Origin of the sequence: Eisenbergiella tayi, assembly GCF_001881565.1 — a bacterium.
Lineage (GTDB): Bacteria > Bacillota > Clostridia > Lachnospirales > Lachnospiraceae > Eisenbergiella > Eisenbergiella tayi.
Genome location: NZ_MPDJ01000004.1, coordinates 115,343 through 165,104, shown reverse-complemented (window position 1 = coordinate 165,104; position 49,762 = coordinate 115,343). Strand labels below are relative to the sequence as shown.

The following is a 49,762-nucleotide window of genomic DNA, read 5'->3' as shown; positions in this document are numbered from 1 at the left end:
GTCTGCCCATGCCCAACAGCAAAGCATCTGGCCGGACACAGGCCGAAGGAAAGTGGGGAGCGTAAGGCCACAGCGCGGACGATGAATACCCTGACGCGAGAAAGAACCTCAGGCAGAGCACCGCGCTTTTTTTATCTGTGCCTGACGCCTCTGTAAGGAGTCAGCGGATACTCCGGGCCATTTCCAGCAGTCTGGGATAGGCATAGGAAAAGAAGTCCTGATAGCTTTCGCAATAGCTGTTCAGTCCCGGAGTCCTTCCGTCGGAGAGGAGGGTTCTGTCCCGGCGGCAGCCGTTCCGGCATAAGGGATACCAGCGGCATTCCTTGCATTTGTCGGGAACATTGCGGGATAAACTGACAAAATCCAGGTCTTCCCGGGCCTGATTCATTTTTTCAAAGGAATTGCTGCGGATATTGCCCAGCTTCCAGTCATCCAGGACATAAAAATCACAGGGATAGACGCTTCCGTCTGCCTCGATTACCCATTGCTCCGAACAGATACCCATCATATTGCAGGATTCCGGAGGATAATTGAGCAGCATTCCGACCCAGTTTTCAAAGGTACGGTTATATACCGGATGCCCGTCCTTCCAGTCCTGGTACCAATAGTCAAAAAGATCCTTCAGAAATTTCCCGTAACGGTCAGGGGTGAGGGAATAACTGAGACTGCCTTTGTTTTCTTCAAAAGGATCAATACAGGGTATGTACTGCTGATAAGTAAAGCCCTGTTCCCGGAAATACTGGTAAATCCGTTTAATCCGCTTGGAAGACTGCGCGGTTACAACGGTGAGAATATTGAATTCCACCTGATATTCCTGGAAAAGGCGGGCGGTTTCCATGACCCGGGCAAAGCTCCCGCTGTTATCAGGAAATTTCCGGTTTTCATCATGCAGCTGCTCGTACCCATCCAGAGATAAGCCCACCAGAAAATGATTGTCATGAAGAAAGCGTGCCCATTCCTCATCAATGACAATTCCATTGGTCTGGAGACTGTTATGGATTTCAATTCCTCTGTGATTGTGCTTTTTCTCAATTTCTATCAGAGCCCTGAAAAAATCCAGGCCGGCCAGGGTGGGTTCGCCTCCCTGAAAGGCAAAGGTCGCCGTATGAGTCACCTGATTCAGTGTTTTTTCCACGAGAATATCCAGAGTCTCTTCGGACATCATTCCATAGGTTTTTTCCTTACGGTTATTCATTTCATCCGCATAAAAGCAATAGCGGCAGCGGAGATTGCAGCTTCCGGACGCAGGTTTGATCAACAGGGTAATAGCTGGCTGTTTTGGCATGGTAATAGCTCCTCTCGATGTATATAAATTCAGGATATAACAAAATGGACGTCTTGGCAACCGTCTCCGAAGCTGCGGCACATCTCCATGAAGCGCAGGGCGTTTTCCGTCAGGTATTTATTCTTATGATAAATGATGGAAAAGCTTCGGTGCAGGGCGGGGGCATCGAAGGGAATCCGGGAGATAATCCCCTGGTTCAGGGCATCCGCAGCCAGCAGGCAGGGCAGGGCGGAAATGCCGATGTCCCTGCTCACAGCCCGTACAAGGGACTGCGTGCTCACACTTTCCCATACAATATTTATGGGCAGCTGGTTATAATTCATCAGATCCTCCGCGGCCTCCCTGCCGGCGCTCCCTTTTTCACGCAGGACAAAAGGACAGGCGGAAATATCCTTAAGTGTCACCTTGTTTTTCGTAAGGAGAGGGTGCCGGGGAGAACAGATAAAGCAGATACGATCCTCAAGAAAAGGCTCGCTGATGATGTTGGGATGCTGGGTATTGCCTTCAATCAGGGCGAAGTCCAGGCGGTTGTCCAGCACGGCGTCTTCGATAAAACCGGAATTATTTATGGTGACCTTGGGATTAACGCTAGGCAGCTCCCTGGTATATTGCTGAATGAGCGCGGGCAGGAGAAAATTACCGATCGTAACGCTGGAGCCGATCCGCAGGGTAGCGGACTGCTTCCAGGCAGGAATTTTTTCTTCCATTTCATCAAACAGAGATATGATATGCAGCGCATAGTCGTAGAGCTGTTCCCCCTGCTCCGTGATGAACAGACGTCTGGAAAACCGTTCAAACAAACGTATCTTGTAGTTCTCCTCCAGCTCACGTATCGCAAGGCTTACTGAAGGCTGTGCAAGGTGCAGCCGATCCGCTGCCCTAGTAATGCTCCGCTCCTGATATACAGCCACAAAAATCCGAAGATGACGCAGTGTCATAAATTCTGCCTCCCTGTGCTAATTCATAATAAAATGGTTATGTAATATATAATATAATACTATTTTACTTATATAACAAGTGGGGGTATACTTTACGGTGATGAATGAAATAAAACCGTATATAAAAGAGAAATAAGGATAAGAGGAGTTGGCATGGAAAAGAAAAGTAAGGTTTTGAGAAAATTATTTTTTTCCACCCTGTATCTGAGTACCTTTACCTTCGGGGGCGGATACGTAATTGTTACACTGATGAAAAATAAATTCGTGGATGAGCTCCACTGGATTGATGAGGAGGAAATGCTGGATCTCGTGGCAATTGCCCAGTCATCACCGGGAGCGATTGCTGTGAACGGGGCTATCGTGGTGGGCTACAAGCTGGCCGGTATTCCCGGGGTCCTGTGTTCCATTCTCGGGGCAATTCTGCCTCCCATGATCATTCTGTCCCTGATTTCCCTTTGCTACGATGCCTTTCGCACCAATCTGATCGTGGGCTCCATGCTGAAAGGGATGCAGTCCGGCGTTGCTGCGGTTATTGCGTCGGTTGTTTATGACATGGGAAGCAAGGTAGTGCAGGAAAAGGACTGGGTGAATATCGTGATTATGGGCATCAGCTTTATCGCCAGCTACTTCTTCAAGGTAAATGTGGTATTGATTATAGTTGTGGTCGCCTGTATCGGCGCGGTGCGTACTCTCATGAAAGAGAGAAAGGGGGTAAAGGCATGATTTACCTCCAGTTATTTTTGAGCTTTCTTCAGATAGGCGCTTTCAGCTTCGGAGGCGGGTACGCTGCCATGCCTCTTATTCAGAGCCAGGTAGTGGATCTGCATGGATGGCTGACGATGAAGGAATTCACGGATCTGGTCACGATTGCGGAGATGACGCCGGGGCCGATTGCGGTGAATTCGGCAACCTTTGTGGGGACACAGATTGCGGGACCTCTGGGCGCCGTTATCGCCACATTGGGTTGTATTCTTCCTTCCTGTATCTTTGTAACCGCCTTGGCCTATATCTATATGAAATACCGGAAAATGAGCATGCTGCAGGGAATTCTCGGCTCCCTCCGCCCTGCTGTTGTAGCCATGATCGCCAAGGCAGGGCTGACCATCCTGATCTCGGCGGTGTTCCTGAGCGGCGCTGTGAAATTTGCTGCGGGCAATGTATCCGTCCGTGCGGTGATCTGGTTTGTTATCGCCGTAGTCCTTCTGCGGAAAAAGAAAATGAATCCTATATTAGTCATGGTTTTATGCGGGGTGTTTGAAACGATATGTGTGCTGGTGATGAAATGGATATAAGGAACCTCTTTACCATAGGGGAAATGGGCGGGCTGTTCCGTATCAATATCCGGACGCTGCGCTATTATGATGAAATCGGCCTGCTGAAGCCGGAGGTTGTGGATGAAAGGACCGGGTACCGGTATTATTCCGCCAGACAGTTTGAGCGGATGAATACCATTAAATATCTGCGCACCCTGAATATGCCTCTGGACAAAATCAAGGCCTTTTTTGAGAACAGGGATACCTCCGTCATGGAACAGATTCTGGAGGAACAGCTGGAAGAAACGAGAGAGCAGCTTTCCAGGCTCCATTCCATTGAACGGAAGCTTTCCAACAGGCTGTTTCAGCTTCATTATGCCATGACCGCTCCATTGGAAAGGATTGAGCGGAAAACCTTTCCCGCCCGTCCTGCGGCTTTCCTGAAAAAAGAAATCTCTCAGGGGGAAAGCCTGGAATATCCTATCCGGGAACTGGAAAGAACCAGTCAGCTTCCTCCTGCCATGTTTCTGGGAAAGGTGGGAGTGTCCATCAGCAGGGAGGATTTGCTGAACGGCCGGTTTCATCACTTCTCCGGGATTTTCGTCCTTCTGGAAGGGGAGGATAATTACCGGGGGGAGCAGACATTACTTCCGGAAGGGGATTATCTTACCATCCTTTATGCCGGAACCCATCAGGATTCTGCCGCCTATTATAAACGGCTGCTGTCCTGTGCGCGGGAGCAGGGACTGGAATGCAGCGGGGATTCGGCAGAAATCACATGGATTGATTCCGGTTTTACGGATGATCAGGAAAAATATGTGACTGAGCTGCAGATTCCCGTTGTCAGCCGGACATCCGGCGGCTATACTGAAAGTATCGGAAAGGATTTCTGAAAAATCAGGTTAAAGGGGAAACAGAATGGAAAGAGGGAGTAGAGCTGACGGGAAAGAAGGCTGCGGCACGGCATGGATGCTCCGTTTCCGGGTACCGGACACGGAAGGCGTTTTCTTTTCCATGGAAGAAGAGGGAGAAAGGTTCCTCCTGGAATACAGGGAAGGAATCCTGAAAGCTGTTATCCGCTTCTCCGCAAGGCCGGAACCGGTAACGCTGGCCGGAATATGCAGGCCGGGAAATGAGGCTGTGCTTAATTTTACGGGCTTCAGGCTGGAACTGCTGACGGAAGGGGCCCTGGCGGATGAGGACTGGACGATTGGCCGGGTGGATATTGCCGGGATTTGCGGTCGGGGAAAGGGGCTGGAACTCAGGCCGGAATTGGGCAGGTGCCTGATAAGGGAGGAAAGGGAAGAATCGTTTACCGGGATACAGGGATGGAAACCCGAAGGGAAGAATGTCCATCTTGGGGACTGTATGCCTTTTTATCACGACGGAACCTTTCACCTGTTTTATTTATTTGATCGGAGAGGACACAAAAGCAAATGGGGGCTTGGCGCGCATCAGTGGGCGCATGTTGCTTCCCGGGATCTCGTTCACTGGACACAGTATCCGCTGGCGATCGGCATTGATGATGAGGCAGAAGGGTCAATCTGTACCGGATCGGTTATCTTTCATGAAGGGATTTATTATGCATTCTATGCGGTGCGGATGTGCGACGGCTCTCCGGCCAAGCTGACAGCGGCTCTGTCTCAGGATGGAATCCATTTCCAAAAGAGTCACAGAGTATTCGCCCTGCAGCCGCCCTATGACGGGGCATCGGCCAGGGATCCCAAAGTGATCCGGGACGAAAACGGAGTTTTCCATATGTTTGTAACCACCTCCCTTTTACAGGGAGAAGAGAGCAGAGGCTGTCTTGCGCATCTGATTTCCGGGGATCTTGTTTCCTGGGAGCCGGTGGAACCGCTCGTGGTACTGGATATCAGCGATCAGCCGGAATGCAGTGACTATTTCAGGCTGGGGAATTTATATTATCTGATATACAGTAATTTCGGGACGGCCAGGTATTTTTTCTCGGAAAATCCCTTCGGCCCGTGGCAGGCGCCGGATGAAAATGTGGTGGCGGAACATTCCTACAGGGTTCCTAAAGCGGCGGGATGGAAGAATGGAAGAATTTTATTCGCCGGTTTTTATGTGGACCCGGATGTGGATTATGGAGGAACGGTACGGTTTTATGAGGCTGCGGCAAGGAAAGACGGAAGCCTGGAATTCCTGCCGGTACCGGAAATGGTTGAGGAAAAATAGAAAAAAGTAAAAAGGTATTGACCCTCCAGTAACTGGAGGGTTTAATTTATTTTGGAAGTAAGTTATTACATAGTGGGGAGATAAAATTATGGAATCCAAGAAAAAGAAAGCGGAAAACAATCTGACAAAAGGGAGTGTAATCCGCGTATTATTCACCTTTTCCGTTCCATTCATCATCGCCAATATCATACAGGCACTGTATGGGGCGGTGGATTTGCTTGTCATCGGCAGATACTGCGGCCCGGAAAGCGTGGCAGCGGTTTCCACAGGAACCCAGGTTACCCAGATCATCACCAGCCTGATTACGGGTCTGACGCTGGGAAGCACGATATTGGTAGGAAAATATACGGGAATGGAAGAGGAAGAAGAGGTAAAAAAGACAATCGGGACAACGCTTACCATATTCGCCATTGCCGCAGTGATTCTTACGGTTCTTATGCTTCTGTTTACGGACAGGATTCTGTTTCTGCTGAAAACGCCGGAGGAATCCTTTGAACTGGCCGGAACCTATGTGCGTATCTGCAGCCTGGGCATTCTTTTTATCTGCGGCTATAATGCGATAAGCGCAATTCTGAGAGGTTATGGAGACTCCAGGCGTCCGATGCTGTTCATTGCCCTTTCCTGTGTCCTGAATATTGCAGGGGACTTCATACTGGTAAAGGGCGCCGGACTCGGCGTGGCGGGAGTTGCCCTGGCTACGATTGGCTCCCAAGCAGTAAGTATGGTGACGGCAATTATTTATTTAAACCGCAAGAAGTTTATTTTCACCTTCCGGCTGAAAAACTTCCGGATCGATCCGGCAAAAGCCAGAGAGCTTGCCTGGGTTGGCATCCCCATATCCCTTCAGGAATGTATGGTGCGTTTTTCCTTTCTGTATCTTACCAGTGTGACGAACCGGCTGGGAATCTATGCGGCCTCCGCAGTGGGAGTGGCGAGCAAATATGATGTATTTGCCATGCTGCCTGCAACTTCGGTAGCCAATGCACTGGCGGCTGTTACCGCCCAGAACTATGGGGCGGGAAAGCCGGAGAGGGCGAAGAAAAGCCTGGCGGCAGGCCTGCTTTTTGCGGTGGCGGCTTCCTCCCTTTTCTGGCTGTGGGCCCAGCTTTCCCCTCAGACGATGATAGGGTTATTTTCCTCAGATCCTGCGATCATTGAAGCCGGCATCCCTTTTTTCAGGACATGCAGCTATGATTATCTGGCTGTGAGCTTTGTGTTCTGTATGAACGGGTATCTTAACGGCAGATCGCAGACCATATTTACCATGATAAGCTGCTGCTTCGGGGCGTTGGCCCTGCGTATCCCCATAATCCATCTGGTGTATGCCAACTGGCCGGACAACCTGGCCCGGATCGGAGCGATCGCGCCGATGGTTTCCGGGTTTATGGCAGTTTATACCGCTGCCTATCTGTGCATACAGTTTTACCGGGAAAAACAGCGGATCCCGGACGCTTCCGGACAGCGCGGCATGAATTGAAAGAAACTTTCATTGAAAGAAACGCCATTGCAGAAATAATTGCAATGACGTTTCTTATCCTATATAATTAACTGTAAAATGTATATTCCGATGTGACCGGTGCAGTCCCGGGCAGTGATATCCCGACGGGGAAACAGCTTATTTAAGAATCAGCTCCACAACAGGCACCAGGCTGCTGGGCTTTACGGCAGGAAGATAGAGAATCAGGTCGCTGCTGTCCTCCGTTTCGTTCTTTGCAGAGAAATGGTCGATGGCGCCTTCTGTGAAAAGAAGCTCGCTTCCGTCATGAAGGAACTGGGCGTATTCCACCTTTCCGGCCATCCCGGGAAGACGAAGATGGGCGAATGGATAGGCAAACAGATGCAGGTACAGGCGGCTTCCGTCGGCGCTCTGGGTGTATCGGCAGTCTGCGGGAGCTGTGATTCCGGGCTCCGCCATGGTACAGCCATAGATAGAACGGCTGTTATATTTCATCCAGTCCGCATATACTTTCAGTGCATCCTCCGCGCGGGAATCCAGATAGCCTCTGGAGGTAGGGCCTACATTCATGAGCAGGTTGCCGCCGCAGGACACGGTATTTACCAGCATGCGGATGAGCATTTCCGGAGATTTCCAGGTCTGCTCGTCCCTGTAATAGCCCCAGGAGCCGGAAAAGGTCTGGCAGGCTTCCCATGTCACCAGTTCGCCTGTTTCAGGATGGGTAACCCATTTGACCGGCTGATACTGCTCAGGCGTCCACAGATCCTGTTCGATGTCGGTACGGTTGTCAATGATGATATCCGGCTGAAGGGAACGGGCGGTGGCAATAAGCTTTTCCGCTTCCCAGTCATTTTTCCCTTTGCCCTTCATCCATGACTGATCGCCTTCGCCGTCCTGGCCGTCATAGGAGAAATCGAACCAGAGAATGTCGATTTTACCATAATTGGTCAGCAGCTCAGTTACCTGGTTCCTCATGTACTCGGCATATTTGTGCATGTCGCGTCCCTCGTTCTGCTGCAGGGCATCCGCATCGTCCCTGCGGGGATGAAGCGTGTCGATGGGGAAATCCGGATGATGCCAGTCAATGAGCGAATAGTAGAATCCTACGCGCAGCCCTTCCGAGCGGAACGCCTCCACATATTCCTTGATGAGATCCTTGCCGCAGGGGGTGTTGGTAGATTTATAGTCCGTATACTTGCTGTCAAAAAGGCAGAAGCCCTCGTGATGCTTTGTGGTCATAACCACATACTTCATTCCGGCGGCCTTTGCCTGTTTCGCCCATTCCTTCGGGTCGTAAAGATCGGGATTGAAGTGTTTGAAGTAAAGATCATAATGCTCCTCTGAGATTTTTTCATTGGTTTTCACCCATTCATGGCGGGCAGGCATAGCATAAAGCCCGAAATGGATAAACATGCCGAACCGGTCATGGGTAAACCAGCTGGTATCTCCGGGAGTCTGGCGTGTAACATAACTTGTCATAATTCCTCCGTTCTGCCGTATCTGCGGCATTATCTTTTTTACCGCCTCATGTAAGTGCGGCAGGTTTATGGGTTTATTGTAGTGAAAAAAGGGGCGGAGGAACATGTAATAATAAGGAAAAAATATGGAGTTTTAAGTATGATTCTATCATCAAATCCAAGGCCGCTTCAGCTGTGGAAAACGCTCAGCCTGGAGGTGGCAGATTCCGGTCTGGCCCAGGTGGATAATACCTGGAATATGGAAAAGGTATGCTCTCCCTATTCCAGGGTCTATTTCATACCGGAAGGTTCCGGAACCCTCACCCTGCGCGGCAGGGAAATCGCTTTGCAGGAGGGGTATGTATATCTGATTCCGGCAGGCCTGCTGTATAATTACCGGTGTGATTCCCATATGGAGCAGCTTTATTTCCATGTAAATATTATCCAGGTGAACGGCATGGATCTTTTCTTCGGCTGTGAAGAGGTGTACGAGAGGAAAGTATCTGGTCAGTACCTGGAAAAGGTGCTTGCGCTTTACCGTTCCCAGCGCATGGGGGATTCTTTCTGCCTTCAGGGGATTCTGTGGGAGGAACTGGGCTTCTTTACCAGGATGGCCGGCGTTCAGGAAACGCGGACCAGAATCTATTCAGAGATGGTGGAGCAGTTTTTTTTGCTCGCACAAAATCCGGTCAGCGCTAAAAACCATATCCGCAGCATGGCCGATCGGCTGCATGTTTCGGAAAGCACGCTCTCCAAAAAATTCCGGGCGGAAACGGGTATGTATCCGGGAGGCTATCTGGAACAGCTGGTTATCCAGAAGGCCTGCCGCCTTCTCCTGCAGGAGGACAGAAGCATTGCGCAGATAGCGGAAGAACTGGAGTTTTCCGACCAGTTTTATTTTGCCAAGTATTTTAAACGGCTGATGCAGATGCCTCCCAGTATTTACCGGAGGAAGATGCGCGGCAGCTGAAAAAAAGACAGGAATGACAGACAGAATGGAGAAGGAAAATGATGAATATAATTTTTGAACTGATATGGTACTTTTTTATTTATTCCTTTATCGGCTGGTGTGCGGAAATCGCATATGCCGCGGTAAAGCATAAGAAATTCATGAACAGGGGGTTTTTAAACGGACCTCTCTGTCCAGTATATGGCATCGGTATGGTGCTGATCCTTGTCTTCTTCAGTTCTCTGAAGGGAAATTTCTTTTTCCTGGCCCTGGGCTGTTCCGTTATGGCTGCCGTGGTGGAATTCTTTACGGGAGCCCTGATGGAGAAGGTATTCAAGTGCAAATGGTGGGATTATACAGGCTATAAGCATAATTTAGGAGGATACATATGCCCGCAGTTTTCGGCTCTGTGGGGAATCGGGGCAGCGCTGATCATCACCTTCGTCCATCCATTTTTGGCACCGCTTATTTCCATGATACCGACCTTTATTGTCAGGCTTCTTGGCATAATCCTCCTTGTGATCACCACAGGGGATTTCCTGTCGGTGGCCGGAGCCATCCTGCAGCTGAGGAAAACTGCCCGTATTGAAGAAATAGCAGCGGGAATGCAGGAGGTTTCAGACCGGCTGGGGAACGCTATTTTCCGTGGAATCCAAAAAGGTATGACCAGGGCTTTCCCCAATCTGGAAAAAGATGGGGAAAACGCGTTGGCGGCAAGGTTCCGGAAAAAGGAGAGGAAAGAAAGCCTTGTATTCGCAGAAGGCTGCAGTTTCCACAAACTGGTATGGCTTTTTTTTATCGGCGCATTTCTGGGGGATATTACGGAAACCATATTCTGCCGTCTCACTTCAGGAGTATGGATGAGCCGCAGCAGTGTGCTGTACGGCCCTTTCAGTATTGTCTGGGGAATCGGCGTGGTAGTGCTTACCATGATGCTGCATAAATACCGTGACAGGGATGACAGATATATCTTTATTTTCGGCACGGTGGTGGGCGGTGCCTATGAATATGTATGCAGTGTTTTCACGGAAATGGTGTTTGGCACGGTGTTCTGGGATTACAGCAAAATCCCCTTTAATCTGGGAGGAAGGATTAATTTGCTTTACTGCTTTTTCTGGGGACTCGCTTCCGTGCTTTGGATTAAAAATGTATATCCTTTTCTGTCCCGCTGGATTGAAAAGGTTCCTGAAAAGGTCGGAAAAATATTGAGCTGGGTATTTCTTGTGTTCATGGCAGTTAACATTGTGCTGTCAGGGATGGCATTGGCCCGTTACAGCGACAGATACGGCGGAAAGCCTGCGGAAAACAGTGTGGATAGCTTCCTGGATTCCCATTATCCGGATGAACGGATGGAACGTGTTTACCCCAATGCCATCATAAAAGAATAGCTATGCCGTCAGGGAATCAGGGCTGACGGCAGAAAACTTCTCTTCGGTCGGCATAAATGCCGGGCTGACAGGCAGGATCGTTTATGAGGTCATGGTTTTCCTCTGGATCCGTATACATATGATACAGTTCATCGGGGCCATAGGGGGCCCGGAGGCGGCGGTGCATTTCATAGTATATTTGAGTGGGCATCCATTGATTATATGGAAAAAATTATTAATCACATTATGTAGTAATGAATGATTTATAATAGAGTGATGTATGGAAGGTTGGGTTATGGAAGAAAAAGATAAAGAATACTCGATATTGCAAAATTTTTGTTATTGTATAAAGGCAACTATTCAAAATTACCCAAAGTTATTAGTTCTCTGCGTTAGTTTAATTGTGATTAATGCAGCGATTCCTGTAATAACGACATTTCTTCCTAAAGTTGTAATTGATGAAATAGTTAATCAGAAACCTTTAGAGCATTTAATGTTTGCGACAGGGCTTTTTTTAGGAACTATTATTATAATGACTTCGTTGCAGAAATATATAGACAGATTGATTTATTGGCATAAGTATAAAATGAATACGTATTTTCTGAAGATGGTAACAAATAAATCATTAAGAACAGACTATTGTAATCAAGAGGACGAACATTTTAGAAATCTTCAGAGTGAAAGTTTTGCTAGTTGCAATGGTAATTTTTCATATTATGCCCGGATTTATGATACTTCAGTTGGATTTATGGCAAACTTACTCGGTTTTGTGACCTTTTTTTATGTTTTGATAAGGTTGAATATAATAATAGTATTTTTTTTGGTGATTTCTACATTAGCTAGTTATTTTATGAATAAAAGAATAATAAAGTGGGAAAAAGTTAATAATGAGGAAAAAATTAGTTATACTCAAAAATTACAGTATATTACGAAGGTGTCTGGAGAAATTAAAGCCGCAAAAGATATTAGATTATATAATATGATTGCTTGGTTAAATAGTGTATATCGCGTGAATATGGAAGGTGTAAATTCATGGTATAAAAAGTATGCTTCTAAAATATTTAAAGTTTCGATATGCGATTGTTCGTTTTCTCTTGTGAGAGAAGGTGTTACATATTTCTATTTGTTATATCTTGTTTTACAAGGGACACTGACGGTAGCTGATTTTGTATTATATTTTAATGTCATTGTTGGATTTTCAGCATGGTTGAATAGCTTGCTAGGACAAGTTAATACAATAAACAGATTAAATGTGTCTATAAATAGGTTTAGAACGTTTGTAGAATATCCGGAAAAGTATTGCAGAAATTCGGGAGAAAAGATACATGATTTTTTAAAGCCACGTACTATTGAACTGAAAAATGTTAGTTATCAATATAGTGGTGAAGATAGCAAAGTAATCGATGATTTAAGTTTAACTATTAATCCAGGGCAGCATTTGGCTGTAGTAGGTTTAAATGGAGCGGGAAAAACAACACTTGTAAAGCTTATATGTGGATTAATAGATCCCACAGAAGGTCAAGTTCTGTATGATGGAAAAGATTTAAAAGAGTTGGATAGGGATGAAGTGTATAAGGCGTTTGGAGTTGTTTTTCAGCAATATTCTATTCTACCCGTAACAATAGCAGAGATTGTGGCAGAGAATATTAGAGAAAATGTAAATGTCGATAGAGTAAAAAAATGTTTAGAACAAGCTGGATTGATGGAGAAGATAAATTCGCTTAAATATGGTTTAGATACAAAATATGATAAAACAATATGGGAAGATGGTATTGATTTATCGGGAGGGGAAAAGCAAAAATTATTATTAGCAAGAGCATTATATAAAAATTCGCCGATAGTTATTTTGGATGAACCAACGGCTGCATTGGATCCTATTTCAGAACAAAATATGTATGAATTATACAATGGAGTTATGGATTCGAAATCGTCTATTTTTATTTCACACAGATTGGCCTCTACACGATTTTGTAGTCACATTATATTGTTAGAAAATGGAAAAATTATAGAATGCGGAACGCATGATCAATTGTTGAGCCTTCATGGGAAATATTATGAATTATTCGAAACCCAAGCAAAACATTATAGAGAAGAAAAGGTAGATGAATATGAGCATTCGTGATCGTTTAAAAATAACCAGGCGAGGATATAGTATTTTGAGAGAATATTGTCCTGGTCTTATTGAAACTAAAATCTTGTTTTCATTGATTGAATCGGGGTCTCCCTTTATAAATATATGGTTTTCGGCAAAAATAATAAATGAAATTGCAAATTTACGACGAATCAAAGTTCTTGGTATATATGTGATTTTTACGATACTTATTAATTTGATTTTTTCGATTATAAAAAGTGTTGTTGACCGTGTGAGTAGTGCTAAAGAAGCTAGTATGTGGGATTGCTTCTCAAAGATATTTTGTGATAAGCAAATGAGTGTTGAATATGAAGTTTTGGAAAAAGCTAGTTATCAACAACAAAAGCAAAAAGCTGAGGAAAACTTATTTATGTTTGGAAATGGCCTGGGTCAGTTGGTGTGGAATACGCCTGGACTGATAAGGGTATTTGTAGGTATTTTTGCTTCGATTGCATTATCGATATCTTTGTTTACTAGCAAATGCAATAATAATATACTTAATTCAAAATTATGGATTTTAGTAATCGTGGCTATGATTGTTTTTGAAGGCTGGATTCATGATAAATATAAAAACAGAGAACAGAAGGTTTTTAATGATTGGAGCGATGGAACAGTTTGGTTTAACAGGACATTTGCATTCTATGGTCAAGAATTAGATTTAGATTTGCAGAGGGCAAAAGATGTTAGAATTTATAGACAAGACATTATTGCGCTTAATAAAATTGATAAAATGATAGCACATAACATAAAAGATGATAGTTATATTTCAAAAATGAGTTTATATCAAGGTATTAGTTCTTTTTGGGCAGAAATAATTAATTCTCTATGCTACATCTTTGTTGTGTTAAAAACTTTTTATGGTGCATTTCCAGTAGGAAATATGGTTCAGTATATTAGTTCATTAAAAAGATTAACAGAGAGCTTTGGTGAGCTAACATTATCAATTGCAGAAAATAAGATTTATTGTGAACATCTAAAAAAACTATTTGAATATCTTGATATTGATGCTAGTAATGAAAATAATGTAGATATTTTAGAAAATGTTGTTGAAAAGGAAATCTGTATAGAATTTAAGAATGTTTCATTCAAGTATCCTGGAAGTGATACGTATGTTTTAAGAAACATTAATGCGGAATTCCATAGCGGAAAACGATATGCGATAGTAGGAATGAATGGGTCAGGAAAGACTACGTTTGTTAAGTTGTTGTGCAGATTGTATGCTCCAACAGAGGGAGCAATTTATATAAACGGGATTGACGTTAAAAGAATTGATTACAAAGAGTATCTTAAGAATTTGGCGGTTGTATTTCAAGATTTTCAACTTTTTTCATTCGGCGTTGGACAAAATGTTTCTGTAAATACAGATTATGATAAATTGAAAGTTGAGCAGTGCCTAATGAAAGCTGGGGTATATGATAGAGTTAGTAAGATGTCAGATAAATTAGAAACATGTTTATATAGGGATTTCTCAGAGAATGGCGTTGAGATATCTGGAGGTGAGGCACAAAAAATAGCATTAGCAAGAGCATTATATAAAGAAGCATCAGTAATGATTTTGGATGAGCCGACAGCTGCTTTGGATCCGATAGCTGAGGAAGAAGTTTATACAAAGTTCAGTGAAATTAGAAGTGAAGGATTGACAATTTATATTAGTCATAGATTGTCATCATGCAAATTCTGTGATTCTGTCAATGTATTTGATTGTGGTACTATTGTTCAAAAAGGAACTCACGATGAATTAGTAGCAAATAAACAGGGAAAGTATTATGAATTATGGAATGCGCAAGCTCAGTACTATCGAAATTCTTCCAGATAGGAGAGTGCCTTATCGGTAATTACATTGGTGATATATTGGCTTGAAAAGGTTACTTTTCCGTTTGCCTTCAGGAGATCCGTATCGGTGTTGCCTGCACAGCCCATGGCCCAGGCGCCCTGATCATCCGTGAGTATAAAAAGAATATTTGGTTTTTTATGTTCCATACATGGAAATCCTTTCTTTCAGAGTCTGGTACATATGCAGCAGACAGGAAGCCGCATAGCTTCCTGTCTGCTTTTTCAGGGAAGGGTAAAAGGATTATTTTCCAAGCTGTGTCGCGATTTCTTCAAGCAGAGTATTCACGCCATTGTCTTCCAGCGAGCGGTTATAGCGGATTCATTGTACTCCATAAACAAATCCATGATATTTTCCAAGCCTGACTGGCACAGCGACGCATACTGGCACCATGCTTTCGGCCCGGCGCCCACAAGGAACGTGAATTATTCCATAAAAGAGGAACCGCAGCTCTGGGACAGCTTTGTGGACTATACCCACCGCCAGCTGGAGGAACTGGGAACCCGGTATGGGAAAATAGACTGTCTGTGGCTGGACGGCGGATGGGTGAATAAGGATAATCTGGAGCAGGATATCCGTCTGGGAGAAATTGTGGAAAAACTCCGGAAAGGACCCCAGCCTCATCTTATTGTCTGTGATCGGACTGTCGGCGGTATTTATGAAAACATTGTAACCCCGGAAAAACAGGTGCCTGAGGAACCGCTTTTTATCCCATGGGAAACCTGTACCACTGTCGGCGAAAAGTTTTCCTTCCATTATACGGATACGTTCAAGTCAGGCAGGGAACTGGTGTACCTGCTCCTGGATGTGGTATCCAAAGGCGGCAATCTGGCTTTAAACCTTGCGCCCCAGCCGGACGGCGAGCTTCCCGGACGGGCAGTGGCCTCTCTGAGAGACATGGGCAGATGGCTCCGGATGCATGGAGAGGGCATCTATGAAACCGTTATTGCAGAGCCCTTTTTTGAAAGAAATATTAAATATACAAAAAAAGGAAAGACCATATATGCCTTTTATTTATATGAAGATTATGCCAGACTTCCGCTCCGCGTTCATCTTACGGTACCGGATAAAATCAGCAGGGTACGGCTGATGCGTACCGGACAGGATATCCCTTTTGAACAGAAAGAAAATAAAATTATCCTGGATACGGAAACAGCAGACAGAAACACCGCATTTTATGCGGACTGCTTTATCCTGGAATAAAGCTGTATCAAACTCCCAACATAAATGCATCCTTCGAAGCACATACTAAATGTGTCGGAGGATGTATTTTTTTGCTGAAAAAATTGAAAAAAGAACTCTAACAATATCATTTTATGCAACAGAAAGGAGTTTTACTATGGATAAAAACGGTAATAGTCTCGCCATAGCCAGTGTCCCCTGTCAGAAGTGGAAATCCACCTATGATCCCCAGACCGCATTAAAAAAGGGAACGGTATTTCCGGAATTAAATATGCCTTTTTTCAAGGCGGATGACTCGGATGAGATTCCGTCCGGAAAGGGAAGCGCAGATGGAAAGAACCCGGAGCAGGAGGAGAGAGAAGCGCTTATGGCCAAAATCGACGAAGCCGGCTTTGTGGTAAATGATCTTACACTGTATCTGGACACCCATAAAGAGGATGAAGAAGCGCTCCGTATGTTTGAGGAATATGCGAACCGAAAGGTTATGCTGATGAAGGAATTTGCTGAGAAATTCTATCCTTTGTCCCAGAACTGTATGGTTCTGTGCGGAAAAGAAATGAAAACATTCAGCTGGACAGATGGTCCGGCGCCTTGGGAAGGAGCGTGTATCTAAATGTGGGTATATGAAAAAAGACTGCAGTTTCCGGTAAAAATTACAAAAACCTGTCCTAAGACGGCACAGATGATTATCAGCCAGTACGGAGGCCCGGACGGTGAGCTTTCCGCATCCATGCGGTATCTGGCCCAGCGTTATTCCATGCCTGTGAAGGAAGTGGGAGGACTGCTGACAGATATAGGAACAGAGGAGCTGGCTCATATGGAAATTATCTGTGCCATGGTTTACCAGCTGACAAAGCATCTGACAATAGAGCAGGCTAAGGAAGCCGGTTTTGACGCGTATTATATTGACCATACTACAGCGCTGTGGCCCCAGGCCGCGGCAGGCCTGCCCTTTACGGCGGTTGAATTCCAGTCCAAGGGAGACGCCATCGCCGATTTGACAGAGGATTTGGCAGCCGAGCAGAAGGCAAGGACAGTTTATGATAACCTGCTTCGTATGATAACGGAGCCTGAAGTAAGGGAACCGCTTAAGTTCCTGCGTACCAGGGAAATTGTCCATTTCCAGAGATTCGGAGAAGCGCTGGAAAAGACGAAGGATAAGCTGGACTCCAACAATTTTTATTATTTCAACCCGGAATTTGACAAGGAAATGAAAGACAAAGATAAGTTCACCATGTAAGCAACAGCTATGGGATAAGACGGTAAGGGCGGCCATTCATTGGATGCCTTTGCCGTTTTTTCTTGCTTGAAACGCTTACCTCCTCATGATATAATTGCGGAGATAAATTGCGTGAATCTTTTCTCAAAATTATCTGACAGAAGGATCCGTATCTTTCATCAATGTCATTTGACAGCAGGATCAGGAAAGGGGGATATCTTATGGTACCAAGTCTCGCAAGGATGTCTGTTATAATCAAGTCTCAGCATGAAACCTCCGTTATGACGGGAAATTATGAAATGGCCTATATATGCGGCCTGCTGTGCAGGCTGACAGGAACCGTGCCGCCTTCTCTGGAGACACCCGTTCAGCTTCAGGAAGATATGATGAAGCTTCTGGAGAATTACAGCCCGGAAGATGACAGAGAAAAAGTTGTGATTAAAATGCTTAAGTTTTATAAGCCCGACGGCTTACTGGATGATCAGGTCAGGGAGCTGTACCGGATGGGACTGGAAGAGAAAACTCCATGGAAAAGATAAAATAACAGGAGATAAACATGCCGAAGAAGAAAATATTGCTGCTCACCACAGGGGGGACCATTGCTTCCCATAAAACAGAATACGGGCTTGCCCCGGCGCTTACCGCGGAAGAAATCTTGGATTTCCTTCCCTCCATGAGCAGTATCTGTCATCTGGAGGCCAGGAATCTCTTCAGTATCGACAGCACCAATATGACCAGCGCCCACTGGATGCAGATCGCCGGAGCCATTGAGGAGAGCTTTTCCGGCTATGACGGCTTTGTCATCCTTCATGGAACGGATACTATGGCCTATACGGCGGCAGCCCTGTCTTACCTGATTCAGAATTCACCCAAGCCCATTGTTCTCACAGGCTCCCAGCGCCCTCTGGAAATGGAAATATCGGATGCCCGCATGAATTTGCGCGACAGCATTGTCTATGCGCTGGATGAAGCTTCCGTCGGTGTCAGCGTGGTATTCGGGGGAAAGGTGATAGCGGGAACCAGGGCAAAAAAGGTGAAGACCATGAGCTACAATGCCTTTGCCAGCATCAATTATCCCGAGCTGGCGGTCATGCGTGATGAGCATCTGGTCCGTTATATCGAACAGAAGCCCTTCTGTGAACCGCTCGCTTTTTACCATGAGCTGAATTCCCGCGTATTCCTTCTGAAGCTTACGCCGGGAATGTCTCCGCTTATTTTGAAGGATATCTTCAGCCAGTATGACGGGATTATTGTGGAAAGCTTTGGCGTGGGCGGGATCCCCGACAGCCTAATCCATGAATTCGTCCGGCTGATGAAAGAATATGGGACCGGAAAGGCCGTGGTGATGACAACACAGGTAACCTATGAAGGCAGCAATATCGGCGTTTATGAGGTAGGCAAGAGAGTGCAGGAGCAGTTTCCTTTGCTGGAGGCCTATGATATGAACCTGGAAGCCGTATTTACCAAGCTGATGTGGATTCTGGGACAGAAGCCCGCAGGTTTCGAAGAGGTCAGGAACCTGTTTTACAAAACAATCAATTATGATTTTTTTATGTGAATATTTTCCAAATGTCCTTCATATACTTTTTAATAAGAATAAGGTATAACAGGAGGACAACCATGCCAAGAGGAAGAAAAAACAAATCTCTGGACGAAAAAATCCAGGATACACAGCAGAGCATCTACAACCTGGAGGTCAGGACACAGGAGCTTTATGAGGAATTGGAAGAGCTTCTGAAGCAAAAGAAAAATGAAGAGCTTGAAAAATTGTCGGAAGCTCTCGAAGAAGCCGGGGTTTCTGTGGATGAAGTCTTAGCGCAGCTGAAATCAGATGACCAGGAAAATATCGCCTGAATTGAGTGAAAGAGAATAAGAAGAGAAAGAGCAGGAGCGGCCCCATGCGACAGCAGCATGAGGATGGTTCCTGTTTTTTTATAAAAATTTAAGAATTTGAATCCATGAAAAGGAAAGAAAGAATTGCACGAAAGCTTTTTAAACCATATAATAGAAATAACGCACTAAGAAAGGAGGGACGAAAATGAGTGTATTTGGAAATATTATATGGTTTATATGCGGCGGTTTCTTCAGCGCACTGAGCTGGCTGCTGGCCGGTATTTTGTGGAGTATAACGATTATAGGGCTGCCCGTTGGAAAACAGTGTTTTAAATTTGCTGCTTTGGCCGCCTGCCCTTTTGGAAAGGAAATTGTTTACGGCGGAGGCGCCGGTTCGCTGATTCTGAATATTTTCTGGATGATTTTGACGGGAATCCCTATGGCTCTGGAATCTTTAGTGATGGGAGTCCTGCTTTGTATAACCATTATTGGTATACCATTTGGTCTGCAGCATTTTAAAATGGCTAAGCTTGCTTTGATGCCTTTTGGCTCGCAGATAATCTATACGTAAGGAACGAGGGGATTTTGATGGAACAACAAATGAATGAAAATGGAATAAAGAAGAAATTTAATCTGGCGGCGCTGTTTGCTCCGACGGATATGACGGAGGGATCGCCGGGAAAACGGATTGTCGCATTTGCAATACCTATGCTGATAGGCAATATTGCCCAGCAGCTGTATAACACGGTGGACAGCATTGTTGTGGGGCGTTATGTGGGAGATAATGCGCTGGCGGCCGTAGGAAGCGCGAGTCCGATTCTGAATCTGCTGCTGGTATTGTTCGTGGGTATTTCCGTAGGGGCGAGTATCATGGTTTCCCAGTATTTCGGGGCAAAGCAGAGAGAGGAACTGTCCGGCTCCATCGGATGCAGCATTACGCTGACAGCCATTTCTTCCGTAATTATCATGATACTGGCGCCGCTGGTGGTCAGGCCGCTGCTGAGGCTTCTGAATACGCCGGACAGCATTATGGACTGGTGTGCCTCCTATCTGATAATCCTCTTTGTGGGAATCGCAGGTATGTCTTATTATAATATTCTCAGCGGCATCCTCCGCGGTCTGGGAGATTCCGTTTCTGCTCTGGTTTATCTTCTTGTTGCCACCGTACTGAACATTATACTGGATATTCTGTTTGTGGCCGTTTTTGATATGGGAGTGGCGGGCGTGGCCCTGGCAACAGCCATCGCGCAGGCGGTATCAGCCGTTATGTGTATTTTTAAGCTGGCAAGGATGAAGGATATTTTTGATCTGAAGCTGCATTATCTGAAGCCGGAAAAGAAGCATTCGGCAGATATGATTCGTCTAGGCCTTCCTTCCGGATTCACACAGGCTATTTTTTCCATGGCCATGATAATCGTACAGTCCCTGACCAACAGCTTCGGGGAAATGTTCATCGCTGCGAATGTTATTATCATGCGTGTGGACGGCTTTGCCATGATGCCGAACTTTTCCTTCGGCACGGCAATGACTACATATGCCGGACAGAATGTGGGAGCCAGAAAATATGACAGGGTGGAAAAGGGAGCCAGGGAAGGAACCATCATTGCGGCTGTCATATCCGCCGTTATTACTTCCCTGATATTGATTTTCGGAAAATATCTGATGGGTATTTTTACGGAAACAAAAGAACTTGTGGAATTGAGCATGCACCTCATGCAGATACTGGCCGTAGGATATATTGCCATGGCCGTAACCCAGTGTCTGTCAGGCGTTATGAGAGGCGCGGGAGACACCATGACACCCATGTGGATATCCCTGATAACTACAGTGGCGATTCGTGTCCCTCTCGCATACGGGATCGCCTGGATGACAAGAACGCCGGAGCTTCCCAACGGAAGGAATGAATGTGTATTCATTTCCCTGCTGTGTTCCTGGGTGCTGGGCGCTGTTATGACCTATTTCTTTTACAGAAAGGGCGCCTGGAAAAAGAAAGCGCTGGAAAGCTAAAAGTTTTATAGGTATAGGAATACAAAAAATGCTGCTCATTTATCCTGAGCAGCATTTTTGCATGACGTTAAGCCTTATTTTATTTTGCCTGAGAGAATTAATCATCCTCAGCTTCCGTGTTTTTAGGTTTGGGAGCCATATAAGTGGAATTCCCTACATAATCCGTACTCACTTCCTTGCCGTCCTGATAAGTGGTGAAGTATGTTTTAGCGGAAAGGCTTCCTGTATTCTTTGCCCAGAGCTTGAAGCTGCGTCCGTTTAAATCATGATCCCATACCAGGACATTAATGATGAGTTTTTTCCCTTCCGTGTATGCCTGCAGTATAACAGGAGCGGAATAGTTGTTGCGGAAACGTAAGTCCTTGGAGCCGGAAGAGATGGCTGCGTCCAGACCCAGCGGCAGATAATGTACGGGCATACTGTGGGGATGGCGTTCCAGAACCACCAGACCGGCATTCTTCACCGCGTTATAGGTCGTGGAGGATACCTGACAGATACCGCCTCCGATGGCCATGACTGTTTCACCGTTCAGATAAGCGCCCGCTTCCCGGTAGCCGTTGGCAGAGGTCCGGGGAAGGATGGCAGTGCTGACGGAAACTTCCTGGCCTGGCATGATGATCATGTTATTCAGATGTTCCGCCGCCACCTTGATGTTGTTGATCCGGTTGGAGGAGCTTCCGGAAAAGCTGGTGGTACAGCTTCCTGCCAGCACGAAATCCGGGCTGTAGGTCAGGACACCCTCATTTACAACAGATGTGAGATAACCGGAGGAAAGCTCTAAAGTAAGAGGCTGGGGGCTTCCTGCGGCAAACTGCTGCTGAAGCGAGGTTATCAGCCAGTTTTTTACATTGGCGTTAAGCTGATAATAGGTTTGTCCGGAATTATAGATGTAGCTTCCCGTTCCGGTATCAAATACAGGGCTGTCACTCTGGAATATCTGTGTCTTGAGCTGCTCGTTAATCGCGTTTAGAAATACATCGATAACCTCTGTTTCTCCCAGTATGCACTGAGGGATCCCGGTATCGTTGGAGAGGAAGACAGGATAGTCCTTCATGGTATTGATGCCCATGGCCCAGACCTGGCCGTCCAAAGTCAGGATAATGTTCTGGTTCATCCATCCTGCGTCGATATAACGGCTGTCTGAAATTGTAGTTGTAATGCCTCCCGCCGGAAGTGCCTCGGCAGCTGAAACCATAATGGGCATGGCTGCAGCAGCGGATACCGGTGCGGCAAGAAGCAAACATATCAGTAGTAGTGGTTTCCATTGATGTCTTTTCATAACTGAATACCGTCCTTTCGCAAATACACCAATTCTCTGGGAATTGATCTTTAATAGAATATCATACATGAATCAAATTTCCAATAAAAAAAACACTTTTTATAAAAATATGGAAATGAAACGGACAAACGGTTATGATAGAGAAGGAAAACCAAATGCTGACGGAGGCCTATATGTATAAAATTCTGATTGTTGAAGATGACAGTACCATAACGGCAGTTTTGAAGCGTACCCTGGAAAAATGGGGGTATGAGGCAGAGACAATTTCAGATTTCGGCCGGGTGGGGGAAGAATTCATCCGCTGTTCTCCGGATTTGGTGCTGCTCGATATCTCACTGCCTTTTTTTGATGGCTATTACTGGTGTCAGGAATTCAGGAAGACAAGCCAGGTTCCGATTATTTTTATTTCCTCGGCTTCGGATGATATGAATCTGGTGATGGCGGTAAATATGGGAGCCGATGATTTCCTCTCAAAACCCTTCAAGCTGGAAGTGGTGCTCGCCAAAATACAGGCTCTGCTGCGCAGGACCTATACCTTTGGAACCCGCAGGGATGTGCTCCGGGCGGGAGACGTGATCCTTTCCCTTAACGATGCGGTGCTGAGCTATCATGACTGCAGGCTGGAACTGACTAAGAATGAGTTCCGTATACTAAGCATATTGATGGAAAAGCGGGGGACGGTTGTCTCCAGAGATGAAATGATACGGAATTTATGGGAGAATGAATCCTTTATTGATGACAATACCCTGACGGTAAATATGACCAGGCTGAGGAAGAAGCTGGAAGAAATAGGGCTGAAGGATTTTATAGAAACAAAAAAAGGGCTCGGTTATCTTCTTTCAGATAAGCCGGAATGAGAGCGGGTTATGAAGAATAGTAAAAAGTATGGATTGGATTATTTACGGGAGCAGAAGGGGTACCTGCTGTATCTGCTCATTTATGTCTTCCTTTTGTTCGTCTGGTGGCTGTGTGATCTGCCGTGGCAGCCCATAGCCTATTTATTTCTGCTGCTGACGGTTTTTGCATCCATTCAGCTTCTGTATGGCCTGCGGGGATATATCCGCAGGAGAGAGCTTCTTGAAATGTATACGAGGCAGGCCGCAGAGGGTGTCTTTGCGGCGGAAGAGGAAAAAGAGGGCCTTGAGGGAGACTGGTATGGACTGGTTAAGGCCTGGCATGAGGAATATGAGCGGCAGAAAGATCAAAACCAGGAAGAAAAAGAACAGAACGGTAAATATTATACCCTTTGGTCCCATCAGATCAAAACGCCCATCGCCGCTATGAATCTGCTTCTCCAGGAGGAAGAGCCGGATCTGAAATCCCTGAAGCAGGAGTTGTGGAAGGCAGAGCAGTATGTGGACATGGCGCTGCAGTATCAGCGCCTGGATCGAAGCGGGAGGGACTTGGTCTTAAAAGAATATCCTCTGGAAACGCTTGTAAAAAAAGCGGTAAAAAATATGGCTTCTGTTTTTATTTACAATAAGACAGGGATTCAGATAGAAGCTATGCCCGGGAATGTACTGACAGACGAAAAATGGTTCCTGTTCGTACTGGAGCAGGTGCTCGGCAATGCGGTGAAATATACGGCGGGCAGGGAAAACGGAAAAATCCGGATATACTCCGGCCGCACGGATAAGGGAGAAACCGTTATTGTGGAGGATAACGGAATCGGGATCCGAAGGGAAGATATTCCCAGGGTGTTTGAATGGGGCTATACCGGTTATAACGGAAGGCGGGAAAAGAGATCTACGGGAATAGGGCTGTTCTTATGCCGGCAGGCCATGGATATGCTGGGACAGTCCATTGAGATAGAGTCGGAGGAAGGAAAAGGAACCAGGGTCATCCTGGGAGTATCCAGGAAAAAATTTGATATGGAATAATTGGAAGGGATTCATTCAAAAAAATAATTGACATTCCGGCCACCTGTGCATATAATATAACACAATACTCTTTGCACTGCATACAAATCTACAGTACAAACTGAGCAGGCTGTGTTTTCTGCCGGCGTATGTATTTCAGGCCGGAAAGGATCCATGGATAGCCGGGCCGTTTTGACGGCAGCAGATGGAGCTTACATCTGTGGGACAGTATTTTTACGCTGTTCCGCAGGTGTTTTTTTATACCCTGAGGAACATGTAAACGAAAATATTGTATGGGTCATGGAGTTATCTTACCAATAAGGAGGTAACTTTTATGAAACAAATGATCAGAGGAAACAAGGATATCAGCGAAGAAACCAGAATTGCCATGAAGGTATCCGTGATCAGCATCGTCATCAACCTGCTTTTGTCGCTGCTGAAACTGGCGGCGGGGCTTATTGCCAAATCAGAAGCCATGGTATCGGACGCGGTTCATTCCGCTTCCGATGTGTTCAGCACCTTTATTGTCATGATTGGGGTGGCTGTTTCCGGGAAAAAATCGGATTCCGGGCATCCGTATGGGCATGAACGCATGGAGTGCGTGGCCTCCATTGTTCTGGCAATTATTCTTGCGGCGACAGGAATCGGAATCGGCGCGTCGGGAATCGGGAAAATAATGTCGGGAGATCCCGCAGCGCTCCAGGTCCCGGGAAAGCTGGCGCTGGCAGCCGCTGTTTTATCCATACTTGTGAAAGAGTGGATGTACTGGTATACAAGGGCTGCCGCTAAAAAAATCAATTCCGGCGCTCTCATGGCGGATGCATGGCACCATCGTTCTGACGCGCTGTCCTCCATAGGAGCCTTTGCCGGCATTCTGGGCGCCAGGCTTGGATTTCCCGTACTGGATCCGATAGCCGGCCTGCTCATCTGCCTGTGTATTGAAAAAGCAGCTCTGGATATCTTCCGGGATGCGGCGGCGAAAATGGTTGACAAGGCCTGTCCCGATGAGACAGAGGATAAAATGAAAAAAGTAATTCTCGCTCAGAATGGCGTGCAGCGGGTGGATATGTTGAAAACCAGGCTGTTTGGCTCCAAAATCTATGTGGACGTGGAGATTTCCATGGACGGTTCCAAGCCTCTGGTGGAAACACACCAGACCGCAGAGGAGGTACACAGCGCCATTGAGAGGGAATTCCCGGAGGTTAAGCACTGTATGGTCCATACCAATCCCATGTAAACAGTCTGCAGACCTTACACAAATGTAAGGTTGGACATGAAAATGTAAGCCGGATCGATGGCATCTTTTTTCCTGCTTTCTTATAATGAAAAGCGTAACAGCCAATAAAGATAAGGCAGAATGGAGGATAAAGATGGCACTGTTAGAAGTAAAACATCTGAAAAAAACATATACGACCCGGTTCGGCGGGACAAAGGTGGAAGCCCTTAAGGACGTGGAATTTTCTGTGGAAAAGGGCGAATATGTGGCGATTATGGGGGAATCCGGTTCCGGAAAAACAACCCTGCTGAATATTCTGGCGGCGCTGGACAGACCCACCGGCGGTAAGGTGCTGCTTGACGGAAAGGATATGGCGGCGGTGCCCGACAGCCGGATGGCGGCTTACCGCAGGGATAACCTTGGTTTCGTTTTCCAGGATTTTAATCTTCTGGATACTTTTTCCCTGAAGGACAATATATATCTGCCCATGGTCCTGGCAAGAAAGAATTATAAGGAAATGGAGGAACGGCTGAACCCGCTGGCCCGGAAGCTGGAAATCGATGAGCTGCTGGAAAAATATCCGTATGAAGTATCCGGCGGTCAAAAGCAGAGGGCGGCCGTTGCCAGGGCGTTGATTACCAATCCCAGAATCCTTCTTGCAGATGAGCCCACCGGTGCGCTGGATTCCCGTGCGGCAGACGGACTGCTGCGGATATTTGAAGAGATCAACCTGAGCGGTCAGACTGTTTTCATGGTAACCCACAGTATCCGTGCGGCGAGCCATGCAGGACGCGTGCTCTTCATTAAGGACGGAATTATATTCCACCAGCTTTACAGAGGCGATTGCTCCAACGAGGAAATGTACCAGAAAATATCGGATACCCTTACCGTCCTTGCTACGGGCAGAGAGGAGGCATGACATGAATACCATGCATAATCTTCTGTTTTACCCGCGGCTGGCAAGGACCAATATGAAAAAGAACAGCAGCATTTATTTTCCCTATTTATTTGCCTGCAGCCTGATGGCAGGGCTCCTTTATGTCCTCAATTCCGTGTCGGTCATGGTTGTCGACAGCGGTATGAAGGGTGGGGATATCATGTACATGCTGGTACGGATTTGCTTTTTTATATGTATCTTCTTTGTGTTTATCATCCTGTTTTATATAAACAGCTTTATTATGAAGCGCAGGAAGAGGGAATTCGGTCTGTTCTGTATTCTTGGGATGGAAAAAAAGCATCTGGCTTTTGTCCTTTTCTGGGAGGTGTTCCGGAGCATGCTCATAAGTCTTCTGGCCGGAATTGCAGGAGGGATATTGTTCAGCCAGCTCATGTTCCTTCTTTTGCTGAAATTTGTGGGACTGCCGGGTAAGCTTGTTTTCCGGATTCCCTTCCAGTCTGTAGGGGAGACCATTCTCATTTATCTGATCTGCTTTTTCTTTGTACTGATATACGATATTATCAGTGTATCGAGAGCGAACCCCACAGAACTTTTAAGAAGCAGCAAGGAAGGGGAACGGGAACCGAAAACCAGATGGCTGGCGGCTGCTGCGGGAGCGGCGGCGTTAGGAGCCGGCTATGTGAAGGCGCTGACCACCTATACGGCTTCCGATGCTCTTCTGGCCTTTTTCCCGGCGGTGGTTCTCGTGATTATCGGCACCTACTGTCTGTTTCAGGCAGGGAGCATCGCTTTGCTGAAAGCGCTCCGCAAAAACAAGGCCTTTTATTATAAACCTGAGAATTTTGTTTCCGTTTCGGGGATGATTTACCGGATGAAGCAGAATGCCGCGGGACTTGCCAGCATCTGTATCCTGTCCACAGCTGTCCTGGTAACGCTTTCCAGCTGTCTCAGCCTGTATGCAGGGGAAGAAGATATGCTCAGGAACCAGTTCCCCAGGGAAATCAACATATATTCCCAGATACCGGAGCTTACGGAAAATGCAGACAGCCGGACGGAAGAACAGGGAACGGTGACTTCCGGTCTGCCTGCAGCCGTGCATGAGGCCATTGATACCCTTTCGGCATCCACCGGCTGCGAAACAGAAAACAGCATGGAATTTTATCAGCTGTCGCTCGCCGCGTCATATGAAAATAACAGCTTTACCACAGCTCTCGGCAATAAGGGAAGCTCAAGCATGCTTTATATTATGGAACTGGCCGACTATAACCGTCTCTACGGGAAAAGCTATGAGCTGGAGGCAGGAGAAGCGCTGTTCTTTACCACCGGGACGCCAGTCGAAGGGGAAGCGGATATCTGTGGGGAAAAATACCGGATACGGGAGCGGATTGATAAATTTGATATAACGCAGCTTCTGGGGTTTGCAACGCCGGTAGATCTGAGCGTATTCGTCGTTCCCGGGTTAGAGGATATGGTAAGGCTGGCCAAAGCAGGAAATGCACTGATTCCGGATAAAAGATTCCCGTCTTATATCTATTATCATACATTCTTTGACATCGACGGCAGCAAAGAGGCTGTTGCTGCGTTTGAAGACCGGGCAGCAGGGGAAATCCCCGGAATCACCCGTATTTATGTGAGAAGCCAGGTAAGGGCGGAATTTTATGAGCTCTATGGAAGTATTCTTTTCGTGGGGATTTTCTTCATTATTCTGTTCCTGACGGCAACGGTCCTGATCATTTATTATAAACAGATAACGGAAGGCTACGACGACAGAGAGCGGTTTGGTATCATGGAAAAAGTGGGGATGAGCGCAAAGGAAGTAAAAAGGACCATAACCAGACAGGTACTCATGGTTTTTTTCCTCCCGCTTGGAATGGCGGTTATTCATATTGCGGTGGCCTTTCCCCAGCTGTGCAAGATGATGACGGTTTTCAGTATGACCAATGCAGGGCTGTTTGCCGTGTTTACCATACTTTCCGTATTGCTATTCGGCCTGGCCTATCTGCTGGTATACCGTCTGACAGCCAGAACCTATTTTAAAATCGTACAGAGCTGATTTCCGGAGGACACCAATAGCCGGACAACAGGAATGAAGAAATCCTGTTGTCCGGCTATTGTTCTATAAAATAAGTTAAATTATTCCAATCAGCTGTATTTTATAAAAATATATTGCCTTTTCCATATGGCTATGTTAGTATAACTAACGCAGGTTAGTTTGAACAAACCAAAGATAACTAAGCAGCTGGGTCTATTCAGCAAAAGAAAGGGTGTATTTTATGATAAAGCGGAATAAAAAGGTATTATTGGCCTGTGCGGCATTGACACTGGCAGGCCTGTTGGGAGCTTGTTCCTCCTCTTCGGGCCCGGCATCGGAAAATTCTTCTGTGAAAGAATCCCGGGCGGACAGCATTTCTGAGGAAACAGTACAGGGAAAACCGGAAATGACGGAAACGGAAACAACAGCGGCAGAAGGAATGCGTACGGTAGAGACGGACAAAGGCCCTGTGGAAATCCCGGTAAACCCTCAGGTTATTGTTTCTGATTATTACCTGGGAGAATTTCTGGCCGTGGATGTAAAGCCGGTCATTGCGTCGCCGTATTCTTTGTCCAATCCGTTCCTGGAAGGGAAGACAGACGGAATTGAGGAATTAAATACGGTTAGTGCGGAGACTTCTTTGGAAATGATCGTTGCGCAGGAACCGGATCTGATTGTAACGATTACGGAAGCCGATTATGAGAAATATGCCGAAATAGCCCCTACCGTGTATATTCAGGACGGAAAGCGCAGCGATGAGGATCTATTCCGTTATATTGCAGATCTGGTGGGCAAAGGTGATGAGGCGGAAGTATATATAACAGATTTTAATAAAAGAGTGATGGATGTAAAAGAAGAGATACAGGGAATTGTAGGAGAACGTACGGTATCCATCGTAGAAGTATGGCCGCAGCAGATCTATACAATGGGCAGCCATTTTGCCAGGGGAGGTTCCATCCTTTATGATATGTGGGAATTGAAAGCACCGGAGAAGGTGCAGACGGAAATGGTTGACGCAGATACCTCCTATGAAGTCGTTTCTCTGGAAGCTTTGCCGGAATACACAGGGGATTTTATTCTTTATGGCATATTGGCGGATACCGACAGTTCCTTCGTGGAAGATTCCGCTCTGTGGAACAGTCTTGACGCGGTAAAGGAAGGCCGCGTACTGCCTTATGAACAGGTGGCATTCATGCACAGGGATCCCATTACTCTCAATGCACAGCTGGATATTTTTGTCGAATTTTTCCGCGGCTTTGAGGGAAAAGAATGAATGCGGGCAGGCATAAAAGAATGATATTGTTCCTGCTGGCAGGAAGTGCTGCGGTTATATTGGCCGCGGCATTTTCTGTGTTGTACGGAAGCACAGGCATTCCTGCAAATCAGGTCTTCGGAGCTATTGTGTACCCCGATATGGAAAACCGGCAGCATATTATCATACGGGAACTTCGCATCCCGCGTACGCTTGGATGTATGCTGGTGGGCGCCGCTTTTTCTTCAGCGGGCGCCATCATGCAGGGAGTGACCCGGAATCCGCTGGCAGATTCTGGCCTTTTGGGGATCAATGCCGGCGCGTCCTTTGCTCTGGCGCTTTGTCTTGCTTTTCTGCCGGGCTTCGGATTTACGGGCGTGGTATGCTTTTCCTTTCTGGGTGCTGCGTCAGCCATGGTGACGGTATATGGTCTGATGAGTCTGAAACGGCGGAAAACAGATCCGGTCAGGTTGGTACTGGCAGGCAGTGCCGTGAGTATCTTCCTTTCTTCGCTCAGTCAGGCAGTATCTATTTTCTATCATATCGGTTATGATCTGACATTTTGGACGGCCGGAGGGGTTGCGGGGATCCGCCTTCATCAGCTGCTCCTCGCCGGGCCGGTAATTCTGGCCGGGCTTCTGGCTGCGGCAGTGCTTTCCGGCCGGGTATCCATGCTCAGTCTGGGAGAAGATGCTGCCAGAGGACTGGGGCTGCATGTGGAGCGTTCCCGTGCGCTCTGCCTTCTGGTGGTGCTCATGCTTGCCGGAGCGGCTGTGGCGCTTGCCGGACCTGTGGCCTTTGTTGGATTGATGGTGCCTCATGTGGTCCGTTTTTTTGTCGGCGGGGATTACCGCAGAATCATTCCTTGTACGATGGTGGCAGGGGCCTTTTTCATGCTTGCGGCAGATATTCTGTCCCGGGTGGTGAATGCCCCCTCAGAGACACCGATCGGACTTGTATTTGCTGTGATTGGTGTGCCGTTCTTTATCTGGACGGCACGAAAGGAGGAGAGAGCTTTTGACTGAATCCGGACGAAAACTGCGGACAAGTGCGGTCATAGCCATATTGGCGGCATTGCTTGCCGCAGGAATATGGATGGATATAAATGCAGGCTATCGTAAGATAAGCCCGGAGGAGCTTTGGCAGATAATCCTGGGCGGAGGAGAGAAAAGCCTGCGGTATACGCTTCTTAACCTGCGTCTTCCCAGAGTCCTTACCAGCCTGCTGGTAGGAACAGGGCTTGCAGTTTCCGGATGTGTCATTCAGGGGGTATCCCGAAATGAAATGGCAGAACCGGGCATTCTGGGAGTGAATGCGGGAGCCGGACTTTTTATAGCGGCTTTCATGGTGTTTTTACCGCAGAGCGGTTTGAAGCTGACCCTGCTTTTGCCTGTGCTGGCATTTGCCGGTTCCCTGGCAGCGGCAGCCCTGGATTACAGGCTGGCCCTGACAAGACAGGGACTGTCTCCCAAACGGCTTCTGCTCATCGGCATAGCCATGTCCACCGTAATTTCAAGCCTGACCACAATGCTGATGCTGCGTATGTCGGACAGTGAATATGCCTTTGTCCAGAATTGGCTGGCCGGAAGTATATGGGGAGCTTCCTGGCCCAATGTACGTCTGCTTTCCCTTGGCCTGACGGCGCTGATCCTGTTTGTATTTTATAAGAGCAGGACATTGAATGTGCTGGCTTTGGGACACCAGACAGCCACCGGCCTGGGCGTGGATGTTTCCCGGCAGTCGGCGATCCTTTTAGGGGCGGCTATTGCCATGTCCAGCCTTTGCTGTGCGGTGGGAGGAGGGCTGAGCTTTGTGGGGCTGGTGTGCCCTCATCTGGCGAGAAGGCTGGTAGGGCCTGATTACCGCGTCCTGCTTCCGGCAACGGTGCTTTCCGGAGCGGTGCTGATGACCTTTTCCGATATCCTGTCCCGCACACTTTTAGCGCCCAATGAAATTCCTGTGGGCATTGTGGCGGCGGTGATCGGAGCGCCTTATTTTCTATATCTGCTGATCAAAACATAAAGGAGGAGAGCAGCATGGATGCTGTACTTACAGGGAAAGGCATTTCTGTGGCCTACCAGCAAAATATTATCATTCCGTCTATGGATGTGGAAATCCCCCGGGGCTGTGTGACGTCTGTCATAGGGCCTAACGGATGCGGAAAATCAACTTTGCTGAAAGCACTATCCCGCATGCTGCCGGTCCGTTCCGGGCAGGTGCTTCTGGACGGCGGCATGATAGCCCGGATGCCTGCCGCAGAGGTGGCGAAGCAGATGGCGATTCTTCCCCAGGGGCCGCAGGCCCCGGGAGGACTGACGGTAGCCGAACTGGTGGCATATGGAAGATATCCGCACCAAAAAGGCTTCGGAAGACTCCGGAAGGAAGACTATGAGGCCATTGACCGGGCACTGGAGATGACACATATGGAGGAATTCGCCGAAAGAGATATCGATGCGCTGTCCGGCGGACAGCGGCAGCGTGCCTGGATCGCCATGGCGCTTGCCCAGGATACACAGGTCATACTGCTGGATGAGCCCACAACCTACCTGGATATGGCCCACCAGCTGGAAGTGCTGAAGCTTTTGGAAAAACTGAATAAAACCCGGGGAAAGACCATTGCCCTGGTGATCCATGACCTGAATCTGGCAGCCAGGTTTTCTGACCGGATGATTGCCATGCGAGCGGGAAAGGTGCTGCATGAGGGCACGCCGGAGGAAATCATGACACCGACGGTGCTGGAAGAGGTTTTTTCCCTGAAAGCCTGCATCAGCAAGGATCCCTGGACAGGCAGGCCCACATGCGTCACCTATGAGATATCCTGAATGATAAAATTAATAAAACAGAAACAATTCTGAAACAAAACGCAGGTATTACAGTGTATAATGAAGCTGTAACAATGCCGGCGGATGAGTGGAGGATACAGACCTGTGATGCGAAGAATCATCAAATCAGCGATACACAAAAACAGACTGGCTGGCCTTTTGTATGACAATTACTCATTGCGGACGGTTGTTTTCGCTTATGGCGCACTGGGAGTCAATGCATTTCTTGCCCTTACAAAAGGGGCTGCCGGATGGTATTTTGGTTCCGATTGGCTGAGCACGCTCGCCATGTATTATCTGCTGCTGTGTGTGATTCGTTTTACACTGCTGCGGGCGAACAGGAAGGTAACTGCTCTGACCGATCAGGCTGCCCGCATGAGGAAGGAATGGAAAGCCTGCCGTGTATGCGGTGAAGTGTTTATGGGAATGACCGTTATTTTGATGGGGATAGTGGTGCTGATTACAGCCGAAGGATTCACTTTTGCATATGATGGGCTGCTGATTTATGCTGTCGCAGCATATGATTTTTTCTGCCTGACAAAAGCGATCATATATATGGGGAAGAACCGCAAAAACCATACGCCGCTCATCGTCGCCATAAAATCGGTCAATTTAGCTGCAGCGCTTGTTTCCATCCTTTCCCTTCAGACGGCGATGTTTGCGGCCTTTGGGTCTGATATGGAAACTGTGGTGCAGACTCGTATGAATCTCGCTACCGGCGCCGCTGTGTGTATGATGATTTTTTTATTTGGTTTCTTTATGGCCGTCCATTCCAAAAAACAGATGAAAGCTTTAATAACAGGGAAAACCAACAGGGAGGCGTATCCATGATCAATATTCTGGTATTAGAGGATGATGTAAAATTAAATCAGATAGTATGTACTTACCTCAATGACAGCGGGTTTCATGCAAAGGGCTGCCTGAATGCCAATGCAGCATATGATGAAATGTATAACAATCTTTATGAGCTGATTATTTCTGACATCATGATGCCGGGGACAGACGGGTTTGAATTTGCTGAAAATGTGCGCCGGGTCAATAAGCATATTCCTATTTTATTTATGTCGGCAAGAGATGATCTTTCCTCTAAGCAAAAGGGATTTCGGCTGGGAATTGACGATTACATGGTGAAACCCATCGAGTTGGATGAGCTTCTGCTGCGGGTGCGGGCTTTGCTTCGCCGCGCCAATATTGAAATGGAGCGTAAATTGGTCATTGGGAATCTGGAGCTTGACGCTGATGCCATGAGCGCCGTTGCAGGCGGAGAAGATATCCCGATTACTACAAGGGAATTTAATATATTGTATAAGCTGCTGTCCTATCCTAACAAAACCTTTTCCCGCGCCCAGCTGATGGATGAATTCTGGGGAATTGAGTCGGAAACAAGCCTGAGGGCGGTGGATGTCTATGTGACAAAGCTGAGGGATAAGTTCTCCGGCTGCGATGGTTTCGAGATCAAAACGGTGCGCGGGCTTGGATACAAGGCGGTGCTTATATGAGTGAAAATACAAAGGAACGGCGGAAAAAAGGAAAGAAAACTCGTTTTCCCGTGTCACTTTTCTTTATTCATTTTGGATTTCTTCTGCTTATGTCCGGACTTCACAGCGGATTAATTGTTCTGATGGGAACACTTAAATGGAATGATACAGTACAATCCATTGTACCTATCGTCTACTGGGCATCGGTCGCCTTTGGCCTTACAATGTATACACGGTACCGGATGAAGCAGACCTATGATGAACCGATGCAGATGCTGGCCGAGGCTACCGCCAGAGTGGCCGCCGGTGACTTTTCAATTTATTTGCCGGCTATACATACGGCAGACCGGTACGATTACCTTGACACCATGTTTTTAAATTTTAATAAAATGGTCGCAGAGCTTGGGAGCATTGAGACACTGAAAACCGATTTCTTTTCCAATGTTTCCCATGAAATCAAAACACCCATTGCGGTCATTCAAAATTCAGCCCAGCTCCTGCAGAAGGGGAATTTATCTGAGGATGAACAGCGACGCTGTATGGATACTATCGTTCACACCACCCATAAACTTTCTGATCTGATTACCAATCTGCTGAAGCTGAATAAACTGGAAAAACAGACAATTCAGGCGGTGCCGGAAGAATATGATCTTTGTGAGCAGCTTTGTGAATGCGCGCTGGGATTTGAAGCACAATGGGAAAAGAAAAACATAGAATTTATTGCGGAAATGGAAGATTCCGCCGTCATTCGCGCGGATGCCAGCCTTATGGAGCTTGTGTGGAATAATCTTATTTCCAATGCGCTGAAGTTCACAGAATCGGGCGGAACGGTAATTCTTCGCCAGACTTCAGAAAAAAATCAGGCAATTGTGGAAATTTCCGATACCGGCTGCGGTATGAACGATGAAACGCTCCGGCATATGTTTGATAAGTTTTATCAGGGGGATACCTCCCATTCCACGGAAGGAAATGGGCTGGGACTGGCCCTTGTCCTGAGAATTTTACAAATTAACGACTGTACTGTAGCGGCAGAGAGTAAATGGGGGAAGGGTACGAAATTTACAGTTACCATTCCATTAAGGGGAGAACTGGAAAATGAATGAAGCGAATAACAGAGACAGTGAGTTCCTTGGCTATGAGTATAAAGAGCTTTCCGTGGAGCAAAGCCGTGTTTCCATGTACCTGGACGGATATAAGAATTTTGGATGGATCGCGGATGATAATTTTGATTTGCCCAAAGCCGGAAGCATGGCCACGCTTCATCTGAAACGCAACCGGAAAATTATGAACAAAATGGAACTGACCAGGCTGCAGCGCAACTTTGAAGCATGTATGAATGAGATTGAGACTCTGGAACGCTCAAAAACAGCCAATGCCCGTATTGCATCGCTTACGGCAGGCGTCCTGGGAACGGCTTTTATGGCAGGCGCTACCTTTGCTGCCGTGGCAAGTCCGCCGATTATCTGGCTTTGCATCCTTTTAGCTGTTCCTGGGCTTTCAGGCTGGATCGCACCGTACTTCTTATATAAGAAACTGGTACAGAAGCGGACGGCGAAAGTGGTTCCTCTGATTGAGGCAATATATGATGAAATTTACGATCTGTGCCTAAAGGGCTCCGCACTTCTTTAATAGTAAAATTATTTTATTCCGCCGGTTTTCCGGCGGATTTTTTTTGACAGCCCACCATGAATGATTCTTGCCGTGTGATTAATAATTCGTAAACACAATTCAAGCAAAATACACATAAAACGTTTGTAATATAGAGTCATCAAAGAAAGCAAGACCAATTCTGAAGAAGGGAGGATGTCTGAATGACGAGTAAGATTATCATTGCTGCTGTTGTCATTGTCATCATTGCTGCAGTAGCTGTTATTATCAAAAAGAAGTAAGCCAAATAAAAAATAATAAAGGATAAAAACTATGAAAAAGAAAAATTTTGTATCTATGATTATGAGTACCATCGGCGGGATTTTATTTGCCATCGGAATGTGTATGTGTCTGCTTCCCCAGTGGAATGCTTTCACACAGGGCGTTGTAATCGGTATTGTTGGTGCTGTTGTATTACTGGCCATGCTGATTGTCCGCCGCAGGATGGAAGGAAAACCGGCCATTCGGCTGAACGGTAAGGCAATCGGTACGATGCTTCTCGGAATTGCCGGAGCCCTGGCATTCGGCACAGGCATGTGCATGGTTATGGTTTGGGAATTGCTGGTTCCCGGTATTTTCGCAGGCCTTGCCGGTATGGTATTGCTTCTGTGCCTCATCCCGATTTGTAAGGGGATTAAGTAAAGCAGAGCTGTTTTGTCAGGATATATGCTGTATCAAAAAGTTTACAAACACCAGGAGGAAATTGTAATGGCTAAATCGAAATTAATAAAAGCAAACAAAAAAATTGCAGAAACCGTGGTAAACGGTTATAAGGGGATTGAGAATCGTGTTGTGGGCACTTATACGAAGATTGAGGATAAGTTCGTCGATCAATACCTGACTCATGAGGGTGAGTCCATTGAGGATGCGAAGAAGAGGATAGCCAGGGAACAGGCAGCAGCCGATGAAAGGCATAAAGCAGAGGCGGAAGCCCGTGCTGCCGGGAAGAAGATGAGAGCCGAAGCAAAGATATAATTTTTACCGCAATAGGTTCTTTAAGGACACAAAAAAGGCTGCCAGCTTGATACTGACAGCCTTTTTTTGTGCCTTGACTGATGCCTGCAGGCACATAATGCAGTAACTTTATTCAGGATGCTGTTCCTTCTGCAGGTTTTTCTGTGCGGTGGAGAGCATCAGCTTGATCCGGTTCAGCTGATTAACTTCACTGGCTCCGGGATCGTAATCAATGGCAACAATATTGGATTTGGGATAACGCTTGCGCAGCTCTTTTATTACCCCCTTGCCGACCACGTGGTTGGGAAGGCATCCGAACGGCTGGGTACATACGATATTGCTGGTGCCTGTCTTAATAAGCTCCACCATTTCCCCGGTAAGGAACCAGCCTTCACCGGTCTGATTGCCGATGGAAACAATGGGAGCGGCATAGGAAGCAATGTCGTCAATCCTGGCCGGCGCATGGAAATGACGGGATTTTTCAAAGGCTTTGGCAGCCCCGGAACGCACCCACTGCATGGCTTTGATTCCGGCCTTGGCCGTAAATGCAGATTTTTTGCTGGTTCCCAAATGCTCCGCCTTATACAGCTGGTTATAGAAGCAGTAAAACATGAAATCAAGCAAATCAGGAACTACAGCCTCAGCCCCTTCCGATTCCAGAAGATCCACCAGATGATTATTGGCGGCAGGGGCAAACTTGACAAGAATTTCTCCTACAATGCCGACCTTGGGCTTTATCTCATCGGTAATAGGGATGGCGTCAAAGTCCTCTATGATCTCCCGGCATAAACGGAAGAATTTGGGGAATCCGGGATGCTTTGACTTCACGAAAGCTTTACAGGTTTCCACCCATTTACGATGACAGGCATTGACGCTTCCGGATTCTTTTTCATAAGGACGCATGCGGTATACGCAGCGCATGAAAATGTCTCCGAATACCGCGCCGTAAACACCGCGCAGCAGTACATCCAGATTGAGCTTAAAGCCCGGATTGCTTTCGATTCCCGCCATATTGATGGAAATAACGGGAACCTGCTCCATTCCTGCCTTGGCAAGGGCACGGCGGATGAAGCCTACATAGTTGGTGGCACGGCAGCCGCCTCCGGTCTGGGACATGATGACGGCGACCTTATTTAAATCGTACTTACCTGACAAAAGAGCTTCCATAATCTGTCCGATTACAAGCAGGGAAGGATAGCAGGCATCATTGTTGACATACTTAAGCCCCATGTCAATGGCATGCCGGTTATCATTGGGAAGGACCTCCACACGATAGCCGCAGGCGTTGAAGGCCGCCTCCAGAAGTTCAAAATGAATCGGAGACATCTGCGGGCACAAAAGAGTATAATCTTTGCGCATCTCTTCCGTAAAGATGACCCTGTGAAGGGCAGTGGAGGTGATGGTCCGTTTTTCCTTTTTCTTTTCCTTTGATTTAATCGCGGAAAGCAGGGAACGGATACGGATTCTGGCAGCCCCCAGGTTATTTACCTCGTCAATTTTCAGACAGGTGTAAATTTTGCCTGAACCGGTGAGAATATCGTTTACCTGATCCGTGGTAACGGCATCCAGCCCGCAGCCAAAGGAATTCAGCTGAATCAGGTTCAGGTCGTCCCTTGTGCGGACAAAAGAAGCAGCAGAGTACAGTCTGGAATGATACATCCACTGATCCGATACAATCAGGGGCCGTTCCGGCTTGCCCAGATGGGATACGGAATCTTCGGTAAGGACAGCCAGGCCGTAGGAGGTAATCAGTTCAGGGATACCATGGTTGATTTCCGGATCCAGATGATAAGGCCTTCCCGCCAGGACGATACCCTGAGTGCCTGTTTCCTCCATGTAGGACAGGACTTCCTCACCCTTTCTCTTAATATCCTCTCTGGAAGCGGTCATTTCCGCCCAGCCTTTTTCCGCCGCCCGGAGCACTTCTTCTTCAGGCAGCTCGGAAAATTCTTTGATCAATTCCTTTTCGGCAACTTCCAGATTAGTGAAAGCCATAAATGGATTGCGCAGGACTGCTTCGCCGCGGCCGATTTCATCCACATTATTCTTGATGTTTTCCGAATAGGAGGTGACGATAGGGCAATTGTAATGATTGCTGGCATCCGGCGTCTCATTTCTTTCGTAAAAGAGAGCGGGATAGAAGATGAAGTCAACGCCCTGTTTAATCAGCCAGGATACATGTCCATGGGCCAGCTTGGCCGGATAGCATTCGGATTCGCTGGGGATGGATTCAATTCCCAGCTCATAGATACTGTGCGTGGAGCTGGGGGAGAGAACCACCTGATATTTCAGTTCTGTAAAAAAGGTATACCAGAACGGATAATTCTCATACATGTTCAGCACGCGGGGAATCCCCACACGTCCTCTTTCCGCTTTATCTGCCGACAGCGGTTCATAGGAAAACAGCCTTTTCAGCTTATATTCAAACAGGTTGGGAACCTGGCTTGGGTTCTTAGGCTTTCCCAGCCCTCTTTCACAGCGGTTGCCGGAGATATACTGGCGTCCGCCGGAAAAACGGTTTATGGTAAGACGGCAGTGATTGGTACAGCCCTTACATTTTGCCATGCTCGTTTCAAACTCCAGGGAATTGATCTGGTCGATGTTCAGCATGGTGGTCTGATAACCGGCGCTGTAATTGTCACGGGCGATCAGGGCGGCTCCGAAAGCACCCATGATACCGGCGATATCGGGACGGACAGCCTCGCAGCCCGCAATTTTTTCAAAGCTTCTCAGCACGGCATCATTATAGAAGGTACCGCCCTGAACAACGATCCGGTTCCCCAGCTCAGAAGCATCAGATACCTTGATTACCTTAAATAATGCATTCTTTATAACCGAATAAGCAAGGCCTGCGGATATGTCGGAAACCTCCGCGCCTTCCTTCTGGGCCTGTTTAACCTTGGAATTCATAAATACGGTACAGCGGGTTCCTAGATCAATGGGATGTTTCGCAAAAAGCGCCGCCTTGGCAAAATCCTGCACACTGTAATTCAGTGACTTGGCAAAGGTTTCGATAAAGGATCCGCAGCCAGAGGAACAGGCTTCGTTCAGCTGTACGCTGTCAACCGTTCCGTTTTTAATTTTAATACACTTCATATCCTGGCCGCCGATGTCCAGAATACAATCAACCTCCGGATCAAAAAAGGCGGCGGCATGGTAATGGGCCACGGTTTCCACCTCGCCGTCATCCAGCAGGAATGCGGCTTTCATCAGAGCCTCGCCATAACCGGTAGAGCAGGAACGGACGATCCTGGCGCCGCGGGGAAGCTGGGAATAAATATCCTGTATGGCTCCGATCGCAGTCTTTAACGGGCTGCCGTTATTATTGCTGTAGAAGGAATACAGCAGGGAGCCGTCTTCACCCACCAGGGCTACCTTTGTCGTGGTGCTTCCCGCATCGATCCCCAGATAGCAGTTGCCGACATAATCATCCAGAGATGCGGTTTTCACGCAATGGCTGTCATGCCTGGTGCGGAAGAATTCGTATTCTTCATCGGAAGAGAAGAGAGGATCCATTCGTTCCACTTCAAATTCCATCTTAATGCCGGAGGACAGCTTCTGCACCATTTCCTCTAACGTGACAAAAACCTCTTCCTTTGCATTTAAGGCGGAACCGATAGCGGCGAACAGATGGGAATTATCCGCTTCAATCGTATGCTCCTCGTCCAGCTTCAGCGTACGTACAAAAGCGGTCTTTAATTCGGAAAGAAAATGAAGCGGACCGCCCAGAAAGGCGACATGTCCGCGGATTGGCTTACCGCAGGCAAGTCCGCTTATCGTCTGGTTGACCACAGCCTGAAAAATGGAAGCGGAGAGATCCTCTTTGGTGGCTCCTTCATTAATAAGGGGCTGAATGTCGGATTTGGCAAATACACCGCATCTGGCGGCTATGGTGTACAGGGATTTATAGTTTTTGGCATACTCATTAAGCCCTGCCGCATCAGTCTGAAGCAGAGAGGCCATCTGATCAATAAAAGAACCGGTACCGCCTGCGCAGATACCGTTCATTCGCTGCTCTACATTCCCGTTTTCGAAATAAATGATTTTGGCATCCTCGCCGCCCAGCTCGATGGCAACATCCGTCTGCGGGGCCAGATCCTGAAGGGCGGTGGATACAGCGATAACTTCCTGGACAAAAGGCACGCCAAGATGGTTGGCCAGCGTAAGCCCGCCGGATCCGGTAATCATGGGATGAAGGGTAATATTTCCTAATTGGGAAAGACTGTCTTTTAACAGCTCGGACAGGGTCTCCTGAATGTTGGCAAAATGTCTTTTATAATCGGAAAAAAGTATATGATGGGCCTCATTCAGGATAGCAATTTTGACTGTTGTGGAACCAATGTCAATTCCCAGAGTATAATTCATTGCATTATTCATATGGTAAAAACGCCCTTTCTACTTATTAAAATGTATCTTTGAACAACTTTTTACATTATACGACAGCAGTCGCGCAAAAGCAACCAAAGATGATGTTAAAAAAAATTTGGCAATTTCTAAACTTTTTATAACATTTATGAATTCCGGCATACTTCCGTTTACTTTTTCCAAGCTAAATGATAGAATATATTCGCTTAGGCTGCTTACCATTCTGAGGCAGGGAAAGCAATATTTAAGAGCACAGACTCATTAATGAAACCGCGTGAACCGCAGATAGGAGTATTAGTATGGGAAGCAGTTTTTCCACGAAATTCGAAAGAAAATTCGGTAAATATGCCATACCGAATATCTCATTGTATTTGATTATATGCTATGCGGTAGGATATTTGATCTCGTTGATCTATCCTGCCTTTTTGGGATATCTGACCCTGGATCCCTTTGAAATTTTTCTTCATGGACAGGTTTGGAGGCTTTTTACATGGATTCTGATACCGCCAAGTTCCTCCAATTTGTTTTTTACATTGATAATGCTGGTGTTTTATTACTCCATCGGAACACAGCTGGAGCGGACATGGGGAACATACCGGTACAATCTTTACCTGTTTTTAGGTATGATTTTTACAATTGCCGGAAGTATCATTCTGTTCCTTTACTGCCTGCTTATAGGCGCGCAGCCGTTAGCGTTGGGAACGGAGACTATCTATTCCTTAAGCAACGGAATCCATGTATATTTTGGCTCCTTCAGTACCTACTACATCAATATGTCCATATTCCTGGCATATGCGGCAACCTTTCCGGAAATGCAGGTTCTGCTTATGTTTATCATCCCTATCAAGGTGAAATGGCTGGGGATCGTTTACGGAGCCATGCTGGTGTTTGAATGCCTCACCGGAGGAATGGTAACCTGGTTTGTTATCGGTTCTTCCTTACTCAATTTTGTTGTATTCTTCCTGACCAGCAGAAACCATATCCACATGTCGCCGAAGCAGATGAAACGGAGACATGATTTCAAAAAGCAGACTCATGCCCCCTCCGGGATTACCAAACATAAATGTGCGATCTGCGGCAGAACCGAAAAGGATGATCCCACGCTGGAATTCCGTTTCTGCTCCAAATGTTATGGAAATTATGAATACTGCCAGTATCATCTGTATACCCATGAGCATATCAAGCCGCCTCATGAAGCAGGCAGGTATTAAGACTGGTAAGGTTTCTAATAGGAAAAGTTTAATATAAATATACCCGGACAGGAAGGAAGAAGGAATGAATCAGGAGCAGCAATTTGCAAATACACTGGAGGAAATCAAGCGCCTGGCTAAAAATCAGGGAAACTGTGTAGGCAGGGAGCAGGTGAAGGAAGCCTTTCTCCCTCTTGGCTTTGATGAAAAACAACTGGAAATGGTATTTGAATATCTGAAAGAGCAGAAGATCGGCATCGGGGAGCCTCTGCAGCCGGAGGATTATCTGTCTGCTGAGGAGATCAATTATCTGGATACCTATCTGGAAAGCCTGGAATTGCTGGAGGAGCTCTCGGCGGGAGAAAGAGAAGCGATAACGCTCTCCGCTATGGCGGGCGATTATGATGCCAAACAGAAATTAATTGAAATCTATCTGCCTCAGGTAGTGGATATATCCAAGCTGTATGCCGGACAGGGGGCCCTTCTGGAGGATTTAATCGGAGAAGGGAATGTAGCTCTTGCCATGGCGGTGGAAATGCTGGAAACGGCAGGAGATATTGCAGATGCCCAGGGCATGCTCGGAAGCATGATTATGGAAGCGATGGAGAGTTATATAGCCCTCAATGTCCAGGAAAAGGAAACCGGCAATAAAATGGCCGAAAAAGTGAACCAGGTAGCTGAACAGGCAAAAGAACTGGCGGAAAGCCTGGGACGCAAGGTGACAATGCAGGAGCTGGCGGATGAAACCGGTATGACATTGATGGAAATCATGGAAGCCGTACAGTTTTCCGGAGATAATATAGAAGATATCAATACCTCAAATGCGTAAGAAGCGAATTTGGAACTTTTAAAAAAGTGATAGAAAAGAACAGAGGGAAAAATGGCGGATCAGGATTTCAAATATATCATTCAGGATTTGACAAATATTTATCTGGGGGCCAGAAGCACCTATGAGGAGCTCATGGAAGATGAGAATGTTCCTCATAAGCTGAAGGAAATTATTATACGTGTCATGCTGACGGAGGTTGCGCCGGATACCACTCCGGAGAATCATGTCTTTTATATGGAGAAGGACAGCGCTTCCTTTAAGGCCTATAAGAAGATGAAGGCACGTTTTAAAATGAGTGTGTGGGAAACGGCAGACGGTAAAAAACGGAAAAAATCCGGGTATGTGAACCGGGAGTACTCTGTGGAGGAGATTGTCGGCAGTAAGGAACTGCATGAAAAGAAGGATACGATTATTGTGGAGGAGGTACATATCAGTAAGCTCGGTCTGGGCGCAGTTGTTGTGTGAAGGTGCTGCGCTGCCCCCGCGCCAGATGTCCCGTTTCCTTCCCATTTCGGATTCCTCTGCCAGGGGATTTTGCCTCCGGCTGTTTTTGGTTCCCGGTCCGCCTGCGTATCATCTGTGTTGACGGCTGCAGACAAAAAAAGGGGCTGTTTCTTACTGTTTTTAACCCATGTTCCTCTGCCAACGCGGCTTAAACTCATCCCTTTGGTCGTCAGATAGCGCCGCTAAGGGCGGGCAGTGGAGCATGTGTTTAAAACAGTAAGAAACAGCTCCCTTTTTTTGAGATGCAGCCGTCAACACAGATGATACGCAGGCGGACCGGGAACCAAAAACAGCCGGAGGCAAAATCCCCTGGCAGAGGAATCCGAAATGGGAAGGAAGTGAGGGACACCTGGCGCGGGGGCAGCTAGGGTTATGATAAATGTTAACCTAAAAAAATAAATAGTTGACAATTGAAAAGGCGCGTGATAGACTTCCAATGTAGAGAGGGGGTCTTTTTTGATTTCCTTTATGATTATAATTTTAAATTCAGATTAGGGAGGAAATCCCTGGAGAGGGAGAGGTTGTTATGGAGAAGAGAGTTTCTACGAGGTCTATTGTGATTACGGGAATGTTTGCTGCGGTGATAGCGGTGCTTGCTCAGGTTGCTTTGCCTATGCCTTCGGGGGTGCCGGTTACTTTGCAGACTTTTGCTATTGCTTTGACGGGTGTGGTTTTGGGAGCGAAGCTGGGGATGGCGGCTGCGGGAGTGTATATTTTGCTGGGGGCTGTGGGAGTGCCGGTTTTTTCGGGGTTCGCAGGCGGCTTGGGGATTTTGTTTGGTAAATCGGGAGGATTTATTTGGGGGTTCCTGTTTTTGGCGCTTTTGTGCGGATTGGGGTGTCAGATAAAGAATAAGGTTGTTGGCTGGGGGCTTGGTATTGTTGGATTGGCGGTTTGTCATCTGTTGGGTATTTTTCAGTTTATGGTGCTGATGAAGATGGGGTTTGCAGAATCGGCTTTGCTTGTTTCGGTCCCTTTTTTGATTAAGGATGTGGTTTCGGTGGCTTTTGCTTTTGTGCTGGGGCTTCAGATAAGAAAGCAGCTGTTCCGTGCGGATATTCTTCAGGGGGCGCCTAAGAAGGAGACGCTGGAGAAGCTGTAATCGGGTGATGTGGATAGATAAGATGATTGGGAATGAAAAAATGCGGAGTTTTGGTATTCGTGTTTTTTCATTCTTTTTTGTTTTGTTTTTGTCTGGTTTCTGGATACAAGGGGTGGTTGGATAAGAGGAGGAGGGAAATGCGGAGGAAAGGGCGGGGTGGATTTATTCGGGGATGTATGGTAGGATATCGATATTATAAATGGGTGGAACGGGGCGGGAGTTTGAGGCTTTGAAAGGGGAAGGTGGATGAATATTGGTGAATTGTCCGGGAAGTATGCGGTGCGGGAATTGACAGAGGAAGATGCGGATATTATATATGAGTTATGTGCAGGAAATCCGATGTATTATGAATTTTGTCCTCCGTTTGTGACCAGGGAAAGTGTTCTTGATGATATGACAGCTTTGCCTCCGGGGAAAACCTTTGAGGATAAGTTTTATGTTGGATTTTTTAGGGAAAACCGGTTAGCCGCGGTAATGGACGTGGTGTTTAATTATCCGGATAGTCATACTGCGTATATTGGCTTTTTTATGATGTCCCGGGCTGAGCAGGGAAAAGGGACAGGCACTGAGATTGTGAATGAAAGTTTTCATTTTATCAGGAATCAGGGGTATCGGTTTGTACGTTTGGCCTATGCAAAGGGAAATCCGCAGAGTGAAGCATTCTGGAAGAAGAACGGATTTGCGAAGACCGGGGCTGAGGTTGATAAGGGGGATTATATTGCGGTTGTGATGCAGAGAAGTCTGGCTGAATAATCACGGTTTCAGCGGGATAGAAGAGTCTTGGCGAATAATCTTTATAAAACATCGGAAAAGTGATATACTTATAAAATATTACCGGATTCTGCCAGGGAAGGTTATGTGCCGGGAGCCGGAATGGGTAAATAGAGACAGGAGATATGGTTACATGAAAATTGAAGAAATGACAAGCTACAGACTCGTTGAAAAAAAGAAAATAGAAGATTTGAACTCTATGAGTTATCTTCTGGAGCACAAAAAGAGCGGAGCCAGGATAGCGTTGCTTTCCAATGATGATGAAAATAAGGTTTTTTATATCGGTTTTCGTACGCCGCCGGAGGATAGTACGGGGGTTGCCCATATTCTGGAGCATTCCGTACTGGAAGGGAGCCGGGATTTTCCGGTAAAGGATCCTTTTATTGAATTGGCAAAGGGGAGCCTGAATACTTTTCTGAATGCCATGACTTATCCGGATAAGACTGTATATCCTGTCGCCAGCTGTAATGATAAGGATTTCCAGAATTTGATGCATGTGTATCTGGATGCGGTGTTTTATCCTAATATTTATAAGGAACCTAAGATTTTTGAGCAGGAGGGCTGGCATTATGAGATGGAAAGCCCTGAAGATGAGCTGAGCATCAATGGTGTGGTATATAATGAAATGAAGGGTGCTTTTTCTTCACCGGATGATGTGCTGGAAAGGGAAATAACGAATATTCTTTTTCCTGATACGTCCTATTCCAATGAATCCGGCGGGGATCCGGAGGCTATTCCGGATCTGACCTATGAGCAGTTCCTGGATTTCCACAGAAAATATTATCATCCCTCCAACAGTTATATTTATCTGTACGGAAATATGGATATGGCGGAAAAGCTGGAATATCTGGATGAGGCGTATCTGTCTCATTTTGACAGAATTACAGTGGATTCGGAAATCGGAGTACAGGCTCCGTTTGAGGCCTGTGCGGAGGCTGGTAAGTTTTATCCCATCACGGAAAGCGAGCCGGAGGAGGACAATACCTATCTTACTTATAATATAGTAGTGGGAGACAGTCTGGATCGGGAAAGGTATATCGCTTTCCAGATTTTGGATTATGCTCTTTGCAGCGCGCCGGGAGCGCCTTTAAAGCAGGCTCTTCTGGATAAGGGGATCGGAAAGGATATTTACAGCTATTATGAAAGCGGCATCCGGCAGTCCTATTTTACCATAGTGGCGAAGAATGCCAATCTGGATCGGAAGGCTGAATTTGTAGAATGTATAGAAGAGAATTTGCGGAGACTTTCCCAGAAGGGAATTGATAAAAAAGCGCTGCGCGCAGGATTGAATTTCTATGAATTCCGGTACAGGGAAGCGGATTTCGGTTCTTATCCGGCAGGGCTCATGTATGGACTCCAGGTTCTGGACAGCTGGCTATATGATGACGCAAAGCCTTTTATCCATATTGAGGCAGGGGAAACCTATAAAAAGCTTCGGGAAAAAGCGGAAACTTCTTATTTTGAAGAACTTATCCGGGAATGTATGCTTGAAAATACGCACAAAGGTATTCTTACCCTGGCGCCCCGGAAAGGCCTTGCCGAGGAACGGGACAGGATATTGACAGAGAAGCTTGCAGCACTGAAAGAAAGCTTCGGCAGCGAACAGATACAGGAGGTTGTGGAGGAAACCCATGCCTTGCTGGAATATCAGGAAACGCCGGATTCCAAAGAAGCCCTGGCAACGATACCTCTTCTGAAGAGAGAGGATATCCGTAAGGAGGCAGAGCCTCTTGTAAACGAAATCCGGAAAACCGGAGATACTACGGTTATGTATCATGATATTTTCACGAACCATATCAGTTATTTCCGTTTTCTGTTTGATGTGAAGCAGGTTCCGGAGGAGCTTTTCCCGTATATCGGTATTTTGAAATCAGTTCTTGGTTATGTGGATACGGAAAACTTCACCTACGGAGAATTGTTCCATGAAATAAATATGGAAACCGGAGGAATCACGTCGGTTACCAATTTCTTTACCAATGCCCGTAATCTGTCGGATTGTCTTGTTACCTTCGAAATGAAGGCAAAGACTCTGGAGGACAATCTTCCCAGGACAGTACAGCTCGTAGAGGAAATTATGCTGAAATCCAAATTTGATGACGGCAAACGGCTTTATGAAATTCTGGCGGAGTTAAAGTCAAGACTGCAGTCCAATCTGATTTCCTCCGGCCATTCCGTGGCGGCAAGCCGTGCTATGTCTTATTTCTCAAGGCCTGCGGCTATCCAGGAGCAGGTAAACGGGATGCCTTTTTATCGTCTTGTGGCAGATCTGGAAAAGAATTTCGACAGCCGCAGGGAAGATTTGCAGCATAAGCTGGAGGCTTTGGTACGCTGCATTTTCCGTCCGGAGAATCTGATGCTGGATTATGTGGGCACAGAGGATCACTATGAGGAATTCATTGCGCTGGCCGGACAGGTGAAGGAAGCTCTTTATAAGGAACCGGTGGAGACCAAACCTTTCGTAATTGAACCGGTAAAGAGGAATGAAGGCTTTCTTTCCGCATCCCAGGTACAGTATGTATGCCGGGCCGGTAATTTTATAAACAAGGGACTGGCCTATACCGGCGCTCTGAAGGTATTAAAGGTTATGATGAGCTATGAATATCTGTGGCAGGAGATAAGAGTAAAGGGCGGAGCCTATGGCTGCATGTGTGCATTCGGGAAAAGCGGGGACAGCTATTTCGTTTCCTACAGAGATCCGAATCTGAAGAGCACGGTGGAGGCCTATGAAAAGGCGGCTGATTTTATAGAAGCCTTTGATGGAGATGAAAGAACCATGACCCAGTATATTATCGGTGCTGTCAGCGAACTGGATACGCCATTGAATCCGGCAGCCAAAGGCCTTCGGGGCATGAGTTCTTATCTTACCAACCAGACCTATGAGGATTATCAGAGGGAAAGAGATGAGCTTCTGGGGGCAGATGTAAATACGATCCGTTCCCTTGCTGCTGTTATCAGGGCATTCATGGAGGATGACTGCCTGTGTGTTGTGGGAAATGACAACAGGCTGAAGGAAGATAAAGAAATGTTTGACGTGCTGGAGAACCTGTATTAACAGGAAAAAGCTGCAGCCCAAACGCACAGACAGCCCGCCTCAGCGGGCAGGAGGTATTATGAAAAAACAGACAAAAATTGCCGGGTTATTTATCAGCTTCTGCCTGCTGGCTGTGATGCTGGCGGGCTGCGGAAGCAGCTCCAAGTCGGCTTCTTATGAGAACTCTTCTGTTGCGGAAGCGCCCGCTGCCTATGATTCCGGCGGCGTATATTCCAATTATACTTATGATGGGGAAGCAGCCGCCCCGGAAGAGGCCGCCGGCGGAGAAGGCGGTTCGGTTGAGGTTGATAATTCGGCCGCACATGGCAGAAAACTCATCAAAAATGTAGACATGACTGTGGAAACGGAAGATTACAGCACTCTGGTAGCTGCCGTTCAGGATAAGGTAAAGGCTCTTAACGGGTATATAGAACAGTTTAATTCCTATAATGAAAACAGTATCGGACGCCGCAGTGCCAATCTGACGCTGCGTATTCCTGCGGAGAATCTGGAGGCATTTGTGTCCAGGGTGAATGAGATTTCCAATGTTGTTTCCCGTCAGGAATCCATAGATGATGTTACTTTGCAGTATGTGGATCTGGAAAGCCATAAAAAGATGCTGGAGGAAGAACAGAAAAGGCTGCTTGAACTGATGGAAAAAGCGGAAACCATGGAAGATATCATCACTATAGAGAGCCGCCTTACGGAAGTGCGCTATCAGCTGGAAAGCATGGAAGCCCAGCTGCGTACCATGGATAATCAGGTAAATTACAGTACCGTATATCTGTACATAAATGAAGTAACCCGTTTGACTCCTCCGGAGGAAAAGGGAACCTGGGAACGTATACGCATTGGTTTTTCCGAGAATATGTATCATGTAGGACACGGCCTCAAAGAATTTTGTATCGGTTTCATAATTTCCTTGCCGGTTCTCTTTGTATTTGCTATTATCATTGTTGTTGCCGTAATAATTATAAAAATTATCCTTCGTTTCAACCGGAAGAGGGAAGAGGAAAACCGGAAAAAATATGGTGTGCCCTATAAGCCGACAGGCAGGCCCCCTTACGGTCCCGGACCGGGATTTGTACCTCAGGGAGCGCCCCGGGGACCCATGCAGGGAGCCGGGCAGAATCCGGGTGCGGACAGGATGCCCGCCGGCAACGGAGCCTTAAACGCTGAACCCGCCGGAAAAACGAATACGGCTGAACCTGCTGTTCCGGACGCAGGGAAAAAACAGGAAGAAAAAGAACCGGAAAATAAAGAACCCCAAAAAGCTGAGGAGAAACAATAAATGGATTTAGAGGAACTGCTCGCCGCCGGAAGGCCGCTGAATGAAAAGTATAAATCGGGTTTTGCCACGCTGATTGGCAGGCCAAATGTGGGAAAATCCACTCTGATGAACCGGCTGGTTGGACAGAAAATATCCATC

The 49,762-nt window shown here is 46.8% G+C and carries 46 protein-coding genes and 1 riboswitch (1 of these 47 only partly in view); of the genes, 40 read left to right on the top strand and 6 right to left on the bottom strand.

Going from position 1 to position 49,762, the window contains the following annotated elements; genetic code table 11:
• Window positions 1-160: 160 nt before the first annotated feature.
• On the bottom strand, window positions 161-1,285 hold the full coding sequence (locus BLA28_RS15395; RefSeq protein WP_069158076.1) for an anaerobic sulfatase maturase: 1,125 nt from the start codon (window positions 1,283-1,285) through the stop codon (window positions 161-163).
• 29 nt (window positions 1,286-1,314) lie between these two features.
• Window positions 1,315-2,223 (bottom strand): LysR family transcriptional regulator, encoded by a 909-nt coding sequence (locus BLA28_RS15390; RefSeq protein ID WP_069158075.1) that lies wholly within the window; start codon window positions 2,221-2,223, stop codon window positions 1,315-1,317.
• 153 nt (window positions 2,224-2,376) lie between these two features.
• On the opposite strand from BLA28_RS15390, the gene BLA28_RS15385 reads away from it, so the two are divergent.
• The 5 genes from BLA28_RS15385 (at window position 2,377) to BLA28_RS15365 (ending at window position 7,149) form a co-directional block, all read left to right on the top strand.
• The gene (locus BLA28_RS15385; protein WP_069158074.1) at window positions 2,377-2,946 is read left to right on the top strand and encodes a chromate transporter; all 570 of its coding nucleotides are present in this window, start codon (window positions 2,377-2,379) and stop codon (window positions 2,944-2,946) included.
• Entirely contained in the window at window positions 2,943-3,515 is a 573-nt protein-coding gene (locus BLA28_RS15380) for a chromate transporter (RefSeq protein WP_009252571.1), read from the top strand. Before BLA28_RS15385 ends, BLA28_RS15380 begins: the two co-directional genes overlap by 4 nt.
• A complete protein-coding gene (locus tag BLA28_RS15375; protein ID WP_069158618.1) occupies window positions 3,512-4,369 on the top strand; it encodes a MerR family transcriptional regulator in 858 nt (285 codons plus the stop codon). Before BLA28_RS15380 ends, BLA28_RS15375 begins: the two co-directional genes overlap by 4 nt.
• A gap of 25 nt (window positions 4,370-4,394) precedes the next feature.
• Window positions 4,395-5,672, top strand: a complete 1,278-nt coding sequence (locus tag BLA28_RS15370) for a glycoside hydrolase family protein (protein WP_069158073.1) — start codon at window positions 4,395-4,397, stop codon at window positions 5,670-5,672.
• Window positions 5,673-5,760: 88 nt separating this feature from the next.
• Window positions 5,761-7,149, top strand: a complete 1,389-nt coding sequence (locus BLA28_RS15365) for an MATE family efflux transporter (protein ID WP_069158072.1) — start codon at window positions 5,761-5,763, stop codon at window positions 7,147-7,149.
• A 138-nt stretch (window positions 7,150-7,287) separates the two neighbouring features.
• Here BLA28_RS15365 and BLA28_RS15360 read toward each other — a convergent pair whose 3' ends face one another.
• A complete protein-coding gene (locus BLA28_RS15360) occupies window positions 7,288-8,607 on the bottom strand; it encodes an alpha-L-fucosidase (RefSeq protein WP_089979996.1) in 1,320 nt (439 codons plus the stop codon).
• A 138-nt stretch (window positions 8,608-8,745) separates the two neighbouring features.
• Between BLA28_RS15360 and BLA28_RS15355 the strand changes: the two genes are divergently transcribed.
• From BLA28_RS15355 to BLA28_RS15340, 4 genes are all read left to right on the top strand, one after another.
• Window positions 8,746-9,555, top strand: a complete 810-nt coding sequence (locus tag BLA28_RS15355; RefSeq protein ID WP_133304860.1) for an AraC family transcriptional regulator — start codon at window positions 8,746-8,748, stop codon at window positions 9,553-9,555.
• 38 nt (window positions 9,556-9,593) lie between these two features.
• Complete coding sequence (locus BLA28_RS15350) at window positions 9,594-10,922, top strand: putative ABC transporter permease (RefSeq protein WP_071699254.1); 1,329 nt, start codon at window positions 9,594-9,596, stop codon at window positions 10,920-10,922.
• Between the two features lie 274 nt (window positions 10,923-11,196).
• The gene (locus BLA28_RS15345; RefSeq protein ID WP_069158070.1) at window positions 11,197-13,023 is read left to right on the top strand and encodes an ABC transporter ATP-binding protein; all 1,827 of its coding nucleotides are present in this window, start codon (window positions 11,197-11,199) and stop codon (window positions 13,021-13,023) included.
• A complete protein-coding gene (locus BLA28_RS15340; RefSeq protein ID WP_069158069.1) occupies window positions 13,010-14,848 on the top strand; it encodes an ABC transporter ATP-binding protein in 1,839 nt (612 codons plus the stop codon). The genes BLA28_RS15345 and BLA28_RS15340 overlap by 14 nt, the downstream gene beginning before the upstream one ends.
• On the opposite strand, the gene BLA28_RS15335 is transcribed toward BLA28_RS15340, so the two are convergent.
• Entirely contained in the window at window positions 14,827-15,012 is a 186-nt protein-coding gene (locus BLA28_RS15335; protein WP_069158068.1) for a hypothetical protein, read from the bottom strand. The genes BLA28_RS15340 and BLA28_RS15335 overlap by 22 nt on opposite strands.
• A gap of 34 nt (window positions 15,013-15,046) precedes the next feature.
• Between BLA28_RS15335 and BLA28_RS15330 the strand changes: the two genes are divergently transcribed.
• The 8 genes from BLA28_RS15330 (at window position 15,047) to BLA28_RS15290 (ending at window position 21,104) form a co-directional block, all read left to right on the top strand.
• Window positions 15,047-16,066, top strand: a complete 1,020-nt coding sequence (locus BLA28_RS15330; RefSeq protein ID WP_242880616.1) for an alpha-L-fucosidase — start codon at window positions 15,047-15,049, stop codon at window positions 16,064-16,066.
• 136 nt (window positions 16,067-16,202) lie between these two features.
• The gene (locus BLA28_RS33185) at window positions 16,203-16,658 is read left to right on the top strand and encodes a spore coat protein CotJB (RefSeq protein WP_009252590.1); all 456 of its coding nucleotides are present in this window, start codon (window positions 16,203-16,205) and stop codon (window positions 16,656-16,658) included.
• Entirely contained in the window at window positions 16,659-17,285 is a 627-nt protein-coding gene (locus BLA28_RS15315; protein ID WP_069158067.1) for a manganese catalase family protein, read from the top strand.
• 200 nt (window positions 17,286-17,485) lie between these two features.
• Window positions 17,486-17,803: a DUF3837 domain-containing protein gene (locus tag BLA28_RS15310; RefSeq protein ID WP_009252592.1), complete on the top strand. Its 318-nt coding sequence runs from the start codon at window positions 17,486-17,488 to the stop codon at window positions 17,801-17,803.
• Between the two features lie 17 nt (window positions 17,804-17,820).
• A complete protein-coding gene (locus tag BLA28_RS15305; RefSeq protein WP_009252593.1) occupies window positions 17,821-18,822 on the top strand; it encodes an asparaginase in 1,002 nt (333 codons plus the stop codon).
• A 62-nt stretch (window positions 18,823-18,884) separates the two neighbouring features.
• On the top strand, window positions 18,885-19,118 hold the full coding sequence (locus tag BLA28_RS15300) for a hypothetical protein (protein WP_009252594.1): 234 nt from the start codon (window positions 18,885-18,887) through the stop codon (window positions 19,116-19,118).
• A gap of 184 nt (window positions 19,119-19,302) precedes the next feature.
• A complete protein-coding gene (locus BLA28_RS15295; RefSeq protein ID WP_009252595.1) occupies window positions 19,303-19,668 on the top strand; it encodes a YccF domain-containing protein in 366 nt (121 codons plus the stop codon).
• A 17-nt stretch (window positions 19,669-19,685) separates the two neighbouring features.
• The gene (locus BLA28_RS15290; RefSeq protein WP_242878260.1) at window positions 19,686-21,104 is read left to right on the top strand and encodes an MATE family efflux transporter; all 1,419 of its coding nucleotides are present in this window, start codon (window positions 19,686-19,688) and stop codon (window positions 21,102-21,104) included.
• A gap of 97 nt (window positions 21,105-21,201) precedes the next feature.
• Here the strand turns inward: BLA28_RS15290 and BLA28_RS15285 are convergent, their stop codons facing one another.
• Entirely contained in the window at window positions 21,202-22,383 is a 1,182-nt protein-coding gene (locus tag BLA28_RS15285) for a VanW family protein (RefSeq protein ID WP_165870564.1), read from the bottom strand.
• 173 nt (window positions 22,384-22,556) lie between these two features.
• Between BLA28_RS15285 and BLA28_RS15280 the strand changes: the two genes are divergently transcribed.
• The 15 genes from BLA28_RS15280 (at window position 22,557) to BLA28_RS15210 (ending at window position 36,562) form a co-directional block, all read left to right on the top strand.
• A complete protein-coding gene (locus BLA28_RS15280) occupies window positions 22,557-23,240 on the top strand; it encodes a response regulator transcription factor (protein WP_025484133.1) in 684 nt (227 codons plus the stop codon).
• Window positions 23,241-23,249: 9 nt separating this feature from the next.
• On the top strand, window positions 23,250-24,263 hold the full coding sequence (locus BLA28_RS15275) for a sensor histidine kinase (protein ID WP_069158065.1): 1,014 nt from the start codon (window positions 23,250-23,252) through the stop codon (window positions 24,261-24,263).
• A 90-nt stretch (window positions 24,264-24,353) separates the two neighbouring features.
• Window positions 24,354-24,473, top strand: a riboswitch (NiCo riboswitch).
• A gap of 103 nt (window positions 24,474-24,576) precedes the next feature.
• Window positions 24,577-25,479 carry a cation diffusion facilitator family transporter gene (locus tag BLA28_RS15270; protein ID WP_069158064.1) on the top strand — a complete coding sequence of 301 codons (903 nt, stop codon included), beginning with the start codon at window positions 24,577-24,579 and terminating at the stop codon, window positions 25,477-25,479.
• Window positions 25,480-25,612: 133 nt separating this feature from the next.
• Window positions 25,613-26,377 (top strand): ABC transporter ATP-binding protein, encoded by a 765-nt coding sequence (locus BLA28_RS15265; RefSeq protein ID WP_009252601.1) that lies wholly within the window; start codon window positions 25,613-25,615, stop codon window positions 26,375-26,377.
• Window position 26,378: 1 nt separating this feature from the next.
• On the top strand, window positions 26,379-28,409 hold the full coding sequence (locus tag BLA28_RS15260; protein ID WP_069158063.1) for an ABC transporter permease: 2,031 nt from the start codon (window positions 26,379-26,381) through the stop codon (window positions 28,407-28,409).
• Window positions 28,410-28,629: 220 nt separating this feature from the next.
• Complete coding sequence (locus BLA28_RS15255; RefSeq protein ID WP_069158062.1) at window positions 28,630-29,661, top strand: ABC transporter substrate-binding protein; 1,032 nt, start codon at window positions 28,630-28,632, stop codon at window positions 29,659-29,661.
• Window positions 29,658-30,665 (top strand): FecCD family ABC transporter permease, encoded by a 1,008-nt coding sequence (locus BLA28_RS15250; RefSeq protein WP_069158061.1) that lies wholly within the window; start codon window positions 29,658-29,660, stop codon window positions 30,663-30,665. Before BLA28_RS15255 ends, BLA28_RS15250 begins: the two co-directional genes overlap by 4 nt.
• Window positions 30,658-31,662, top strand: coding sequence for a FecCD family ABC transporter permease (locus tag BLA28_RS15245; protein ID WP_069158060.1), 1,005 nt, complete (start codon window positions 30,658-30,660; stop codon window positions 31,660-31,662). Before BLA28_RS15250 ends, BLA28_RS15245 begins: the two co-directional genes overlap by 8 nt.
• 14 nt (window positions 31,663-31,676) lie before the next feature.
• The gene (locus tag BLA28_RS15240; RefSeq protein ID WP_069158059.1) at window positions 31,677-32,462 is read left to right on the top strand and encodes an ABC transporter ATP-binding protein; all 786 of its coding nucleotides are present in this window, start codon (window positions 31,677-31,679) and stop codon (window positions 32,460-32,462) included.
• 105 nt (window positions 32,463-32,567) lie between these two features.
• Window positions 32,568-33,293: a hypothetical protein gene (locus tag BLA28_RS15235; protein ID WP_141702947.1), complete on the top strand. Its 726-nt coding sequence runs from the start codon at window positions 32,568-32,570 to the stop codon at window positions 33,291-33,293.
• The gene (locus tag BLA28_RS15230) at window positions 33,290-33,961 is read left to right on the top strand and encodes a response regulator transcription factor (RefSeq protein WP_025484130.1); all 672 of its coding nucleotides are present in this window, start codon (window positions 33,290-33,292) and stop codon (window positions 33,959-33,961) included. The genes BLA28_RS15235 and BLA28_RS15230 overlap by 4 nt, the downstream gene beginning before the upstream one ends.
• Entirely contained in the window at window positions 33,958-35,043 is a 1,086-nt protein-coding gene (locus BLA28_RS15225) for a HAMP domain-containing sensor histidine kinase (RefSeq protein ID WP_069152504.1), read from the top strand. Before BLA28_RS15230 ends, BLA28_RS15225 begins: the two co-directional genes overlap by 4 nt.
• Window positions 35,036-35,569 carry a hypothetical protein gene (locus BLA28_RS15220; protein WP_069158056.1) on the top strand — a complete coding sequence of 178 codons (534 nt, stop codon included), beginning with the start codon at window positions 35,036-35,038 and terminating at the stop codon, window positions 35,567-35,569. The genes BLA28_RS15225 and BLA28_RS15220 overlap by 8 nt, the downstream gene beginning before the upstream one ends.
• A gap of 291 nt (window positions 35,570-35,860) precedes the next feature.
• Window positions 35,861-36,229, top strand: coding sequence for a hypothetical protein (locus BLA28_RS15215; protein WP_009252611.1), 369 nt, complete (start codon window positions 35,861-35,863; stop codon window positions 36,227-36,229).
• Window positions 36,230-36,295: 66 nt separating this feature from the next.
• Window positions 36,296-36,562 (top strand): hypothetical protein, encoded by a 267-nt coding sequence (locus tag BLA28_RS15210; RefSeq protein WP_069158055.1) that lies wholly within the window; start codon window positions 36,296-36,298, stop codon window positions 36,560-36,562.
• A 108-nt stretch (window positions 36,563-36,670) separates the two neighbouring features.
• On the opposite strand, the gene BLA28_RS15205 is transcribed toward BLA28_RS15210, so the two are convergent.
• Window positions 36,671-40,918 carry a 2-hydroxyacyl-CoA dehydratase gene (locus BLA28_RS15205; protein WP_081330076.1) on the bottom strand — a complete coding sequence of 1,416 codons (4,248 nt, stop codon included), beginning with the start codon at window positions 40,916-40,918 and terminating at the stop codon, window positions 36,671-36,673.
• A 287-nt stretch (window positions 40,919-41,205) separates the two neighbouring features.
• Here BLA28_RS15205 and BLA28_RS15200 point away from each other — a divergent pair, with 287 nt between their 5' ends.
• From BLA28_RS15200 to era, 8 genes are all read left to right on the top strand, one after another.
• Complete coding sequence (locus BLA28_RS15200; RefSeq protein WP_044962940.1) at window positions 41,206-42,117, top strand: rhomboid family protein; 912 nt, start codon at window positions 41,206-41,208, stop codon at window positions 42,115-42,117.
• 64 nt (window positions 42,118-42,181) lie between these two features.
• Entirely contained in the window at window positions 42,182-42,925 is a 744-nt protein-coding gene (locus BLA28_RS15195) for a hypothetical protein (RefSeq protein ID WP_069158054.1), read from the top strand.
• Window positions 42,926-42,976: 51 nt separating this feature from the next.
• The gene (locus BLA28_RS15190) at window positions 42,977-43,390 is read left to right on the top strand and encodes a hypothetical protein (protein WP_069158053.1); all 414 of its coding nucleotides are present in this window, start codon (window positions 42,977-42,979) and stop codon (window positions 43,388-43,390) included.
• A 565-nt stretch (window positions 43,391-43,955) separates the two neighbouring features.
• Window positions 43,956-44,531, top strand: a complete 576-nt coding sequence (locus BLA28_RS15185) for a biotin transporter BioY (RefSeq protein WP_069158052.1) — start codon at window positions 43,956-43,958, stop codon at window positions 44,529-44,531.
• A 246-nt stretch (window positions 44,532-44,777) separates the two neighbouring features.
• On the top strand, window positions 44,778-45,284 hold the full coding sequence (locus BLA28_RS15180) for a GNAT family N-acetyltransferase (protein WP_069158051.1): 507 nt from the start codon (window positions 44,778-44,780) through the stop codon (window positions 45,282-45,284).
• 151 nt (window positions 45,285-45,435) lie between these two features.
• Window positions 45,436-48,354 carry an insulinase family protein gene (locus BLA28_RS15175; protein WP_069158615.1) on the top strand — a complete coding sequence of 973 codons (2,919 nt, stop codon included), beginning with the start codon at window positions 45,436-45,438 and terminating at the stop codon, window positions 48,352-48,354.
• 58 nt (window positions 48,355-48,412) lie between these two features.
• Window positions 48,413-49,624: a DUF4349 domain-containing protein gene (locus BLA28_RS15170; RefSeq protein WP_141702946.1), complete on the top strand. Its 1,212-nt coding sequence runs from the start codon at window positions 48,413-48,415 to the stop codon at window positions 49,622-49,624.
• Window positions 49,625-49,762: the start of a GTPase Era gene (gene era, locus BLA28_RS15165; RefSeq protein WP_009252625.1), read on the top strand. The gene runs 801 nt beyond the window's last position; only the first 138 of its 939 coding nucleotides appear in the window; its start codon is at window positions 49,625-49,627; its stop codon lies beyond the right edge, outside the window.

Bases quoted from the DNA above. Each gene is read 5' to 3' on its own strand.
- BLA28_RS15330 (WP_242880616.1), top strand. From the start codon at position 15,047: ATGCAGCAGACAGGAAGCCGCATAGCTTCCTGTCTGCTTTTTCAGGGA.
- BLA28_RS15180 (WP_069158051.1), top strand. From the start codon at position 44,778: ATGAATATTGGTGAATTGTCCGGGAAGTATGCGGTGCGGGAATTGACA.
- BLA28_RS15360 (WP_089979996.1), bottom strand. From the start codon at position 8,607: ATGACAAGTTATGTTACACGCCAGACTCCCGGAGATACCAGCTGGTTT.
- BLA28_RS15370 (WP_069158073.1), top strand. From the start codon at position 4,395: ATGGAAAGAGGGAGTAGAGCTGACGGGAAAGAAGGCTGCGGCACGGCA.
- BLA28_RS15225 (WP_069152504.1), top strand. From the start codon at position 33,958: ATGAGTGAAAATACAAAGGAACGGCGGAAAAAAGGAAAGAAAACTCGT.
- BLA28_RS15240 (WP_069158059.1), top strand. From the start codon at position 31,677: ATGGATGCTGTACTTACAGGGAAAGGCATTTCTGTGGCCTACCAGCAA.
- BLA28_RS15355 (WP_133304860.1), top strand. From the start codon at position 8,746: ATGATTCTATCATCAAATCCAAGGCCGCTTCAGCTGTGGAAAACGCTC.
- BLA28_RS15285 (WP_165870564.1), bottom strand. From the start codon at position 22,383: ATGAAAAGACATCAATGGAAACCACTACTACTGATATGTTTGCTTCTT.
- BLA28_RS15190 (WP_069158053.1), top strand. From the start codon at position 42,977: ATGGCGGATCAGGATTTCAAATATATCATTCAGGATTTGACAAATATT.
- BLA28_RS15200 (WP_044962940.1), top strand. From the start codon at position 41,206: ATGGGAAGCAGTTTTTCCACGAAATTCGAAAGAAAATTCGGTAAATAT.
- BLA28_RS15295 (WP_009252595.1), top strand. From the start codon at position 19,303: ATGAGTGTATTTGGAAATATTATATGGTTTATATGCGGCGGTTTCTTC.
- BLA28_RS15345 (WP_069158070.1), top strand. From the start codon at position 11,197: ATGGAAGAAAAAGATAAAGAATACTCGATATTGCAAAATTTTTGTTAT.
- BLA28_RS15290 (WP_242878260.1), top strand. From the start codon at position 19,686: ATGGAACAACAAATGAATGAAAATGGAATAAAGAAGAAATTTAATCTG.
- BLA28_RS15280 (WP_025484133.1), top strand. From the start codon at position 22,557: ATGTATAAAATTCTGATTGTTGAAGATGACAGTACCATAACGGCAGTT.
- BLA28_RS15390 (WP_069158075.1), bottom strand. From the start codon at position 2,223: ATGACACTGCGTCATCTTCGGATTTTTGTGGCTGTATATCAGGAGCGG.
- BLA28_RS15340 (WP_069158069.1), top strand. From the start codon at position 13,010: ATGAGCATTCGTGATCGTTTAAAAATAACCAGGCGAGGATATAGTATT.
- BLA28_RS15350 (WP_071699254.1), top strand. From the start codon at position 9,594: ATGATGAATATAATTTTTGAACTGATATGGTACTTTTTTATTTATTCC.
- BLA28_RS15380 (WP_009252571.1), top strand. From the start codon at position 2,943: ATGATTTACCTCCAGTTATTTTTGAGCTTTCTTCAGATAGGCGCTTTC.
- BLA28_RS15315 (WP_069158067.1), top strand. From the start codon at position 16,659: ATGTGGGTATATGAAAAAAGACTGCAGTTTCCGGTAAAAATTACAAAA.
- BLA28_RS15385 (WP_069158074.1), top strand. From the start codon at position 2,377: ATGGAAAAGAAAAGTAAGGTTTTGAGAAAATTATTTTTTTCCACCCTG.
- BLA28_RS15175 (WP_069158615.1), top strand. From the start codon at position 45,436: ATGAAAATTGAAGAAATGACAAGCTACAGACTCGTTGAAAAAAAGAAA.
- BLA28_RS15215 (WP_009252611.1), top strand. From the start codon at position 35,861: ATGAAAAAGAAAAATTTTGTATCTATGATTATGAGTACCATCGGCGGG.
- BLA28_RS15310 (WP_009252592.1), top strand. From the start codon at position 17,486: ATGGTACCAAGTCTCGCAAGGATGTCTGTTATAATCAAGTCTCAGCAT.
- BLA28_RS15395 (WP_069158076.1), bottom strand. From the start codon at position 1,285: ATGCCAAAACAGCCAGCTATTACCCTGTTGATCAAACCTGCGTCCGGA.
- BLA28_RS15255 (WP_069158062.1), top strand. From the start codon at position 28,630: ATGATAAAGCGGAATAAAAAGGTATTATTGGCCTGTGCGGCATTGACA.
- BLA28_RS15230 (WP_025484130.1), top strand. From the start codon at position 33,290: ATGATCAATATTCTGGTATTAGAGGATGATGTAAAATTAAATCAGATA.
- BLA28_RS33185 (WP_009252590.1), top strand. From the start codon at position 16,203: ATGGATAAAAACGGTAATAGTCTCGCCATAGCCAGTGTCCCCTGTCAG.
- BLA28_RS15250 (WP_069158061.1), top strand. From the start codon at position 29,658: ATGAATGCGGGCAGGCATAAAAGAATGATATTGTTCCTGCTGGCAGGA.
- BLA28_RS15220 (WP_069158056.1), top strand. From the start codon at position 35,036: ATGAATGAAGCGAATAACAGAGACAGTGAGTTCCTTGGCTATGAGTAT.
- BLA28_RS15210 (WP_069158055.1), top strand. From the start codon at position 36,296: ATGGCTAAATCGAAATTAATAAAAGCAAACAAAAAAATTGCAGAAACC.
- BLA28_RS15305 (WP_009252593.1), top strand. From the start codon at position 17,821: ATGCCGAAGAAGAAAATATTGCTGCTCACCACAGGGGGGACCATTGCT.
- BLA28_RS15365 (WP_069158072.1), top strand. From the start codon at position 5,761: ATGGAATCCAAGAAAAAGAAAGCGGAAAACAATCTGACAAAAGGGAGT.
- BLA28_RS15335 (WP_069158068.1), bottom strand. From the start codon at position 15,012: ATGGAACATAAAAAACCAAATATTCTTTTTATACTCACGGATGATCAG.
- BLA28_RS15265 (WP_009252601.1), top strand. From the start codon at position 25,613: ATGGCACTGTTAGAAGTAAAACATCTGAAAAAAACATATACGACCCGG.
- BLA28_RS15205 (WP_081330076.1), bottom strand. From the start codon at position 40,918: ATGAATAATGCAATGAATTATACTCTGGGAATTGACATTGGTTCCACA.
- BLA28_RS15270 (WP_069158064.1), top strand. From the start codon at position 24,577: ATGAAACAAATGATCAGAGGAAACAAGGATATCAGCGAAGAAACCAGA.
- BLA28_RS15300 (WP_009252594.1), top strand. From the start codon at position 18,885: ATGCCAAGAGGAAGAAAAAACAAATCTCTGGACGAAAAAATCCAGGAT.
- BLA28_RS15170 (WP_141702946.1), top strand. From the start codon at position 48,413: ATGAAAAAACAGACAAAAATTGCCGGGTTATTTATCAGCTTCTGCCTG.
- BLA28_RS15185 (WP_069158052.1), top strand. From the start codon at position 43,956: ATGGAGAAGAGAGTTTCTACGAGGTCTATTGTGATTACGGGAATGTTT.
- BLA28_RS15275 (WP_069158065.1), top strand. From the start codon at position 23,250: ATGAAGAATAGTAAAAAGTATGGATTGGATTATTTACGGGAGCAGAAG.
- BLA28_RS15195 (WP_069158054.1), top strand. From the start codon at position 42,182: ATGAATCAGGAGCAGCAATTTGCAAATACACTGGAGGAAATCAAGCGC.
- BLA28_RS15260 (WP_069158063.1), top strand. From the start codon at position 26,379: ATGAATACCATGCATAATCTTCTGTTTTACCCGCGGCTGGCAAGGACC.